General features: G+C 60.4%; 48 protein-coding genes and 1 pseudogene (1 of these 49 running past the window's edge). 21 read left to right on the forward strand and 28 right to left on the reverse strand.

The genetic code is table 11. The features are described 5' to 3' along the window. From NA8A_RS25375 to NA8A_RS09940, 3 genes are all read left to right on the forward strand, one after another. On the forward strand, positions 1 to 438 hold a 438-nt coding region (locus NA8A_RS25375; protein WP_210161243.1), incomplete at its 5' end, for a hypothetical protein. 60 nt (positions 439 to 498) lie between these two features. After that, positions 499 to 1,023, forward strand: coding sequence for a MarR family winged helix-turn-helix transcriptional regulator (locus tag NA8A_RS09935; protein ID WP_240532769.1), 525 nt, complete (start codon positions 499 to 501; stop codon positions 1,021 to 1,023). A 99-nt stretch (positions 1,024 to 1,122) separates the two neighbouring features. Continuing rightward, complete coding sequence (locus tag NA8A_RS09940; protein WP_009450312.1) at positions 1,123 to 1,398, forward strand: SCP2 sterol-binding domain-containing protein; 276 nt, start codon at positions 1,123 to 1,125, stop codon at positions 1,396 to 1,398. A 136-nt stretch (positions 1,399 to 1,534) separates the two neighbouring features. Here NA8A_RS09940 and NA8A_RS09945 read toward each other — a convergent pair whose 3' ends face one another. Together NA8A_RS09945 and odc2 are read right to left on the reverse strand one after the other, a co-directional pair. Further along, positions 1,535 to 2,113 carry a GNAT family N-acetyltransferase gene (locus NA8A_RS09945; protein ID WP_009450313.1) on the reverse strand — a complete coding sequence of 193 codons (579 nt, stop codon included), beginning with the start codon at positions 2,111 to 2,113 and terminating at the stop codon, positions 1,535 to 1,537. A gap of 83 nt (positions 2,114 to 2,196) precedes the next feature. Continuing rightward, positions 2,197 to 3,330: an ornithine/lysine decarboxylase gene (gene odc2, locus NA8A_RS09950; protein WP_009450314.1), complete on the reverse strand. Its 1,134-nt coding sequence runs from the start codon at positions 3,328 to 3,330 to the stop codon at positions 2,197 to 2,199. 545 nt (positions 3,331 to 3,875) lie between these two features. Here odc2 and NA8A_RS09960 point away from each other — a divergent pair. The 4 genes from NA8A_RS09960 to NA8A_RS09975 all read left to right on the forward strand — a co-directional run bounded on the left by NA8A_RS09960 (position 3,876) and on the right by NA8A_RS09975 (position 7,953). Next, positions 3,876 to 5,054, forward strand: coding sequence for an amidase (locus tag NA8A_RS09960; RefSeq protein WP_009450316.1), 1,179 nt, complete (start codon positions 3,876 to 3,878; stop codon positions 5,052 to 5,054). 17 nt (positions 5,055 to 5,071) lie between these two features. Beyond that, a complete protein-coding gene (locus tag NA8A_RS09965; RefSeq protein WP_009450317.1) occupies positions 5,072 to 5,974 on the forward strand; it encodes a LysR family transcriptional regulator in 903 nt (300 codons plus the stop codon). Between the two features lie 169 nt (positions 5,975 to 6,143). Continuing rightward, on the forward strand, positions 6,144 to 6,800 hold the full coding sequence (locus NA8A_RS09970) for a DUF1007 family protein (protein ID WP_009450318.1): 657 nt from the start codon (positions 6,144 to 6,146) through the stop codon (positions 6,798 to 6,800). Positions 6,801 to 6,807: 7 nt separating this feature from the next. Next, positions 6,808 to 7,953, forward strand: a complete 1,146-nt coding sequence (locus NA8A_RS09975) for a nickel/cobalt transporter (RefSeq protein ID WP_009450319.1) — start codon at positions 6,808 to 6,810, stop codon at positions 7,951 to 7,953. Positions 7,954 to 7,989: 36 nt separating this feature from the next. Here the strand turns inward: NA8A_RS09975 and NA8A_RS09980 are convergent, their stop codons facing one another. The 12 genes from NA8A_RS09980 to NA8A_RS10035 form a co-directional block, all read right to left on the reverse strand. Then, positions 7,990 to 8,190 (reverse strand): hypothetical protein, encoded by a 201-nt coding sequence (locus NA8A_RS09980; RefSeq protein ID WP_009450320.1) that lies wholly within the window; start codon positions 8,188 to 8,190, stop codon positions 7,990 to 7,992. A 6-nt stretch (positions 8,191 to 8,196) separates the two neighbouring features. Further along, the gene (locus NA8A_RS09985; RefSeq protein WP_009450321.1) at positions 8,197 to 8,889 is read right to left on the reverse strand and encodes a GNAT family N-acetyltransferase; all 693 of its coding nucleotides are present in this window, start codon (positions 8,887 to 8,889) and stop codon (positions 8,197 to 8,199) included. Between the two features lie 264 nt (positions 8,890 to 9,153). Continuing rightward, entirely contained in the window at positions 9,154 to 10,773 is a 1,620-nt protein-coding gene (locus tag NA8A_RS09990; RefSeq protein WP_009450322.1) for a TRAP transporter large permease, read from the reverse strand. A gap of 6 nt (positions 10,774 to 10,779) precedes the next feature. Then, positions 10,780 to 11,475 carry a TRAP transporter small permease gene (locus NA8A_RS09995; protein WP_009450323.1) on the reverse strand — a complete coding sequence of 232 codons (696 nt, stop codon included), beginning with the start codon at positions 11,473 to 11,475 and terminating at the stop codon, positions 10,780 to 10,782. Positions 11,476 to 11,559: 84 nt separating this feature from the next. After that, positions 11,560 to 12,555, reverse strand: a complete 996-nt coding sequence (locus tag NA8A_RS10000) for a DctP family TRAP transporter solute-binding subunit (protein ID WP_009450324.1) — start codon at positions 12,553 to 12,555, stop codon at positions 11,560 to 11,562. 189 nt (positions 12,556 to 12,744) lie between these two features. After that, positions 12,745 to 13,998, reverse strand: a complete 1,254-nt coding sequence (locus NA8A_RS10005) for a phenylacetate--CoA ligase family protein (RefSeq protein WP_009450325.1) — start codon at positions 13,996 to 13,998, stop codon at positions 12,745 to 12,747. A gap of 26 nt (positions 13,999 to 14,024) precedes the next feature. Further along, positions 14,025 to 14,705: a zinc metallopeptidase gene (locus NA8A_RS10010; protein WP_009450326.1), complete on the reverse strand. Its 681-nt coding sequence runs from the start codon at positions 14,703 to 14,705 to the stop codon at positions 14,025 to 14,027. Between the two features lie 27 nt (positions 14,706 to 14,732). After that, the gene (omp10, locus tag NA8A_RS10015) at positions 14,733 to 15,116 is read right to left on the reverse strand and encodes an outer membrane lipoprotein Omp10 (protein WP_009450327.1); all 384 of its coding nucleotides are present in this window, start codon (positions 15,114 to 15,116) and stop codon (positions 14,733 to 14,735) included. Positions 15,117 to 15,258: 142 nt separating this feature from the next. Beyond that, positions 15,259 to 16,704 carry a homospermidine synthase gene (locus NA8A_RS10020; protein WP_009450328.1) on the reverse strand — a complete coding sequence of 482 codons (1,446 nt, stop codon included), beginning with the start codon at positions 16,702 to 16,704 and terminating at the stop codon, positions 15,259 to 15,261. 100 nt (positions 16,705 to 16,804) lie between these two features. Then, on the reverse strand, positions 16,805 to 17,089 hold the full coding sequence (locus NA8A_RS10025) for a YciI family protein (RefSeq protein WP_009450329.1): 285 nt from the start codon (positions 17,087 to 17,089) through the stop codon (positions 16,805 to 16,807). A gap of 12 nt (positions 17,090 to 17,101) precedes the next feature. Continuing rightward, a complete protein-coding gene (locus NA8A_RS10030; protein WP_009450330.1) occupies positions 17,102 to 18,241 on the reverse strand; it encodes an aminodeoxychorismate synthase component I in 1,140 nt (379 codons plus the stop codon). Between the two features lie 125 nt (positions 18,242 to 18,366). After that, entirely contained in the window at positions 18,367 to 20,226 is a 1,860-nt protein-coding gene (locus NA8A_RS10035; protein WP_009450331.1) for a M3 family oligoendopeptidase, read from the reverse strand. Between the two features lie 159 nt (positions 20,227 to 20,385). On the opposite strand from NA8A_RS10035, the gene NA8A_RS10040 reads away from it, so the two are divergent. Further along, positions 20,386 to 21,885, forward strand: coding sequence for a sigma-54-dependent transcriptional regulator (locus NA8A_RS10040; protein ID WP_009450332.1), 1,500 nt, complete (start codon positions 20,386 to 20,388; stop codon positions 21,883 to 21,885). A gap of 373 nt (positions 21,886 to 22,258) precedes the next feature. Continuing rightward, positions 22,259 to 24,022 (forward strand): peptidoglycan L,D-endopeptidase MepK, encoded by a 1,764-nt coding sequence (locus tag NA8A_RS10045; RefSeq protein WP_040672385.1) that lies wholly within the window; start codon positions 22,259 to 22,261, stop codon positions 24,020 to 24,022. A 69-nt stretch (positions 24,023 to 24,091) separates the two neighbouring features. Here NA8A_RS10045 and NA8A_RS10050 read toward each other — a convergent pair whose 3' ends face one another. Further along, positions 24,092 to 24,730 carry a 2-dehydro-3-deoxy-phosphogluconate aldolase gene (locus NA8A_RS10050; protein WP_009450334.1) on the reverse strand — a complete coding sequence of 213 codons (639 nt, stop codon included), beginning with the start codon at positions 24,728 to 24,730 and terminating at the stop codon, positions 24,092 to 24,094. Positions 24,731 to 24,833: 103 nt separating this feature from the next. Next, positions 24,834 to 25,706, reverse strand: a complete 873-nt coding sequence (locus NA8A_RS10055; RefSeq protein WP_009450335.1) for an N-acetylmuramidase domain-containing protein — start codon at positions 25,704 to 25,706, stop codon at positions 24,834 to 24,836. 153 nt (positions 25,707 to 25,859) lie between these two features. Between NA8A_RS10055 and trhO the strand changes: the two genes are divergently transcribed. Continuing rightward, positions 25,860 to 26,801 carry an oxygen-dependent tRNA uridine(34) hydroxylase TrhO gene (gene trhO, locus NA8A_RS10060; protein WP_009450336.1) on the forward strand — a complete coding sequence of 314 codons (942 nt, stop codon included), beginning with the start codon at positions 25,860 to 25,862 and terminating at the stop codon, positions 26,799 to 26,801. Between the two features lie 157 nt (positions 26,802 to 26,958). Continuing rightward, positions 26,959 to 27,654 carry a tellurite resistance TerB family protein gene (locus NA8A_RS10065; protein ID WP_009450337.1) on the forward strand — a complete coding sequence of 232 codons (696 nt, stop codon included), beginning with the start codon at positions 26,959 to 26,961 and terminating at the stop codon, positions 27,652 to 27,654. A 101-nt stretch (positions 27,655 to 27,755) separates the two neighbouring features. Here NA8A_RS10065 and NA8A_RS10070 read toward each other — a convergent pair whose 3' ends face one another. Further along, positions 27,756 to 28,274: a cytochrome b gene (locus NA8A_RS10070; protein ID WP_009450338.1), complete on the reverse strand. Its 519-nt coding sequence runs from the start codon at positions 28,272 to 28,274 to the stop codon at positions 27,756 to 27,758. Between the two features lie 248 nt (positions 28,275 to 28,522). On the opposite strand from NA8A_RS10070, the gene NA8A_RS10075 reads away from it, so the two are divergent. The 4 genes from NA8A_RS10075 to NA8A_RS10090 all read left to right on the forward strand — a co-directional run bounded on the left by NA8A_RS10075 (position 28,523) and on the right by NA8A_RS10090 (position 33,754). Continuing rightward, positions 28,523 to 30,763 carry a 5'-nucleotidase C-terminal domain-containing protein gene (locus tag NA8A_RS10075; protein ID WP_009450339.1) on the forward strand — a complete coding sequence of 747 codons (2,241 nt, stop codon included), beginning with the start codon at positions 28,523 to 28,525 and terminating at the stop codon, positions 30,761 to 30,763. A gap of 245 nt (positions 30,764 to 31,008) precedes the next feature. After that, positions 31,009 to 32,073 (forward strand): ferrochelatase, encoded by a 1,065-nt coding sequence (gene hemH, locus NA8A_RS10080; RefSeq protein WP_009450340.1) that lies wholly within the window; start codon positions 31,009 to 31,011, stop codon positions 32,071 to 32,073. Positions 32,074 to 32,314: 241 nt separating this feature from the next. Beyond that, a complete protein-coding gene (locus NA8A_RS10085; protein WP_009450341.1) occupies positions 32,315 to 33,280 on the forward strand; it encodes an SPFH domain-containing protein in 966 nt (321 codons plus the stop codon). A gap of 9 nt (positions 33,281 to 33,289) precedes the next feature. Next, positions 33,290 to 33,754: an NfeD family protein gene (locus NA8A_RS10090; RefSeq protein WP_009450342.1), complete on the forward strand. Its 465-nt coding sequence runs from the start codon at positions 33,290 to 33,292 to the stop codon at positions 33,752 to 33,754. A gap of 66 nt (positions 33,755 to 33,820) precedes the next feature. Here NA8A_RS10090 and NA8A_RS10095 read toward each other — a convergent pair whose 3' ends face one another. Next, positions 33,821 to 34,816, reverse strand: coding sequence for a KpsF/GutQ family sugar-phosphate isomerase (locus NA8A_RS10095; RefSeq protein ID WP_009450343.1), 996 nt, complete (start codon positions 34,814 to 34,816; stop codon positions 33,821 to 33,823). A 155-nt stretch (positions 34,817 to 34,971) separates the two neighbouring features. On the opposite strand from NA8A_RS10095, the gene NA8A_RS10100 reads away from it, so the two are divergent. Then, positions 34,972 to 36,699 carry an outer membrane beta-barrel protein gene (locus NA8A_RS10100; protein ID WP_143088015.1) on the forward strand — a complete coding sequence of 576 codons (1,728 nt, stop codon included), beginning with the start codon at positions 34,972 to 34,974 and terminating at the stop codon, positions 36,697 to 36,699. 96 nt (positions 36,700 to 36,795) lie between these two features. On the opposite strand, the gene galU is transcribed toward NA8A_RS10100, so the two are convergent. Continuing rightward, complete coding sequence (gene galU, locus NA8A_RS10105; protein WP_009450345.1) at positions 36,796 to 37,668, reverse strand: UTP--glucose-1-phosphate uridylyltransferase GalU; 873 nt, start codon at positions 37,666 to 37,668, stop codon at positions 36,796 to 36,798. 303 nt (positions 37,669 to 37,971) lie between these two features. Here galU and NA8A_RS10110 point away from each other — a divergent pair, with 303 nt between their 5' ends. Together NA8A_RS10110 and NA8A_RS10115 are read left to right on the forward strand one after the other, a co-directional pair. After that, a complete protein-coding gene (locus NA8A_RS10110) occupies positions 37,972 to 39,198 on the forward strand; it encodes a lytic murein transglycosylase (RefSeq protein ID WP_009450346.1) in 1,227 nt (408 codons plus the stop codon). Between the two features lie 23 nt (positions 39,199 to 39,221). Continuing rightward, on the forward strand, positions 39,222 to 40,430 hold the full coding sequence (locus NA8A_RS10115) for an SGNH/GDSL hydrolase family protein (protein ID WP_009450347.1): 1,209 nt from the start codon (positions 39,222 to 39,224) through the stop codon (positions 40,428 to 40,430). A 106-nt stretch (positions 40,431 to 40,536) separates the two neighbouring features. Here NA8A_RS10115 and NA8A_RS10120 read toward each other — a convergent pair whose 3' ends face one another. The 3 genes from NA8A_RS10120 to gltB are packed head-to-tail and all read right to left on the reverse strand — an operon-like array spanning position 40,537 to position 47,355. Continuing rightward, positions 40,537 to 41,991: a glutamate synthase subunit beta gene (locus NA8A_RS10120; protein WP_009450348.1), complete on the reverse strand. Its 1,455-nt coding sequence runs from the start codon at positions 41,989 to 41,991 to the stop codon at positions 40,537 to 40,539. Positions 41,992 to 42,009: 18 nt separating this feature from the next. Beyond that, positions 42,010 to 42,600 carry a glutathione S-transferase family protein gene (locus tag NA8A_RS10125; RefSeq protein ID WP_009450349.1) on the reverse strand — a complete coding sequence of 197 codons (591 nt, stop codon included), beginning with the start codon at positions 42,598 to 42,600 and terminating at the stop codon, positions 42,010 to 42,012. 24 nt (positions 42,601 to 42,624) lie between these two features. Beyond that, positions 42,625 to 47,355, reverse strand: a complete 4,731-nt coding sequence (gene gltB, locus NA8A_RS10130) for a glutamate synthase large subunit (protein ID WP_009450350.1) — start codon at positions 47,353 to 47,355, stop codon at positions 42,625 to 42,627. Positions 47,356 to 47,904: 549 nt separating this feature from the next. Here gltB and NA8A_RS10140 point away from each other — a divergent pair. From NA8A_RS10140 to NA8A_RS10150, 3 genes and pseudogenes are all read left to right on the forward strand, one after another. Continuing rightward, a complete protein-coding gene (locus NA8A_RS10140) occupies positions 47,905 to 48,954 on the forward strand; it encodes a threonine aldolase family protein (protein WP_009450352.1) in 1,050 nt (349 codons plus the stop codon). A gap of 160 nt (positions 48,955 to 49,114) precedes the next feature. Beyond that, a complete protein-coding gene (locus tag NA8A_RS10145) occupies positions 49,115 to 49,417 on the forward strand; it encodes a BufA1 family periplasmic bufferin-type metallophore (protein ID WP_009450353.1) in 303 nt (100 codons plus the stop codon). 362 nt (positions 49,418 to 49,779) lie between these two features. Next, positions 49,780 to 50,380: pseudogene (locus tag NA8A_RS10150) on the forward strand (YdeI/OmpD-associated family protein). Positions 50,381 to 50,675: 295 nt separating this feature from the next. Here NA8A_RS10150 and NA8A_RS24330 read toward each other — a convergent pair. The 6 genes from NA8A_RS24330 to NA8A_RS10180 form a co-directional block, all read right to left on the reverse strand. Beyond that, positions 50,676 to 52,514, reverse strand: coding sequence for a TniQ family protein (locus NA8A_RS24330; RefSeq protein WP_009450355.1), 1,839 nt, complete (start codon positions 52,512 to 52,514; stop codon positions 50,676 to 50,678). Next, positions 52,511 to 53,461, reverse strand: coding sequence for a TniB family NTP-binding protein (locus tag NA8A_RS10160; RefSeq protein ID WP_009450357.1), 951 nt, complete (start codon positions 53,459 to 53,461; stop codon positions 52,511 to 52,513). Before NA8A_RS10160 ends, NA8A_RS24330 begins: the two co-directional genes overlap by 4 nt. Next, the gene (locus NA8A_RS10165) at positions 53,454 to 55,574 is read right to left on the reverse strand and encodes a Mu transposase C-terminal domain-containing protein (RefSeq protein WP_009450358.1); all 2,121 of its coding nucleotides are present in this window, start codon (positions 55,572 to 55,574) and stop codon (positions 53,454 to 53,456) included. Before NA8A_RS10165 ends, NA8A_RS10160 begins: the two co-directional genes overlap by 8 nt. Further along, positions 55,571 to 56,092, reverse strand: a complete 522-nt coding sequence (locus tag NA8A_RS25100) for a Tn7 transposase TnsA N-terminal domain-containing protein (protein WP_240532770.1) — start codon at positions 56,090 to 56,092, stop codon at positions 55,571 to 55,573. The genes NA8A_RS10165 and NA8A_RS25100 overlap by 4 nt, the downstream gene beginning before the upstream one ends. A gap of 378 nt (positions 56,093 to 56,470) precedes the next feature. After that, positions 56,471 to 56,707 carry a helix-turn-helix domain-containing protein gene (locus tag NA8A_RS10175; protein ID WP_009450360.1) on the reverse strand — a complete coding sequence of 79 codons (237 nt, stop codon included), beginning with the start codon at positions 56,705 to 56,707 and terminating at the stop codon, positions 56,471 to 56,473. A gap of 396 nt (positions 56,708 to 57,103) precedes the next feature. Then, on the reverse strand, positions 57,104 to 57,671 hold the 3' portion of the coding sequence (locus tag NA8A_RS10180; RefSeq protein WP_009450361.1) for a metallophosphoesterase. It continues 203 nt past the right edge of the window; the window shows 568 of its 771 coding nt (coding positions 204–771); its start codon lies off the right edge, out of view; it ends in the stop codon at positions 57,104 to 57,106.

Below are 57,671 nucleotides of genomic sequence, written 5' to 3' on the forward strand. Positions count from 1 at the left end.
CAACGACATTTTCTAAGTTTTTTTGACGAAAATCGCACCGCGCCCCGAAAGCCTTTCGGCACAAGGCTTTCGCCGGCGAAAAACCTTTTTCCACAGCCGCTTACACCCCAATCCTCCTTATTTGTGACATCCACACGCTCAGAGGAAACCATCGGGGAGCAGCATTTGAAGCAGACTCAATCAAATATTCAGAATGTAAACATTAAAAATAAATATAAAATGGAACATAACATTAATGTCGGAAAATACAGTTTAAATAACAGATTAAGCGCCTTATTCTTGTCCAATTATATACCGTTTAATATGCATACAGGTGTTGATCTTGATATTTCATCAAGGCATAAAGGTGATGCCTGGAAACGGTCATATTGTGATTTATTCACGGTCGCCCAGGCGGGAGGTGGCTTCAAGACCGAAATAGTTTTTTGGAGAGTTTGATTAGTTATGACGCATCCCAATATCAATTTCGGTATTTCATCGGACGCCGATGAGGAATGCATGGCTGTGCTCCGCCCCAGCGGAGTAGAGGCGAATTTACCGCTTCTTGCCACTGCCATCGGCCACAAGCTGAGGCGAGCTCAATTGCTCGTCTTCCAGGATTTTCATGAAACCTTCGCGGCCCTCAAGCTGAGGCCGACGGAATTCGCCGTTCTGGCGCTGATTGCCTCGAACCCCGGACAAAAGCAGACCGACATCGCCGAGCAGCTCAGCATCAAGCGGGCGAACTTCGTCGCGCTGATGGACTGCCTCGAAAATCGAGGTCTGGCAGAGCGCCGCAAGGGCGATATCGATCGCCGGTCACACTCTCTTCATCTTACGGAGAAGGGCAATCTGTTCGTCACCAAGATGACCGAGTTGTGGAAGCAGCATGAGGCAAGGATCGTGAAGCGCCTTGGAGGAGAGGAAAATCGAGATCATCTCATCAGCCTGCTCGACCTGCTTCTCGGCAGCGACTGCGAAACGGCGGGAGGCGAAGAGCGTTCGCCGACGGGCAGAACCGCAGCCAGAGGATCATTGACCTGATCCTGCTTCCATGGCTAGCTGCCTGAAGCTGCGACGGGCTTCTGTGCAACAGCACCCCTCGCATTGCCCTCAATGACCACACCAGGAGATGAATCGGGAATGGAAGCACTCGCCGAGAAGATAAAGACGAAAGTCGCCGAAACCGGCTTCGACAATTCAGTGAAACTCAATTGCGGCAGTGACGGCGTCATCACCATCAACGGCTCTTCCGTTTCCACGCAGGACGGCCCGGCCGACTGCACGATCAGTCTCTCCAAGGACGATCTGGAATCCATGATTGCTGGAGAACTTTCCCCGACCGCTGCCTTCATGCAGGGCAAGCTCAAGGTCGAGGGCGACATGTCCGTCGCCATGCAGCTCAGCCAGATTCTCTAAAGCCATAAGAGCCCGCGTAAACGCGCCGGCTTTTTTTCAGGTCGCATTCGAAAACGACCGGCCTTCCTAAAAAGACAACCGAAAACCTGATGTATCCCGGCGCCGCGCGGCGCCGGGATACATCCCCCTGCCCTTTTCAGGCGGCCGCAAGCTTGCGAACCGCGCGGCGCGATTTCTCACGACGGCCAGCTGGGAAAAGACACCCGGAGGCCCCTTCAAGCGCGCCGGCGATAAGCTCCAGCGCCAAAAAGCGATGCCGTTCATACGGCCCGGGCATGGAAAGCGCTGCCGTATGCGCGGCGTTGAATCCGAAGCGCTCGTAATAAGGAGCATCTCCGACCAGAAGAATAGCCCGATGCTCGAGCCGCGCCGCTTCCGCGATCGCATGCCGCATGAGGCTACCGCCGACACCGCATCCTTCAGAAGAGGCGTCAACGGCGAGCGGTCCGAGAAGAAGCGCGGCGGAACCGTCAACCCCGAGCGAGACGTTCCAGAGACGCACCGTACCGATCAGCCGCCCCTCCTTGTCGCGCGCGACAAAGGCGAGCCCGGCCGCGGGTAACCGGCCACGACGCAGCTTCTCGGACGATTTGCGCTTGCGCTTCGGCCCCATGGCACGATCAAGCAGAGCCTCGCGCTCGGCAAAATCCTGCTCGGTCTCCTGTGCAATGAAATAGGCAGGCGCGAACGCGCCCTCAGCCAGAGCATTTTTCATGTCGGCATTCCTTCAAGCCGGCGATGCAATCCCCGCGCGGAAATTTCCCGCGCGGCGTGGCGTCAACGGCGGGCCTGTCCCGCTCAGATCACATAGGATCGGAGCGGTTCGAACCCGTTGAAGGCGACCGAGGCATAGGTCGTGGTGTAGGCGCCCGTTCCCTCGATCAGCACCTCATCGCCAATGGTCAGCGAAAGAGGCAGCGGATAAGGCGTCTTCTCATAGAGCACATCCGCAGAATCGCAGGTCGGCCCGGCCAAAACGCAAGGTGCGGTTTCGCTGCCGTCGTGACGTGTCAGCAACGGATAACGGATCGCCTCGTCCATCGTCTCGGCCAGACCGCCAAACTTGCCGATGTCGAGAAAGACCCAGCGCACATTATCGTTGTCGGCCTTCTTGGAGATCAGCACGACTTCCGACTTGATGACGCCGGCATTGCCCACCATGCCGCGGCCCGGCTCGATGATCGTCTCGGGAATACGGTTGCCGAAATACTTGCGCAGCGCCGTGAAGATCGCCTGGCCATAGGCCTGAGCGGCAGGCACGTCCCGCAGGTAACGGGTCGGGAAACCGCCGCCCATGTTCACCATGCGCAGAACGATGCCTTCTTCTGCAAGAGCGGCGAACACACGACGCGCATCGGCCAGAGCCCGGTCCCATGCGGTCAGATCGGTCTGCTGCGAGCCGACATGGAAGGACACGCCGTAGGCATCAAGGCCGAGGGCGCGCGCCTGGCGCAGCACGTCGACAGCCATCTCCGGCACACAGCCGAACTTGCGCGACAGCGGCCAGTCCGCCCCCTCGCCATCGGTCAGAACGCGGCAGAACACGCGGGCGCCGGGTGCAACGCGGGCAATCTTCTCCACTTCCTCGACGCTGTCCACGGCGAAGAGACGGATACCCAGATCGAAGGCGCGTGCGATATCGCGCTCTTTCTTGATCGTGTTGCCAAAGGAAATGCGGTCGGCGGTGGCGCCGGCATTGAGGGCCATTTCGATCTCGGCCACCGAGGCCGTATCGAAGGACGAACCGAGCTGGGCCAGAAGGCGCAGGATCTCCGGCGCCGGGTTGGCCTTCACGGCATAATAAATCCTGGAATCGGGCAGCGCCTTTTCAAAAGCGCAGTAATTTTCACGCACGACGTCGAGATCGACGACCAGGCACGGGCCTTCGGGACGTCGGGTGGCAAGGAAATCGAGGATGCGCTGCGTTGCCATCATGTCTCTCCATGGTGCGGCATCTACGGCCGCGTCGCTGAAGCTCAAATCTGCGGATGAGAGCCATTCATCCGCGGTGGACAAAGGGCGCGGCATGCACACCAGCGATCCGGCAGGTGGAGAGCACCGGAACCAGGCTGTGCGAGGACGCGCATCGATGCGTTCCCGCCTTGCGGCGAATACGCGCTTTGTCTGCCTCAGCTTTGGTATGGGAGACCCCAACCGCACTGCCGGCAATGAAGGTGTGCCTCTTCAGTAACCCCGGCTTTTGGACAGCCGGCAGACACCAGAAAGGCCCGCACCGTCGTTGCTTCAAGATGTCCTCGATCTAGCGGTTGGCCGTAAGATCGACTGGAGCGGTTAGGTCCAGGTACCGTACCGGTTTCCTCGCCATTTCGAGGTCCGGCGGACACCCACAGGCACGTGCGACTTTGGGCAAGCGCGGATATAGGCGCGTTGCGTGTCACAATCAATGAAATTTTTTGTGCGCTTGAAAAAACTTTGTCGACACACGACCTTTGCCCAAACGAGAGCGGGAAACAACAATGACGACACGCGATGCGTTGAATGCCTTCCTCGATTACGAGGATGTGCCGGTTGCGAATTCAGCGGACGGGCCACTTGCGGGAACGACGCTCGGTGTCAAGGACATCTTCGATGTTGCCGGCTATCCGACGGTCGGCGGACAACCCTCCCGGCTCAAGGAATTCCCTCCCGCAGGCGAAACGGCCAGCGCAGTGCAAATCCTGCTCGATGCCGGCGCCCGCTTTATCGGGAAGACACAGACGGACGAACTCACCTATTCGATGATGGGCATGAACGCCCACTATCCGGCCCCGGTCAACCGCGCAGCCCCGCAACGCGTCACCGGAGGGTCTTCCTCCGGTTCAGCCGCGGCCGTGGCCGGCGGCCTTGCCGACATTGCGGTCGGCTCGGACACCAACGGCTCCATCCGCGCTCCTGCATCTTTTTGCGGCCTTATCGGTTTGCGCACCACTCACGGGCGCATCCCATTGCAGGGCGCAATGCCTCTCGCGCCATCCTTCGATACGTTCGGCTGGTTCGCGCGCGATGCGGCAACCTACGCCAAAGTCGGCGAACTTTTGCTGGGTGAGGATCCGCACGAGGCTCCACTGACCCGGCCCGTGCGCATCGCCGAACTCGAGGCCTGCCTTTTCGGCGAGGCCGAACGCAGCGTCTATGCCGGCATGCTCGGGAAGGTGCTTCATCAGTTCGAACGGCAACCCGCGTTCCTCGCACTTCCCCTTGCGCCCGAGCGGCTCACCGCCGCTTTCCGTGAATTGCAGGCCTATGAAGCCTGGCAGACCCATGGCGACTTCATCACCCGCGCTGAACCCAAGCTCGGCCCCGGCGTGAAGGAGCGCTTCGAGGCGGCAAGCCGCATCGACAGGTCGGCTTTCGATATGGCGCGCGGAACGCGTGCGAATTTCATCCAGGACTTTGCCGCACTGTTTGACGACGACATGGTTCTCATCATGCCGACGCAACCGACGGCAGCCCCCATGAAAAGCGCAACGGCAGCGGAACTGGACAGCTATCGCAGCCTGACCGCGCCCCTTAGCGCCCTGGCCGGCATGCTTGGATGGCCTCAGATCACCATTCCATTGGGCAGGGTGCATGAGGCGCCTTTCGGCATCTCGCTCCTCGCCCCCGCCGGCAGCGACAGACAGCTCATCAGGCTTGCTGCTGCCATTCTGGCCTGAACCTGAAGGATACCCTCTTGGATACATTGAGCCGTATGCGAGCATTCGTGGACGTGGTGGAAGCAGAGGGATTTTCCGCCGCATCCCGTAAGGTTGGCCGTTCGAAGGCCCTCATGTCGAAATATGTCCGCGAGCTCGAAGATGAGCTCGGCGCCCTGCTTCTCAATCGCACGACGAGACAATTGTCCCTGACCGAAGCCGGCCACACCTATTTCGCCCGCGCGGTCGAGCTCCTGCGCGATATAGACGACCTTGCCGATGTGGTGCGCCGGTCGTCCGGCGACGTACGCGGGCGCATCAAGCTCTCGGCTCCCCGCTCCTATGCCGACGCCCCGATAGGCCAGTCGCTGATAGACTTCGCCAAGGAAAACCCCGACATCACGCTTGAGATTCATCTCGACGACCGGTTTGTCGATCTCGTCGAAGAAGGCTTCGACCTTGCGATCCGGATCACCAAGCTCGCCGATTCCTCCCTGATCGCCAAAAGGCTTGCCCCTTTCCGCGTGATCCTGTGCGCCTCGCCGGAGGTGCTGGAGCGTCATGGAACGCCGGCTGCCCCGCATGAGCTGACCCACTTGCCATGTATCGTCGACACCAACAGCCGCTATCGTCAGAACTGGCCTTTCCGCGATGACAATGGAGAAACGATCAGCGTTCCCGTCACGGGGCGCATAGAGGTCAATTCGCCGCTCGCAGCGCGCACCGCCGCACTTTCAGGCCTGGGCTTCGCCGTCCTTCCGGACTTCATCGCCGCGCCCGAAATCGAATCGGGCCAGCTCGTCCCCATCCTCGAAAAGCACTGCCCCAACGACACCGGCATCTACGCAGTCTACCCCCACCGGCGCTATCTCCCGGCCAAGGTTCGCGCCCTCGTCGATTATCTTGCACGGTGGTTGAAGGAAAATTGTCCCTCAACTTAGTTTGCATGGTCCAAATTCCGCCGGCTTTGTCGTAAAGACAGCTTCAGGGCGAGGTGCATCCTTTTGGGGAGCCGGGGTATGCTCTGTCTTGTCGTTCTCCGCATTGTGCGGGCGTCAGGTGAAATCATCTGACTTCACAATATTCTGGGTACGAGGCTGAGGGGTTTGCATGCGCAAGGGAAGAGCACTCACCGCCGCGACAGCCGCAGGCATGGTCGCATTGTTCTTCCAGGCCGACGCCTATTCCCATCCCCATGTCTTTGCCGAAGCGCGCCTCGACGTGACCGTCGAGAATGACAATGTCGCCGCATTGCATCATGTGTGGCGCTTCGACGATCTCTTTTCGAGCACGGTTCTGGTCGAGTTCGACAAGAATGGCGACATGAAGCTCGATGCGGACGAGCTGAAGGATGTTGCCGACACCGTCTATGCCTCGCTGGCGGATTTCGGTTATTTCCAGCTTGTCACGCGGGACGGCAAGGATGTCGCCATGCAGGCGCCCGATAAGCTCATCGCGGACTTCGTCGACAACCAGCTCATCATCCTTTTCGAATCGAAGCCCAAAGATGCCCTCCCCCTGAAGGGAACGGTCGATTTCGGGGTCTATGACCCGACCTTCTACACGGCTATCGATTTCACTGAAGACGAATATATGGCCGTGGATGGCCTGCCCTCAGGCTGCCAACGCAGCGTCGTCCGACCCGATCCGGACGAAGCCATTGCACAAAACCAGAGCACATTGACGGACGCGTTCTTCAACGATCCGACCGGCAACGACATGAGCAAGATATTCGCCACGCGCCTGGAAGTGACCTGCCAAGGATAAGCGATTTATGCACAAGCACCGGGGCCATACGCTTTTGGCCATTGCCGTCATCTCCCTCGTCACTTTGGCAGCCGGGGCCGCTCTGGCGCAAAGTTCCCTCGGCATCGGCGCGGCTGAGCCTGCAATTCGGCCTGTCGGCCCCTTTGCCGGCATCCTCCAATGGATCAACACGGAACAACAGGCTTTCTACCGCTCGCTGACGGGCGCGCTGAAAAGCATGCGCGAGGACGGCAGCGGCCTGTGGATGCTGATCGGCCTTTCCTTTGCCTATGGCGTGTTTCATGCAGCAGGCCCCGGCCATGGCAAGGCAGTCATCTCCTCATACATGCTTGCCAATGAAGTGGCGTTGAGGCGCGGTGTCCTTCTTTCTTTCGCCTCAGCCCTTTTGCAGGGACTGACGGCCATCGTGCTGATGAGCCTCGTTTTCCTGGCCCTGCGCGGCACCTCGATCTCCATGACCAAGGCCACCTGGTTTCTGGAAAGCGTGAGTTTCGGCCTGATTGCCCTGTTCGGCGCCTGGCTTCTATGGACCAAGATCCGGCAGTTTTTCTGGCGCCCCGCACCGGCCGAGATGCCGATGCACAGTCTTTCCGCCGCCCACGCAGGAGCAGAGCCCCATCATCATGAGCATGCTCACGAGCACAAGCATGAGCACGACCATCACGATTGCGCACACGATCACGGACATGCCTGCGGACACGATCATCATCATGACCATGCCCACGAGCATAGCCATGAACACGCCCATGAGCACCACCATCATGCGCCGGGCGAGGTCTGCCCCAGTTGTGGCCACGCCCATGCGCCGGATCCTTCCATGCTGACAGCGGATAGGCTCGATTGGAAAACCGCAGCGTCTGCTGTCGCCGCGGTCGGCATCAGGCCATGCTCCGGCGCCCTGATCGTCCTGACCTTCGCCTTTCTCAACAGTCTCTGGCTCGGTGGCATCCTGTCGGTGATCGCCATGTCGATCGGCACGGCCATCACGGTTTCCGTGTTGGCGACACTTGCCGTAACGGCGAAAAACTGGGCCGTCGCGATTTCAGGCGGCAACGGCTTCGGTGCCGCAGTCGGTCATGTGATCGAAATTGGCGGGGCGCTGATGGTGATGCTGCTCGGCATCGCGCTTCTGGCGGCAAGCCTCTCCGCCTGACCTGGATCGGCAGGTCACCGCGACGAAAGGGCGGGTTCAATCCCGTCTTTTTTGTACCCGGGCGCGCAGCCAGAAGATCATGAAGAAGCCGAGAACGAAGACCACCGCCACGGCCGCCGCGGCCACGGTGGAATAATCCCCCACCGCGAGCACGATCCGCGGCATGAGATATGCCACGATGCCGAAACCGATCAGGATGATGGCGGCCGCGATGGCCGACTTGCGATTATCCGTCAAATGCCTCTACCCGTTTGCACCGGCTCCACCCCGGAAGGTCTCAAGCCGTTTCTTCTGCTTGCCTTCCTTATCGAAATTGGACGGATCGAGCCATGCGTCAAATGCACTTTTCAGCGCAGGCCACTCGCTGTCGAGTATTGAAAACCACGCCGTGTCCCGGTTCTCGCCCTTCACAATGAGGTGCTGGCGAAAGGTTCCCTCATAGGTAAACCCAAAGCGTGTCGCGGCGCGCCTGGAAGGCTCATTGCGCGCATTGCATTTCCATTCGAAGCGTCGGTAACCCAGATTGTCGAACACATGCCGCGCGAATAGAAACAGCGCTTCCGTCGCCCCGATGGTTCGCGAGAGGCCCGGCCCCCAATAGATATTGCCCGCTTCGATGCATCCGTTGACAGGGTCTATACGCATCAGCGTCTGCCGCCCGCCTATGGCTCCCGTTTCCTGATCAATGACCGTGTAGAACAAGGGATCCGTGCTTGCCTCCGCCTTTTCGAGCCAGAGCTGGAACTCGCCCCGACTGCGCGGCGGATATTCCATGAGCCAGCGGAAGCGCTCGTCGGCATCCGCGACCGTCGACACCGCGTAAAGCCCCTCGCCATGTTTGGGCGCACTGAGCGGCTCCAGGCGCACCGTACGCCCGACAAGCGCCTCGCGTGCAGGCCGTGGCCTTTCGGCCCAATGGGAAAGATCGACGGACATATGCCCCTCCGTTTTATGTCTCTTATCTGAAAGAGCATGAAAGCGTGGAGCCACCAAGGCCCAGCGGGACCATCGCCGGTGCGCCAGCGCCGATAGGCGCTGCGCCGCAAGAATGAACGGATGTTCCGGGAAATGGCCCGGGGCGACCCTGGTCTGCGGTCGCCCCGTTCGAACCGTGCTTGGGAGGAGGAAAAGCCGATCCGACCTCCAGATGCTAAGCCCGAAATCGTTAACGTTTACTTAACGCAAAGCCTCGAATTGAACCTATCTCGCAATGATTTCAGGCCCCATCAGGCTATAGGGAAGCCAGGTGGAAAGGACCGGAACATAGGTCACGATGATGAGGAACAGGAACAGCACCAGCACGAAGGGGGCAGCCGCGCGAACCACCTGAATGAGGCTCATTCCCGTAATTCCGCTCGTCACGAAAAGATTCAGCCCGATAGGTGGGGTGATCATGCCGATTTCCATGTTCACCACCATAATGATGCCGAGATGGATCGGGTCCACCCCAAGCTCCATCGCGATGGGAAACACCACCGGCGCGACGATCAGGAGAAGGCCCGACGGCTCCATGAACTGCCCGCCCAGAAGCAACAGAAGGTTCACCGCGATCAGGAACGTAAACCACGTAAACCCGGCATCCACCATCACGCTGGTGATGGTCTGAGGAATGCGCTCTGCCGTCAGAACATGGGCGAAGAGAAGCGCATTGACGATGATGAACATCAACATCACCGTGGTTCGCGCGGCATCCACCGTCGTCTTGCGAGTTTCCTCATTGAAGAAGGCCCGCAGGAAATTGCGCGCCATCAAAGCGAGATTGCGCCGCCAGATAGGCAGACCAGCCACGAGCAGGCCCGGCAAGCCGGCAATCCCGGCCTCGCCGCCACGCCACAGCGCATAGGCGATCATGATGGCCAGCGAGGCTGCAAGCCCTGTCCATGCGCGGCCTGCAAGCGTCACATTCTCCCATTCGGAGGTGAGGAAGAAAGTGAGGATCATCCAGATGAAGAAGAAGGCGAGCCCATAGACGCTTGCGGAAAAACCGATGCGCGCACGGTCGCCGTCGCGCGCCTCCACCCAGCGCACTCCTTTCATCGGCCCCATGTCGCGATAGACGAAGAGAGCGACCAGAAACGCGTAGACCGCCGCCACGGCAGCCGCCTCGGTGGGCGTGAAGACACCGCCATAGATACCGCCAAGAATGATGACGATCAGGAACAGGCCCCAGCCGGCTTCCTTGCCACCCTCGAGTATTTCGCCAAAGCCCTTCCACTCCTCCGCCGGCAGGTTTCGGATGCGGGCCATCACGTAGATGGCAACCATCAGCATGAGGCCGGCGACAATGCCCGGAACGACGCCCGCCAGGAACATGCGGCCCACCGAGACGTCGGTGGCAGCCGAATAGACCACCATGACGATGGACGGCGGGATGAGGATGCCGAGCGTTCCTGCGTTGGCAATGATGCCTGCTGCGAAATCCTTCGAATACCCCACCTGGCGCATGCCGGCGATGGCAATGGTTCCGATCGCAACGACGGTTGCTGGCGAGGAGCCGGAAAGAGCCGCGAACATCATGCAAGCCAGCACCGAGGCCATGGCAAGCCCGCCGCGAAAATGGCCGACCGCGGCAATCGCGAAGCGGATGATGCGGCGGGCAACGCCGCCCGTCGACATGAACGCCGAGGCGAGCACGAAGAAGGGGATTGCAAGAAGCGTATAGTTCTGCGCCGCAGTGAAAAGCTGTAGCGCCACCGAGGAGACCGAATCGTTCGAGAAGAACGCGATGATCAGTAGTGAGGAAAGGCCAAGCGAAACCGCCACCGGCACGCCCAGGAAAAGCAGCAAGAGAACGAGAACGAAGAGAATTGCCGGTTCCATCTCCGCCTACTCCTTCAGCGCGTCTTTGTTTTCGGCAACGAGGTCTTCCGCCTCATGACTGGCGATGATCATCTCGCGCTGGCCCTTCGCAATGGCAACGACGCCCTGTAAGGCGCGAAAGGCGAGCAGCGCCAGGCCGATCGGCAGCATCAGATACGCCACCCATCGTTGCACCCGGTCCTGAAGACCGAACGCATCCTGCATCCAGAGCGGATAGCGCAGATCGTCGAGCCCGGTGCCCCGGTCGAACATGAATTTCCAGTAGCCGATGGCTCCTGTCTGCCGCCAATTGGTGGAGACGGGTGCCCCGAAAAAGCTGAGCCACGCCGCATAAAGCAGAATGAAGGCGTAGAGAAAGACGCACACAGCTCCGAAGATCGCGACGATACGGAACAGGCCCGAAGGCATCATGCGCACAAAGGCATCGACCCCCAGATGAATGCCTTGCTTCACCCCATACCCCATACCGAACAGTATCATCCAGGCAAAGAGAATGCGGGTCAGCTCCAACGCCCCGCCCCAACCGCTGTTGAAGCCATAGCGCGCGATGACCTGGGTGAAGGAAACAAAGGTTATCGCTGCCAGAAGGAGCGCCAGCACATTTTCCTCGAACCGTCCGACGGTGTCGGGAAAGCGCCGTTCCAGCGCGAACAAAAGGATTACAAGCGCGACAAGCCCCGCGACGGGCCACAACAGGACCATGAACGTCTCCTCCGAAAGGCCGACAGAACTTCCCGGTCAGGAAGCACGGCGCGGAAAGAAGCTTTCCGCGCCGCCATCGTCAGCTCAGGAGCCGCTCTTCACGGCGGAATCGATCAAATCCTTGCCGATATCGCCTTCGAACTTCGCCCAGACGGGCTTCATGGTCTCAACCCATTTCGCGCGCTGCTCGGGCGTGAGTTCGCGAATCTTGCCACCCGCGTCGATGATGTTCTGGCGGCAGGTTGCTTCCTGCGCGGCCACATCCTCGTTTGCCTTCTGGGTGACTTCTTCCGCAATCTTCAGGAACTGGTCGCGAACGGCCGGATCGAGGCCCTCCAGCCACTCGGTCGAAGTCACGAGCAGATAGGCGAGAAGCTGGTGGTTGGTTTCGCTGATTCCATCCTGCACCTCGAAGAATTTCTGAGTGTAGGTGTTGCACCAGCTGTTTTCCTGTCCGTCCACAACGCCGGTCTGCAAGGCACCGTAGACTTCCTTGAAGGCGAGCTTCTGGGCGGACGCTCCCATCGCCTCGATCATGGCGACAGCCACATCCGAGGTCTGCACGCGGAACTTGAGGCCCGCAGCATCCTGCGGCTCCAGAAGCGGCTTGTTGGCGGAGAATTGTTTGAGCCCCGACGACCAGAAACCCAGCCCCGTATAGCCTTCGTCTTCCGTGACCTTGAGCAGGGCCTTGCCGTCATCGGAGGTGGTGAACTTGTTCACCGCATCGAGCGAGGGGAAGAGGAAAGGCAGATCGAACAGCCTATATTTGAGTGTATAGGCTTCGAATTTGGCGAGCGACGGAGCGGCAAGCTGCACGTCGCCCAGAAGCAGGGCTTCCATCACCTTGTCGTCGTCATAAAGGGTCGAATTCGGGAACACTTCCATACAGGCCGTCCCGTTCATCTCCTCGTTGACACGCTCAGCGAGAAGCCGCGCCGCATCGCCCTTCGGGTGCCCCTTGTCGGCCACCACATGGCTGAACTTGATGACCATCTCGCCATCGTCGCATTGCGCCTGCGCCTGGGTCGCCAGAGCGGTGAGAGCGAGCGCGGAAAGAGTACCGATCAAAAGTTTCATGCATTTTCCTCCACTGACATGATGGGTCCATCCCCCGATAGACCGCCCGGCGACATGGCGCCACCAGCTGCTGGGTTTCGTGGGACGCGGCAATCGCCCGTGCCCACGGGTTCCTTATCGCAGCATTTCCGGCATCCTGAGACACCGCTCTCGCGAAATCAAGCAACACCTGCCCAACGGCATTATGCTTTAGTCTGAGTAATCCCGCTCATCGGCGATCACCTTGCCGTCGCGCGGCAGGGAGCCGGGCTCCGCGATCCGCACCTTGCCGCCGATTTTGGTGATTTCGCGCAGGCTTGCCTCAAGCGCCCCGACATCGGGGGTCCCTCCCCGGATGGCTTCCGCATGCAGCACCATCGCATCGGTCGCCCCGTCACGGATCACCACTAGCCGGGCCCTTTCGATATCGGCATGGCGCTTGAGCAGTTCGGCGATCTGCTTGGGATCGACGAACATGCCCTTGACCTTCGTACGCTGGTCGGCACGGCCCATCCAACCCTTGATGCGGGTGTTGGTGCGCCCGCATGGGCTCTGCCCCGGCAGAACCGCAGAGAGGTCGCCCGTCCCCAGCCTGACCAGCGGATAGGCGGGGTTGAGACAGGTCACCACGACTTCGCCGACCTCTCCCTCCGGCACCGGATCGTCAGTCCCCGGCCGCACGATCTCCACAAGCAGGTTCTCGTTAACCACCATCCCCGGCAAGGGCAGCCCGTCGGACCCCACCGCCTCATAGGCGATAATGCCGAATTCCGCGGTAGCGTAACACTGCATCACCGTGATGCCGCGATTGCGATATTCCTCCCTGAGGGAAGGAAAGAGAGCGCCGCCCGAGACCAAGCCTATGCGGAAGGAAGACAGGTCCGCGCCCTCCCGCTCCGCGCGATCAAGAAGGATTTTCAGGAAATCGGGCGTTCCCGCGAAAACCTGTGGGCGCAGGGCAGCGGCAGCCTCCACCTGCATCTCCGTATTGCCGGTGCCGGCGGGAAACACGGTGCAGCCAAGCGCCCGCGCCCCCGTATCCAGCATGAAACCGCCCGGCGTCATGTGATAGGAAAAAGCATTGTGCACCCGGTCGCCAGGCCGCGCTCCCGCAGCAAAGAAGGCGCGCGCCGCCTGCCATGGATCGGCCCCTGCCCCCTGGATCTCCCAGATTGGACCGGGTGACATGAAGGCGCGAGCTCCGTTCAGTGCATCGGGATTGACGAAGCCACCAAAGGGCGGTCGCGCAAGCTGCCTCTCGAGCAGTTCGGGCTTACGCAAGACGGGGAGCCGTGCCAGCGCCGCCCGGTCGGTCAGTGAAGAAAGGTCATGACCGGAGAGCCATTCCGAAAGCCCCTTCACCTTTGCCGTTGCTTCCTTCAGGAAACCCGGCAGGCGCAAAAAGAAGTCTTTCTCGCGTTCCACCGGATCGCGCGTTTCCAATGCGTCGAAATGCTCAGCCATGGATCCTCCCCGGCGTGTTTTCGGATTTATCGCAGCATTCGCACCCATCGGGCAAGATTGACGAGCGACATCAGCGATGCAGCCAGATAGGTGAAGGCAGCAGCCCGCAGGATGGAACGCACCGCCGGCATATCGTTGTCAGCCACATAGCTACCCTGCCGCAAAATCGGCAGGGCCTTTGAAAAACTCGCATCGAATTCGAGCGGCAAGCTCACCAGCGTCACGATCACCCGCACGGAAAGAAGCGCAATGCCAGCGCCGATCAGCGCCACCAGCGCAAGGGGCGTTCGGGCGAGAATGGCCAGAAACGGTGCGGCGATGAAGAAGACCCCCGCCATGCGATCAGTCACCCGCGCCAGCGAAGCGAGTTGCTGCCAAACCCGAAAGGAGCGCTCGCCGTAAGCGTCCTGCAAGGCATGGGAGACCTCATGGGCGGCCACCGCGACAGCAGTCAGGGACCGCCCGGCGTAGTTGTCGCTGGAAAGGCGCACGGCCTTTTCGGCGGGATCGTAATGATCGCCTTGTTCGGTCTGTTCAACGCTGACGCCATCCAGCTTGAAACGTTCGATGAGATGCCGGGCAAGTTCACCGCCGGTGCCCGGAATATCCGCGCGCTCATGCGCATGCCGGGCGAATACGTGCCGCACCCAGACCTGCGGAAGCAGGATCGCGCCGAGCAACAAAATGGCGGCCAGCGCGATCAGCATACAGCACCTCCCCTGAAGAGGCGGGGTTTAGGAGGTCTGGCCGCTACGCGTCAGAACGAAATTCTGTCCAGAAGCGTTCGTACAGTTCATGCGATCCGGAGAAACCAACAAACAATTGACCTTGGTGGTGGTCTGCCGAACCAACGAAGTCATTGAAATTTCGACGCTGTTTCCAGATTTATTGACGTAGGTCCCTTCAGAAAGCTTGTTTCTCGTATCGCTTGCGATAGAGGTGAACCGGCCGCTTGAGAAGGTTGAAATGCCTACTCCCTGCTGATCTGTCCACTGACCTTCGACCCCGGTCTGGCGCGCCATGCGCGGGCCGCCGCCCATTTCTGTCTGACAACCGGCCAGAGCCAGAACCAGGGCTGCACCGCCGAGCGTGCGGATAAGAATCTTGTGTGCCGTCATATGCCCGCCTCCTCTGCTCCGCCGGAAAATCCGGCGGTTGTCGCGTTGGGAATAACCATCCGGCCACGCCGCGCGGTCCGGACGGTTCAGATTCAATCACCCGATTTTGGCGTCAATGCAAGCACTGCGCGCCTTATAACAATTAGCGCACGAGAATGTTGCGGAACTGCCACGGGTCGGATTCATCGATATCCTCGGGGAAAAACCCCGGCCTGCCCTCAAGCGGGGTCCAATCCGTGTAGTGCCCCTTCACCGGCCCCAGATAGGGTAACTGCACTTCGAGGCAGCGCCGGTAGTCCATCTCGTCGGTCTCGACGATACCGGCTTCGGGATTTTCCAAGGCCCAGACCATACCGGCCAGAACGGCGGAAGTAACCTGAAGACCCGTCGCATTCTGATAGGGAGCAAGCTCGCGCGCTTCCTCAAGAGAAAGCTGCGACCCATACCAATAGGCATTCTTGTCATGGCCGTAGAGAAGAACGCCCAGTTCGTCGACGCCGTCCACCAACTCGTTCTCATCGAGCACATGTTGCACGGGCTGCGCCTTGCCACCTGCTCCGAACAGCTCATCCAGGGAGAGCATCGCGTCATCGCAAGGGTGATAGGCGTAGTGACAGGTCGGGCGGTAAGTCACCTCGCCCTTCTTGTCCTTCACGCTGAAGAATTCAGCGATGGAAATGGACTCATTGTGCGTGACGAGGAAGCCATATTGGGCGCCCGGCGTCGGGCACCAGGTGCGCACACGCGTGTTGGCCCCCGGCTGTTCCAGGAAGATCGCCGATTTATGCCCCTTCTTCTGCTTGCGGGCATTCTTGGGCATCCATTTCTCATGCGTGCCCCAGCCTAGTTCCGCCGGCTGAACCCCTTCAGCGATGAAACCTTCGACCGACCAGGTGTTCCAGAACACGTTCATCGGCTTCGGATTCTTGGTCCGCTGGGTATCGCGCTCTGCGATATGAATACCCTTCACACCGCATTTCTTCATGAACTTGGCCCATGCCTCGCGGTCGTAGGGCGCAGGCTCGTCGAGCCCGAGCTTCAGGTCTTTCGAAAGATTGACCAGCGCCTGTTTGACGAACCAGGAAACCATGCCCGGATTGGCACCGCAGGTGGAAACGGCAGTCGTGCCGCCGGGATTCTTCGCCTTTTCCTGGCGCACAGTCTCGCGCAGCGCATAATTGGTGCGCGATGCATTGTCCGCATCCGCATCGAAATAGAAGCCGGCCCACGGCTCGACCACCGTGTCGATGTAAAGCACGCCGAGCTTGCGGCACAATTTCATGATGTCCAGAGAGGACGTGTCGACCGACAGGTTCACACAGAAGCCTTGTCCCTCGCCTTCCGTCAGAAGCGGCTTGAGAACGTCCTTGTAATTGTCCTTGGTGATATGGCTCTGAATGAACCTGATGCCCCGCTCGTCGAGCAACTTGCGGTCGGTATCCACCGGGTCGATCACCACCATGCGGGCGCGGTCGAACTTGAAATGACGTTCGATCAGCGGCAGGGTTCCCCGACCGATCGAGCCAAAGCCGATCATGACGATAGGGCCGGTGATTTCACCATGGATAGGCCAGTCGTTCTGAGCCATTTTGCGCCTCTCTGCAACCAAACACCCAAGCGTCAAAACACATAACGGTGTCACAATAAAGCGCAAATCCGCCGCAGGGGCCGGCGCCCCGGCCCCAGTCTCAGCTCTTCAGCGCCTCCATCCCTGGAATGGCCGTGGAAACGCTGAACTCGACGATCTCACAATCGGCGAGCTTGTGGATGGCGAACGGGTCTTCCGCGAGACAGGCTTCCAGCACCGCCCGTTCTCCACGTGCAAAAATGACGCCACCCGTGCGCGGAACCTTGCGCCCGGAAGCCATGAACACTCCGGCATCATAATATTTCTTCAGCCATTCCATATGGCCGGCCATATGCGGCTCCACCTCTTCGAGCGGTACCCGATAGGTCAGCGAAACGAAGAACATGGTCACTCCTCCTCACCCGAGGTTGTTGTCGAAAGCCGCAAAACGCCCCTTCAGAAGCGCTTCCTGATATTCGGATTGCGCGTCGGAATCGAGCACCACTCCGCCCCCCACATTGTAGACCGCACGACCGTCCTCAAAGAGCGATATCGTGCGTATCGCAACGCTGAAACGCATGCTTCCATCGGGGGCAGCCCAGCCAATGGCCCCGCAATAGGCCTCGCGCGGGCATCCTTCCAGATCCTGCAATATCTCCATTGCGCGGATTTTCGGCGCACCGGTCACCGAACCACAGGGAAAGAGGGCTGAGAAAAGCGTTTTCAGTGAAGGCGCACCCGAAAGCCGCGCGCGCACCCTGCTCACCATCTGATGCACGGTCGGATAGCTTTCGACATGGAAGAGCTCCGGCACATCCAGCGTCCCGACTTCGCTGATGCGCGAAATGTCATTGCGAAGAAGATCGACGATCATCCGGTTCTCGGCCTGATTCTTCGGGTCGTTGCGCAGGAATTCGCGCAATGCCTCGTCTTCTTCCTTCGTCGCTCCGCGCCGCACCGTTCCCTTCATCGGAAGCGCCTCGATCCAACCGTCGCGCGACACCTGGAAGAAGAGCTCGGGCGAACGGGACACGATGACCGGCCAGCCGAGATCGACCACCGCGCCATAGCGCACCGGCTGGCGGCTCCCAAGAGCATCGAACAGGCCGAGAGGCGTGCCTTCCCATTGTGCGAAAACCGGGAAGGTCAGGTTCGCCTGATAGCAGTCTCCGGCCATCAGATGCGCATGCAGCCGCTCGAAGCGCTCCCGGTAGTCAACCAGACTCCAAAGGGGTCTGGCATCCTTCAAAACAGCGCCGTCGGGATCGGCGTGCGTGCTGCTTTCGCGCTCTTCCGGTGGATCGAAAATACCCAGGCACAGCAGCGGCCCATTCCTCTCCTTCGGCAGGTTCGGCCGCAATTTGGGGTCAAGAAGATAACCGGCTTCATAGGAGACATAGCCCGCCACCCAGCAGCCGCCGTGGCGCGCGCGGTCGGCGGCCTCGAACGCCGCCAGCATGGCATCCTCATCTTCGGCACGCAGGAGAGCGCGCGGCCTGGAAAACACCGTCTCCCGGCCTTCCGCGTCATTGCGAAACAGAATGGAGCCTTCGCGCACCGTTGCACCCTCGCCAGAGCATCGCGCGGCGGGGTGGAATCACCCGCACCGCAACGATGCATATAAAACAAAGGGATGAGCTGCGTCGCGTTTTCCCGAGGGACCTCCCTCGATCCTGCGTCGCATCAACCGTCGAGCATTTCCAGCTCGTCGATCAGCCCTTCGATCACAGACAGGCCCTTGCTCCAGAAATCGGGATCGGCCGCATCGAGCCCGAATGGCTTCAGAAGCTCGGAATGATGCTTGGTTCCACCCGCCTCGAGCATCGCGAAATACTTGTCCTGGAAGCCGTCCGGCATCTGCTGGTAGACGGCAAAAAGCGAATTCACCAGGCAATCCCCGAAGGCATAGGCATAGACATAGAAGGGCGAGTGGATGAAATGCGGGATATAGGCCCAGAAGGTTTCATATCCCTCGCGCAATTGCACGGACGGCCCGAGACACTCGGCCTGAACCTCAAGCCACAATGCGCCGATCTGGTCAGAGGTCAGTTCACCCTCGCTGCGACGCCTGGAATGCACCTTGCGTTCGAATTCGTAGAAAGCAATCTGGCGGACGACCGTGTTCAGCATGTCCTCCACCTTCTGCGCCAGCATCGCCTTGCGCTCGCGTGGCTCCGTGGTCTTGGCGAGCAGGGAGCGGAAGGTCAGCATCTCGCCGAAAACCGAGGCTGTCTCGGCAAGTGTGAGTGGCGTCGGGGCCATCAGCGCGCCCTGCTTGCCAGCCAGCACCTGGTGGATGCCATGCCCCATTTCATGGGCAAGCGTCATCACGTCTCGCGGCTTACCCAGATAGTTGAGCAGGAGATAAGGATGCGCCGAGGGCACGGTGGGATGGGCAAACGCCCCCGGTGACTTGCCAGCCCTCACCGGCGCATCGATCCAGTTTCGGTCGAAGAAACGCTGCGCGATTTCGGCCATTTGCGGCGCAAAAGCGCCATAGGCATCGAGCACGGTCTTCTTCGCATCGTCCCAGCCAATCACTGCCTGCGGCGTTTCCGGCAGCGGCGCATTGCGATCCCAGTGGCACAGCTTTTCCATGCCGAGCCATTTCGCCTTCATCGCATAATACCGGTGCGAAAGCCGCGGATAGGCCTCTCGCACGGCCTTCGCCAGGGCATCGACAACCGGTTTTTCGACACGGTTCGCCAAATGGCGGGAATCAGCAATATCCCCGAAGCCCCGCCAGCGGTCGGAGATCTCCTTGTCCTTGGCGAGCGTGTTGGTGATGAGCGTGAAAACGCGCAGATTGTTGCGGAACGTATCGGCCAGCGCCTCGGCAGCGCGGCGGCGCTTTTCGCCATCGGCATCCTGAAGCAGATTGAGTGTCTGCTCCAGCGCCAGGTCCTCACCGTCGACCGAGAAGCGCAGACTGGTCATCGTCTCGTCGAAAAGCCGGTTCCAGGCGCCCCGCCCCGTCACGGACTTCTCATGGAAAAGCTGCTCGATACGGTCTTCCAGCTGGTAAGGCTTATCACGCCGCAGATCGAGAACCCATGACTTGTAATGCGCAAGCCTTTCATCGGCGGCAAGCGCCGCCTCCAGAACCTTGTCCTCGATATTGTTCATTTCCAGTGTGAAGAAGATGAGATGCGCGCTCGCATCGGTCAGCTTCTCCTGCACATCGCCATAAAGCTTGGCCCGTACCGGATCGGAGGTATCCCCCGCGTAGAGAAGCCCCGAATAGGACACGATGCGCCCCATCAGTTCCTCAAGCGTTTCATAGGCGGCGACCGCTTCTCCGAGGCGCCCGTCGGCGCCCTTGCCTGCCTCTTCGGCGAGCTTGCCTTTCCACTCGGCTTCGAAGGCGGCGGCATCCTTCGCCGCACGCTCCAGATCGCTCTTCAATTCCGGAGCGTCAGGTGCGGCATAAAGATCGCCGAGGTTCCACTCGGGCAGGTCGCCCAGCCCATTGGTGTTCTCATTTGCAGCCAGAGCCGTGTCGATTGCCGCTGCGAAACCGCGGCTACCCTGAAATTGGGCCATGAAAGGTCCTCGTCATGCTTGCTTCGTCCGGCCAGAGCCGAAACGAAAGATTTCGTTCACCGGAATCCTTGAACCCTTGTTTAGAAGCCTATGCGATGATGATCCACCCCGTTCGCAGCCGGCGGACGGGATATCGAGAGACCATTGCACAAATGCGACATGTCTGAAGCCATTCTCATAGTCGACGACGACCCGGTGCAGCGCCGGCTCCTTCAGGCTGCGGTCGAAAAACTCGGCCACACGCCGCTTCTCGCCGAGAATGGCGCTGACGCGCTCCACCTCCTGGACCGCACCCAGCCCGACACGCGCGCCGTCATTCTCGACCTGATGATGCCTGGAATGACGGGTATTGAAGTGCTTGACCGGCTACGCGACAGCGGCAACCCGCTGCCCGTTATCGTCCAGACCTCGCGCGGCAGCATCGATACCGCCGTTGAAGCCATGCGGGCCGGCGCTTTCGATTTCATCGTCAAGCCGGTCGCTCCCGCTCGTCTGGCAGGCGCCATCGCCGGCGCGCTCAAGGTCGCGGCCATGCAAAGCCGGCAGAACCACGAAGACAAGCGCAAAGAAACCTTCTCGTTCCGCGACATCACCACCAACAGCCCAGCCATGCGCCGCGCTATTGAACTGGCGCGCAAGGCCTCTGCGACGAACATCCCCGTTCTGATCGAAGGAGAATCCGGTGTCGGCAAGGAATTGATCGCGCGCGCCATTCAAGGGGCGAGCGACCGCAGGCGCAAGCCTTTCGTCACGGTCAATTGCGGAGCAATTCCCGACACGCTTGTCGAGAGCATCCTGTTCGGGCATGAGAAGGGCGCCTTTACCGGCGCCACCGAAAAGCGCTCCGGCAAATTCGTTGATGCGGACACAGGAACCCTGTTCCTCGACGAGATCGGCGATCTGCCGCTCGATGTACAGGTCAAGCTGCTGCGCGCCGTGCAGGAGGGTGAAGTCGATCCCGTCGGCGGTCGCGCCACGCGCACCGTCGACATTCGTCTCATCTCCGCAACCAATCACGATCTCATACGGCGCGTGAAGGAAGGGCGCTTCCGCGAGGATTTGTTCTACCGGCTCAACGTCTTCCCGATAATGGTGCCCCCACTGCGGGACCGTCGCGAGGATATTCCGCTTCTCGTTCAGAACTTTATCGCGCGTTTCGCCCACACGCACCAGAACCGCGTCACCGGGATTTCCCCCGATGCCCTTGCGCTTCTTGCCGCGCACGATTGGCCGGGCAATGTCCGCCAGCTCGAGAATGCCGTCTTCCGCGCCGTCGTCCTTTGCGAAAGCGGGATGCTTGGCAGCGTTAACTTCCCCCAGATTCGAGCTCAGGTGGAGGGAATATCCGTCGACGATGCGACCTCCACGCCTCCCGTTGCGGAGCCGGCCTCAAATCCGCGGGAGACACATACGAGCACAACGCTTGAGCCAACTTCGCAAACCGATTTCCTGCGCGTGATCGACGAAAGCGGCAACATTCGCCCGATGGGCGCTATAGAGCAGGACGTGATCCGACTTGCCATCGAACATTATGGCGGCCAGATGAGCGAGGTGGCTCGCAGGCTTGGCATCGGCCGGTCAACGCTCTATCGCAAGCTGCATGAAATGGGCCTCGACACATCGGGCAAGGCACCGCCTTCCGGCACTGCGAACGACTGAGCGTGTCGCCTCCCAGCCCTTCGCCCACATGGTCTCTGCGTAGATTTGAACCTTGGCCGCAGGTGTGATTCGGTCACCTGCCCCGCTCAAAAGCGCAAGCCTCGCGAAAGCGTCATTTAATAAACCATTCACCACATGTGGTTTCGACGCGTTTTGCCACGTTATCGCCATCCTCTTCCCCCATTCCTGCTTTAATAAGACCGGGTTAACCATTAGATTGGATAATCGGAAGAGTGGGACGAGGTAGTTCCGGGCAGAGGCTCGGGGGACATTCATCAAGCCTACAAGGCCACGGATCTTGAGACAAAGTAACCTTCACCTATTGGGATGGCGCTTGCCTTCGCTCGCGGGAGTGAAGCTGCTCGCCGGTTTGATGCTTGCGATGGGAGCGCTGACGGTCGCCGTACCGGCAGCCCATGCCGAAACGCGAACGCTCAAGCTGTATTTCATCCATACGAAGGAACGCGCCGAAATCACTTTCAAGAGGAACGGGCGCTACATCGACAGCGGCCTCAAGCAGGTCAACCGTTTCCTGCGCGACTGGCGGCGCAACGAGCCGACCAAGATGAGCCCGCAGCTTCTCGACCTGTTGTGGGAAGTCTACCGGGCCAGCGGCTCGCGCGATTATATCCACGTCGTCTCCGCATATCGCTCCCCCGCGACCAATTCCATGCTGCGCAGCCGCTCAAGCGGCGTCGCGAAGAAAAGCCAGCATATGCTCGGCAAGGCGATCGACTTCTATCTGCCCGACGTCAAGCTTGCGAAGCTGCGCGCGACCGCGCTGAAGTTCCAGGCTGGCGGCGTCGGCTACTATCCGCGCTCGGGTTCGCCCTTCGTCCATCTTGATGTTGGCAGTGTCCGCCACTGGCCGCGCATGAGCCGGCAGGAGCTTCTGGCCCTGTTCCCGGATGGCAAGACCATCCATGTCCCCACGGATGGCAAGCCGCTGCCGGGTTACAAGCAGGCTCTCGCGGCCTATGAATCCCGCAAGCGCAGCGGCGGTACCGTTCAGGTCGCCCGCGACAACACCGGTGGCAGCAACCGCAAGGGCGGCGGCGGCTTTCTGGCAGCCCTCTTCGGAGGCGGCGCCGACGAGGAAGAGGACAATGCCGACGTAGCGGTGGCCGCGGCTCCCGCTCCCCGTCAGGCAGCGCCTGCACCGCAAGCTGCACCGGCGGTCCAGCCCGCGCCGGCTCCAGCAGCACCCGTTGCACCGGCCGAAACGCCTGCCACGATCATCGCCGCGCTGCCTGAGAGAAATCTCCCGCTGCCGCGTTCGGCGCCGCGCCCGGATGTCGCTGTCGGCGAATCCCTGCCCTTCCAGGTCAAGCCGGTCGAGAACGGCCCTGTCATCCAGGAGGCGCCGGCCGCTCAGGAAGAGAGCACCACTTTGCTGGTTGCCTCCAACGTGCCGCTTCCCACGCATCGCCCGAACTACACGCCGGCGCCCGCCGACGACGCCACGCGCGATGCCATGATCCAGATCGCGTCCGCCCGCACCGAAGCGCCGGATGCCATTGCCAGTGTGCTGGCGGAAGCCGACAGCGAGCCGGATGAGCCCGTCACGACGGCAGCCTATATGCCGCTTCCCACGCATCGCCCGCAGCAGGGCAGCGCACAGGACTTCACGGTTGCCGCCCTTCAGGAAACCGCGCCGGTTCCCGCGCCTGTCCCGCAGATACAGACGATCCAGAAGCCGACCCTTGCAGCTGCGGATGAGGAAGCTTTCGTCCCGCAGGCAGCAGCAGAGCCGGCAGCCCGCCCGGTATCGGCTTCGCCGCGTCTGGCGATGCTCGCCAAGGCCGAAGCCGAACAGAGCGCCCTGCGCATGGCCAGCCGCTCCGTCAGCACCGGCAAATCCGCCAAGCCGGGACCGAAAGACGTTACTCCTGAAGCCCAACCGATGGTCGTCGCGGCTAAGGTCGATAACGGAGCTCGCCGCGCCCTCAGCAGCCGCTCCATGCTGACCGAGGCCACCCATGTGACGCATCCGCCCGCATTCGGCAGCGAGTTCGTCCGCGCACCCAACGCCGTCTACACCGCTGGCTTCCAGCAGACGGAGACGGTCGCCGACGCCACCCGCTTCACGGGCAAGGCCGTGAACTTCCTCTCCATGGCGAAGTTCCGGACCAACTGAGAAACCGGACGGTGAAACAAAAAAGCGGGGCCAGAGCCCCGCTTTTTTGTTGTTCATAAGTTCTGCGCATCAGGCTTTGAGGGTGCTTGCCTGCCGGGCCAGTTCCTCGATTGCCTGCCAGTTACCCGATGCGATTTCCGCGTCGGGTGCAACCCACGACCCGCCCACACAGACGACATTCGGCAAGGACAGATAGTCCCCCACATTCTTCGGGGAGATTCCGCCCGTCGGGCAGAAGCGGATCGTGGCGAGCGGCGAAGCAAGTGCCTTGAGGAAAGGCGCACCGCCAGCCTGCTCCGCCGGAAAGAACTTCAAAAGACGATATCCTTCCTCGCGTGCGGCCATCACCTCGCTGGGCGTTGCGGCTCCCGGCAGGAACGGCACCTCAGACAGCGAAGCCGCGTCGAGCAATTCCTGTGTGATGCCCGGGCTGACGATGAAGCGCGCGCCGGCCGAAACCGCACTGGAAAAATCCTTGCCGGTGAGGATCGTGCCCGCACCGACAATCGCTTCCGGCACTTCCTCGCAGACGAGGCGAATGGCATCGATGGCATCGGGTGTGCGCAATGTGATCTCGATTGCCGGGAGCCCTCCGCGCACCAGCGCCTGTGCCAGCGGCACCGCGTCGGCAAGACGGTCGATCTTCAACACCGGAATGACGGGCTGCCCCGTAAGGACAGCTTCCAGCGCATCCTGCTTCCTTTGCATTGCCGCTTTCATTCTGATCGGTCTCCTTCAGAAGCACGCCGTGAACGGAACGACCGTTCTTGAGCACATTTCACTTCCTTGGCGCAAGGGCAGCTTCTCCCGCTCATATCCGGAAGCGACGTAGAATCCCGGCGGCCCAGCGCCACAGAAAACCGGCGAGCCCGTCCAGTGGCACACGCGCACGAAGAGCCGCCATCGTAGCACCATCCGTTTCGCCGCTCACCGCAAGGCCACGCTCCCGTTGGAAACGCTCCACCGCCTCTGCGGTGCGGACACCGAATATACCGTCCAGTTCGAGCGGATATCCCTGAGCCGAAAGTAGCAGTTGTAGCTCCCTCACCGCCTCGCCCCGCATACCGATAGCAAGCCTGTCACCGGCAGCGTCGCCGCCCGCCGCAGCATAGCTTCTATAGGCGCGGGCAAGCTTGCGATCATAGCCATTCGCCGCATAGGCGGGACCGTTATATCCACGCGCGACCGCTGCCCAGTCATGCCGCCCCAAGGCGTCTCGCAGGCCCGTTTTCTCCAGATAGCGCAGCATCAGCCGCGCCTGTCCCGCAAGGCCCGAACGGGCTTCCTCGACAAGGGCTGCCACATTGTCATATCCGAGCATCCGCCAATGCGCCCCCATAACCTGCCCGACACCCCACGACACCGATTCATAGGCTGCATCCGGGGCGAGGGCGGCCGCCTGGCGTAAAAGCGCCCAGCGCCCAGCCTGGCTTGCAGGATTGGCGATGCCGCCCGCCTTGGGGGAGGAGAGCCCTGCCAGGCGAGCTCTTTCACGCATGCTTCCCGAAAGCCTCCGGTCAAAATAATGGCCTTCGAAGCGGATCAGAGGTTCGGCACGGCCATCGATCATGGCGTGAACCCGGCCCCCGCTTTCTATCTGGATGATGGCGAGCAACGACGCTGCCTCCACCCCTTCTTCGCGGGCCATCCGCGTTATCGTCTCCACTGCATCCGGCGCAAGCATTGGCTTTCCTCGCAACAGTTATGATGCATCATCATCGCCAACCCCGCATCGACGGGGACAAAAGAGGGAAGATGCGGATTGCAGCACCCATGCCCATCCCCGGATGCACTGCTTTTTCTTGCAAGGCGCAGCGCGCAAGCGTAGGAGACGCCTATGGTTCCGTCCCCTGAAGATCTACCGGTTCGCGTTGCGGCTCTCTATCGCTTCGCAGCCCTTCCCGACCACGAGGCGTTGCGTGCGCCTCTTGCTGCATTCTGCTGCGAGCGCGGTATTCGCGGCACGCTTCTTCTGGCCGCCGAAGGCATCAACGGGACCGTGGCCGGCACGCCTGACGCAGTTTCCAGCCTTGTTGCCTATCTGGAAGCGATCCCGGCCCTTTCGGGCCTCGACGTTAAATACAGCCACGCCGAAACGCTCCCCTTTCATCGCATGAAAGTCAGGCTGAAAAAGGAAATCGTCACAATGGGCGTGGAGGGCATAGATCCCGAGCGCCACGCCGGCACCTATGTCGACCCGGCCGACTGGAACGCGCTGATTTCGGACCCCGATACATTGGTGATAGACACCCGAAACGCATATGAAACCGCCATCGGTACGTTTTCTGGCGCGGAAGATCCCCACACGGAGACATTCCGCGAGTTCCCCGCCTGGGCCGAACGCAACCTCAACAGGCTCAAGGGACGCAAGGTCGCCATGTTCTGCACCGGCGGCATACGGTGCGAGAAGGCCACCGCCTTCATGAAACTGCAGGGTGTCGAGGAGGTCTATCACCTCAAGGGCGGCATCCTGAAATATCTGGAGGAAGTGCCCTCCTCCGAAAGCCTGTGGCAGGGCGAATGTTTCGTGTTCGATGAACGCGTTTCGGTGGGGCACGGCCTTGAGATCGGGGAAGCCTCCCTGTGCCGAGCCTGCCGGCATCCCCTGACGCCTGAGGAACGATCTTCTCCTCAATTCGAGGAAGGCGTCTCCTGCCCGCACTGTTGCGAAACGCGCAGCGTGAAGGATCGTGCCCGCTATGCCGAACGCCAGCGTCAGGTCGAACTCGCGGAAAAGCGTGGAACGCCTTTCCCAATAGGCACAAGCACTCACCGCTGACGCGACAGCCCGCCGCCCGCATTAGCGCGTCGGAATCCATTCGCGATGCCTGCTTTCATTCCGGTCGCCGATACACGCTGTCATTGCAATGCCACGATGCCGCTCCTACCTTTGCGCATGACGGCCGAACGGGCCGATGCCAAAAGAGGAGAAGCGGATGATCGATCCAAAAAAGCTGCTAGACGATTTGCTGGGCTCTCAGGTCCCCGGAACGCAGGGCACCGTGCGCGAGAAAGCCGGCCAGGCCGTCCAGCTCGCCAAGGACAATCCGCTTGCAACGGGCGCCATCGCTGCGGTTCTGCTCGGCACCAAGGCCGGCCGCTCTGTGACCGGAAGCGCCTTGAAGCTCGGTGGCCTCGCCGCCGTTGCGGGCCTCGCCTACAAGGCCTACCAGAATTACCAGTCAGGCAAGGAGCCAAATGAAGCCGCCCGTGACGGCGAGCTTCTTCCTCCACCTGCGGACACAACTTTCGATCCGGCCCAGGCTCCCCAGGGCGAGACCGAGTTTGCGCTGACCCTGGTGCGCGCGATGATCGCTGCAGCCCGCGCTGACGGCAAGATCGATGACGCAGAGCGCACCAAGATCGCTGACCGTCTGAAACTGGCCGGCATTGGCGATGAAGCCGAGACTTTCCTGCTGCGCGAGCTTGAAGAGCCGGTGGACCTCGACGCACTGGTATCGGCAGCCAGGACCGATGCTCAAAAGATCGAGCTCTACACGGCCTCGCGTCTCACGATCGAACCGAAGACGCGCGCCGAACGTGGCTATCTGGACATGTTGGCCGGCAGGCTCGGCCTACCCGATTCGCTCATTGATCACGTCGAAGCCACGGTGTCCGAGGCGACTGCCTGACGATTGAAGAGAGCGTTCAGGTGAAGAAACCTGAACGCTCTTCCTTTCTGTTTTTGACGTTTATGCGGCGCTCGGGCGCTTCCACCTGAAGCCAAGATGCTTCAGGCCGCGCTGCGTGGCCCCGGTTTCAACATCCGCATAAGCACGTTCGAGCGCACGACGAAATGCTGCCACAGCGCGCCTGCCGCATGCAGCGCAACCGCGATAACGATCACCGGCTTTGCCAGTTCGTGGATTTCACCCATCGTGCCGATCCCCAGAAACCATGCCATGCCGCCGGTAATCGGCATCCCGAAGATCACCGCATAGAGAATGACATGCACCACAGCGGCCAGCCGCCGCTGGAAAACGCTCTCGTCCGCCGGCGGCTGAGGCACGCCGCGGATCATGCGGATGGAAAGACGGATCACGGCCAGAACCAGGATCGCGATCCCGACATAGATATGAATATTCGCGCTTGCCAGCGCATCCGCTGCCGGCTCCTGTCCCTGCCGCAGCACACGATAGGCAGGCACGATCTCCTCCCCGAATATCACCTGAAATATGACGAGTGCGGCAATCAGCCAGTGAAGAACGATCTGCGTGGCCGAATAACCGGCCGGAGAAACCCGTGCAGCCATTGTTGCAGCTCCAGAAAAATGGGCCCTCACCATCGATCCGCGTTTTGTGCCTGTCCTTGATCCAGCGCAAGACGGCCCGTCCGTTGCATCTGAATGGTGATTTGATGTGAAACGCGAGCTCGATACATACCCAAGTTTCACTTGCATCGCCTGGGGGCCGATGAAAACATGCCGCATCCGCGTCTTTAACCGGACGTCACGATGCGGCGATAGAAATCGCGCCAGATCCTTCCGTGGGAGACTTCACAATGCAGAAACGCCTTGCCCTTGCCTCACTGACCGTATCGGCCTTGGCCCTCAGCGCCAGCGCAGCCCTTGCGGACTACACCTTGAACATTCTGCACATCAACGATTGGCACAGCCGCATAGAATCCATCAATAAATACGATTCCACCTGCTCGTCCGAAGACGAAACGGAAGGCAAGTGTTTCGGCGGCGCCGCCCGGCTGGTCACCGCCGTTGCCGATGCCCGCAAGGCGCTCGACGGCCAGAACGTCGTGTTCCTCAACGCCGGCGACAATTTTCAGGGATCCTTGTTCTACACGACCTATAAGGGCTCGGTTGAAGCCGAATTCCTGAACCTGATGAAGACCGACGCGATGGTGGTCGGCAATCACGAATTCGACGATGGCGAGGACGGCCTTGCCACCTTCCTCGACAAGGTCGAATTCCCCGTGCTTGGCTCCAACGTCAAGGCGCAGTCAGCCTCCAAGCTCGGCGACCGGGTCAAATCCTATGTGGTTCTCGACGTCGGCGGCCAGAAAGTGGCCATCGTCGGCGCGGTGGCCAACGACACGGCCGAACTCTCCTCCCCCGGCGAGCACGTCCACATCATCGAGGATGTGGAGGGCATCACGGAAGCGGTAAAGGCCGCGACTGCCGACGGGGTCAACAAGGTGATTGCGCTGACCCATGTCGGCTACCCGCGCGATCTGGCGGCCATCGCCAAGATCCCAGGTGTCGACGTAGTCGTGGGCGGTCACACCAACACGCTTCTGTCCAACACGGTCGAGGGTGCGGAAGGCCCTTACCCGACGATGGTGGACAACCCGGACGGCTACAAGGTGCCGGTTGTCCAGGCCGCTTCCTATTCAAAATACCTTGGCGATCTCAAGGTCGTCTTCAACGATGAAGGCGTCGTCACACAAGCTGCCGGCGATGTGAAGCTCATCGATTCCTCCGTCGTTCCCGATGAAGCGGTGACAGCCCGCGTCAAGGAGCTCGGGGGGCCCATCGAAGAGCTGAAGAACAAGGTCGTGGCGGAAACCGCTGCTCCCGTCGACGGCGGGCGTGAAACCTGCCGCGCCGCCGAATGCGAGATGGGCAATCTCGTGACCGATGCCATGCTCGACCGCGTCAAAGCGCAGGGCGTTCAGTTCGCCATTACCAATGGCGGCGGTCTGCGCGCCTCAATCGACCAGGGCGAGGTCACCATGGGCGAGGTCCTTGCGGTGCTCCCCTTCCAGAACACGCTCGCCACCTTCCAGCTGAAAGGCGCCGATGTCGTTGCATCGCTTGAAAGCGGCGTCAGCCTCATCGAGGAAGGCGCCGGTCGCTTCCCTCAGGTTTCGGGCCTGCGCTACAGCTTCGACCCTTCGGTCGCCCCCAATGAAGGCCGCATTAAATCGGTCGAGGTCAAGGACGGCGACGGCTGGAAGGCCATCGACCCGGACGCCACCTACACCATTGCCACGAACAACTTCATGCGCAATGGCGGCGATGGCTACAAGCTCTTCGCCGAGAAGGCCGAAAACGCCTATGACTTCGGTCCCGGCCTCGAAACGGTGCTGGCCGACTACATGGTCGCCCACAATCCCTACAAGCCCTTCGTGGAAGGCCGCGTAACCATGATCAAATCGGATCAGGCCGGCAGTTCCATGGCGAAGGATGCGGCCACCGCCGTCGGTAATGCCGCACAGAAAGCCGGAGAAGCCATGAAGAACATGGCCGCCGACGCAAAGACCAAGGTCGAGGCAACGGTCGACAAGCTCAAGGGCGATGCCGGAACCATGGCCAAGGATGCCGGCACCGCCGCCAAGGAAGGCGCCGACAAGACCGGCGAAGCCATGAAGACGATGGCGGACGACGCAAAGACCATGGCTGGCGAAGCGGTGAAGAAAGCCGACGACGCGATGAAGGGCGCAGCCGAGGGCGCAAAGACCATGATGGACGATGCCGCCAAGAAGGCGGATGAGGCCATGAAGGGCGCCGCGGACGATGCAAAATCCATGGCGGATGATGCCAAGGGCATGATGGACAAGGCGAAGGACGAAGCCGCCAGTGCCATGCAGAAGATGGAGGGCGACGGAAAGGCCGCCATGGCCGAAATCAAGACGCACACCATCGCGGCGGGCGATACGCTGTGGGACATCGCCAAGAGCTACTATGGTGACCCCGGCAAATGGCAGGACATTGCCAAGGCCAATCCTTCGGTCAAGGCGCGCAAACTGGAAGTCGGCTCCACGCTGAACCTCCCCGCCGCCAACTGACGCGGCCCTGCATTGGTGCACAGCGCCGAAACCCGATCAGAAAAACCCCGCTCTCCTCGAGCGGGGTTTTTTGCTAAGGAACTGATATCGGTCGGTGCCGTCCGGCCCTGGCATGAACAATGAAAATAACCAAGTGAAGCTCCCTCTGCGCGATCGGGAGAACGCGCGTCCCAGCCTGCGGCTACAAGTTCCATTGAAAACCTGTCTGCCTTCGCTAGCTATGCGAGGATGATCGGAGACAAAGAATGACCCTCCCCACGAAAATAAGTTCCGAAGCAGCCAAGGCCATCGGCCCGCTGCCAAGCGGACATCCACAAGTGCGGGTCGGCAAGGTCGGCGTGCTGCTTGTGAACCTTGGCACACCCGACGGCACCGACTTCCAGCCCATGCGGCGCTATCTGAAGGAATTCCTGTCCGACAAGCGCGTCATCGAATGGCCGCGCGCCATTTGGTTCCCGATCCTGTACGGCATCGTGCTCAACACGCGTCCGAAGAAATCGGGCGCTGCCTACAAGCAGATATGGAACCACGAGCGCAACGAATCGCCCTTACGCACCTTCACCCGTGCCCAGGGCGAAAAACTGGCGCAGGCACTCGGCGAATATGAGCATGTGATCGTCGACTGGGCGATGCGCTATGGCAATCCGTCCATCGAAAGCGTCACGAAGAGCATGATGGAGCGCGGCTGCGACCGGATCGTGATGTTCCCGCTCTACCCGCAATATTCGGCGACCACCACGGCCACCGTGAACGATTCCTTCTTCGAAACGCTGATGAAGATGCGCTTCCAGCCAGCGATCCGGACGATCCCCTCCTATCAGGATGAGCCTGCTTATATCGAAGCCCTGGCGCGCTCCATAGAGAAGCATCTTGCGGGGCTCGATTTCGAGCCGGAAGTGGTCATCGCCTCCTATCACGGCATTCCTGAAAGTTATTTCAAGCGCGGCGATCCCTATCACTGCCACTGCCAGAAAACCTCGCGTCTTCTGCGCGAGCGGCTTGGCTGGGACGAAAAGAAGCTGATGACCTGCTTCCAGTCCCGCTTTGGCCCCGAGGAATGGCTGCAACCCTATACGGACAAGACCGTGGAAAAGCTGGCGAGGGAAGGCGTGAAATCCATCGCTGTCTTCAATCCCGGTTTCGTATCGGACTGCCTTGAAACGCTGGAGGAGATCGCCGGGGAAGCGGGCGAGATATTCCATCATGCCGGCGGCAAGAATTTCACCCATATCCCCTGCCTGAACGATTCCGAAGAAGGCATGGCGGTGATAGAAACCCTGGTGCGCCGAGAGCTTTCCGGCTGGGTTTGAGCCATGGCGAAAAGTGTCGGGTCTCTGCATTCAGGCGGAAGATTCCGCCTTGTGTAGACGGGCCGGCGTGTCGTTGTAGGATATGGTCCAACTCGCGCCTAAACTGAGGCGCAAAGAGCGAATCGCGCATTCCGCATTGCCCTCTGTGTCCTGGGGCGAATAACGCCGCCCGCCGCGGTGAACATTTGAGATAGAGCGTTTCATCCTTCCCCTGAAGAGATGGAACGGAATAGGAGATGAAATGCCCTTTTCCGGTTTCGACATCGTCATCCCCGTTCTGGTGGTTCTTGTCCTGCTTCTGCTCTTCTCGGGCATCAAGACGGTGCCGCAGGGCTTCAACTTCACAGTGGAGCGGTTCGGGCGCTATACGCGCACTTTGACCCCCGGTCTCAATCTCATCGTGCCGTTCATCGACCGGATCGGTGCGAAGATGAACATGATGGAGCAGGTGCTCGACGTTCCCACCCAGGAAGTCATCACCCGCGACAACGCCATCGTCGCCGTTGACGGCGTGGCTTTTTATCAGGTTCTTACCGCCGCGCAGGCCGCCTATCAGGTGTCGGGCCTCCAGAACGCCATCCTCAACCTCACCATGACGAACATCCGTTCCGTCATGGGCTCCATGGATCTGGACGAGCTTCTGTCCAACCGCGACACGATCAACGAGAAGCTGCTGCATATCGTCGACGATGCGGCGAGCCCCTGGGGCATCAAGATGACCCGCGTCGAGATCAAGGACATCAACCCGCCGGCAAATCTCGTCGAATCCATGGCCCGCCAGATGATGGCCGAGCGCAACAAGCGCGCGCAGATCCTTGAAGCCGAAGGCCTGAAGCAGGCCGAGATCCTGCAGGCCGAAGGCCGCCGCGAGGCCGCCTTCCGCGACGCCGAGGCCCGCGAGCGCGCCGCCGAAGCCGAAGCCCGCGCCACACAGGTGGTGTCCGAGGCGATCGCTGCCGGCGACGTACAGGCCGTAAACTACTTCGTGGCACAGAAATACACCGACGCCATCGCCAAGATCGGCTCCTCCAACAACAACAAGATCGTGCTGATGCCCTTCGAGGCTTCATCCCTGATCGGTTCTCTGGGCGGTATCGGCTCCATCGCGCGCGAGGTCTTCGGCGAGGGGGGCGGCCAGCAATCCGCACAACGCCAACCCCGCGTCTCTACAGGCCGCCCGCCACGCACAGGGCCGGAACAGGGATAAGGCCTGACCATGTTGATGAAAATCCTGGCAGAGCTCGGCCCCTGGAACTGGATGCTGCTAGGCTTCGTGCTGCTCGCAGCCGAAATCCTCGTGCCCGGCGTTTTCCTTCTCTGGATCGGCATTGCCGCCATCCTCGTCGGCGCACTGTCGCTTCAGCTCTGGGAGCTGACGTTCTGGAGCTGGCAGGTGCAGGTCCTTCTGTTCCTGGCCCTGTCACTCGTCTCTGCCTATGTCGGCAAGCGGATGATGGATTCGCGCCGCAACGAAGAAACAGACCAGCCGCTTCTCAACCGAAGGGCCGAGCAGTTGGTCGGTCGCACGGCACGGCTTGAAAGCGCCATCGACAACGGTTTCGGTCGCATCAAGATCGATGACACCTTGTGGCGCGTCACCGGCCCGGATCTGCCCACCGGCACGCAGGTGCGCATCGTGGCCGTCCAGAACGGCACTCTGGAAGTCGCACCCTTGCAATAAAATGGGCTTGGCCAGCTCACAACTTGGGCTGGCCGCTCCTCTTCTCCCTGCTTTCGGGAAGAAGGGTCAGGCTGCGCCGATGCGCAACAAGTCGTGCAGATGCACAACGCCACACGGCTTGCCTTCATCCACGACCATCAGTGTCGTAATCGCCGATGAATTGATGATCTGAAGTGCACTTTCGGCAAGCGTTTCGGGCCCAATCGTCTTGGGATTGCGCGTCATCACCTGATCCACGCTCATCGACAGGAGTTCGCTGTCGATATGCCGCCTGAGATCGCCATCGGTGATGATGCCGATCAACATGCCAGCCGGATCCGTGATCCCCACGCAGCCGAACCCTTTCTGCGTCATCACCAGGATGGCTTCGCGCATCAGCGTGCCGCTGGCGGCAAGCGGCAGCTTCTCGCCCTGATGCATGATGTTGCGCACCTGGGTCAGCTTCGCACCCAGCTGGCCGCCGGGATGGAAGGTGCGGAAATGATCCGCCGTGAAACCCCGTGCCTCGAGCAGCGCAACAGCCAGCGCATCCCCCATCACGAGTTGCAGCACGGTCGAGGTGGTGGGTGCCAGCCCGTGCGGGCAGGCCTCCGCGGCACGCGGCAGGCCCAGAACGATGGCAGCCTCCCTGGCAAGTGCCGAGGTCTTGCCGGCCGTGACGGCAATGATGGGAATGGCAAAACGCCGTGCATAGGCCACGATACCGTGCAGTTCGGACGTCTCACCCGACCAGGACATGGCGATGATCACGTCATCCGGGGCGATCATGCCGAGATCGCCGTGATTGGCTTCCGCCGGATGCACAAAAAAGGCCGGAGTTCCGGTGGAAGCAAGCGTCGCCGCGATCTTGGACCCGATATGGCCGCTCTTGCCGACACCCGTGACGATCACCCGCCCCTTGCTGGCTATGATGGTCTGCACTGCAGCGGCGAATGGCTCAGCCAATCCGTTATCGAGAGCTTCGGCAAGCGCCTTGAGGCCTGCGCGTTCCGTTTCCAGGGTGCGTACCGCCGATGCGATCACGCTGCGCCGGTCAATGGTCAATGTGGTGTCTCTGAGCATGGTGTTGCCCTTAGCGTTTCCGCGTCCGGCTGTCCAATCCTGATTGTCGGTGCCAAACAGCCTTGCACATGCCCGTCAACCTTCCGTTAACCGCACTCTTTTACCCTTTGCTAAGCAAAAATGTCGGCTTGCGTGTCGAATTGTTCGGAACATCCATGTCTCGTACCGGTGATGCATTAATGGTTCGTGCGCGTGGCCTGCGCCTCACAACCGCGCTTGGAGCGCTGGGGATCGGCCTTGCTTGCTCCTCGATGCACGCCTCGGCCCAGGATGCCGGTGCCGGAGCAGGTCTTCGCGGCGCCGTGCTCGAATCGGAAATCAATGAAATCCTCCTGCCCGGCTCACAGGCCCGCGCAGCAGAGCGCGCGGCAGCCGCCGCATCGAATACGGGCATCCCAACGCCTTCCTACCGCCCAGCAACAGCAAGCCCTCTGGATAACGGCCAGGACGGAAATCCCGACAGTCGATCCGCGTCGTCTTCCACGCAAACCGGCAATGCCGCGCCCCTGCGCCCTCTTTCAACCGCAGCTGCTCGCGAGCGGGCCCGGCGGGAACGCGCAAACCCCAGCCTGGCCGAAGAGCCGGTCACGGCCACAACAGCCGAACAGCAACCCGCCGAAACCGACCCTCTCTCCACCGGTTCGCTCAGAACGCCTGCAGCCGACGCGGAGGAGCGCCGTTCGCTCGCCCGCGCAGAAGCGCTCAATCCCCGCGCGACCGCGCTGGAACGGGAATTGGCGAACCCGGAAGAAAATCCATACGCACCTGTGGGGCTGAGGCTCGGCACATTCACGGTCGTGCCTACCCTTGAACAGGGTCTCACATGGACCTCGAACGCCGATTCGAGCCCCGGCGGAAGCGAGGCCATCCTTTCCGAAACGACCTTGCGGTTGAATGCGGCGTCGGACTGGTCGCTCCACGCGGCGAGCGGCGAGGCCTATGGTACGTTTCGAAAGTCGCTTTCCGGTGACGAAGTCTCCGAGCTTCAGGGCGGCATCAACGGCAGCCTGAGGCTCGACCTTTCGCATGAATACACCGCTCTTGCCCGCCTAGGGTATACGATACGGCCCGAATCGGCTTCCTCTCCCGTCATCATCGCCGGGGTCGAGGACCAACCTCTGCGTCACACGATCGATGGAAGCCTGGGCCTTGCAAAGGACCTCGGCAAGCTGCGCCTTAGCGCGACCGGCGAAGTGACCCGCGATCAGTATGCGGATGCGAAACTGATCGGCGGCGGCACACTCTCCCAGGAAGAGCGCAACGCGACACTCGCCACGCTGCGCCTGCGCACGGGCTACCAGATATCGCCCGCCCTCACGCCTTTCGTGGAAGGCGAGATCGGCCGCCGCTTCTATGACCTGAAAGAAGACAGCGCCGGTTATCAGCGCTCGGCCAACCGCTATGCCTTGCGCGCTGGTGTCATGGTCGACATAGAGGAAAAACTGTCGGGCGAAGCATCGCTCGGCTGGATCACCGAAGATCTCGACGACAAGCGTCTCGATTCCATATCCGGCCTCGCGCTTGCCGCCAGCCTGGATTGGTCGCCGATCCGCGGCACAACCGTAAGCCTTGATGGCTCGACCATCATCGAAGGCACGACCGACGCCGGACGAAGCGGATCGATACTCTACGCCGGAACGGTCGGCATCGAACGCCAGATCCGCGATAACTTGACAGCAGAAGCCATTGCCGGGCTTTCCTGGCGCGACTACAGCGCCGGTGGCAGCGAGCTGACCTGGAGCGGACAGGCAGGCATGACCTGGTGGCTGAACCGCACCCTCGGCATTACCGGGCGGGCTCGCTACGAAAGCCGTTCGAGCGAGCTGCCTGGCCGCGATTACGATGCCACAAGCGTCTTTCTGGGCATGAAGATGCAGCGCTGAACCAGCGCTGCAAAAGTCCCGGAAAACGGGAACAGCTTGCGGTCACAAGGTATCCCTGGCGTCGTATGCTTGGCGTCCACATGGTGGCACGCCACTTCAGTTCCCCGCTGCCGATCCCATCACCTTCAGCACATGCTCACGCAGATCCGAGCGCTCCAGTGCGAAGGCGATATTCGCCTCGACAAAGCCTTCCGGCGAGCCGCAGTCGAATGTGCGTCCGGTGAAGTGATAGCCGTGGAAGGATTGGTTCCCCATCAGCTTGAGCATGGCGTCGGTGAGCTGGATTTCACCGCCGGTCCCGCGTTCATGGTGACCAAGCAATGTGAAAATCTCCGGCTGAAGGATATAGCGGCCATTGATATAGAAATTGGATGGCGCCTCGCCCGGTTTCGGTTTCTCCACCATCGCGTTGATCTCAAACCCGCCGGCCACATCGTTTCCACGCCCCACAATGCCGTATTTGTGGGCCTGTGAGGGGTCGCATTCTTCAACTGAAAGAATATTGCCGCCGGTTTCGTTGAACACCTTGACCATGCGGCTGAGGCATCCCTCTTCGGACTGCATGATCATGTCCGGCAAGAGCAGTGCAAACGGTTCGTCGCCCACCAGTTCGCGGGCACACCAGACGGCATGGCCAAGACCGAGAGGCTCCTGCTGGCGCGTGAAGCTGGTCTGCCCCGGCTCCGGCTGGAGGCTGCGCAGCCGGGCCAGAACGTCGTCCTTGCCGCGTTGCGCGAGCGTGTCATAGAGCTCGACCTGGATATCGAAATGGTCTTCGATGACCGCCTTGTTACGCCCGGTGACGAAGATGAAGTGCTCGATCCCCGCAGCACGCGCTTCATCGACCACATATTGGATGACCGGGCGGTCGACCACCGTCAGCATCTCCTTCGGGATGGCCTTCGTGGCGGGAAGAAAACGGGTTCCCAGACCGGCAACGGGAAAGACTGCCTTGCGAAGCTTTTTCATGATGCATTACCCCCGGGGAGATTGAACGTCGGATACGGACGCCGGTCTTAACAACGCCCGATTGATGTTTCCTGAATGAATGCGCAGATTTCGAGGCAGTTCCTATTCTGCATGAAAGTTATGCAGATCACTCATGGTAAACGATTTTCTAACATCCTCATGCGATTGTCCGGGCAAAGTGTCCTTCAACCGGTGGGTTCGAAGGACACAGACATGTTGTTAGTGCCGCATCGGTGACATTCCCGTTCAAACCGATTCCGGTTTCGGAACCGATGCGCTAGAATGTTTGTAACGGAGGTACCGATGTTGTCCCGCTTTCCCGTGCGAAAACTGTCTCTCGCCGTGATCGCTTGTTCTGCGGCAATGGTGATGGCCACCCCGCTGCCCGCCTTCGCCGATGCCGGATTTCAGCGCTGGATTTCCCAGTTCCGTTCCGTCGCCATGCAGAACGGCATTTCAGGCTCCACCTACGACCGCGCCTTCCGAGGCGTCAGCGAGCCCGACCCGGAAGTTCTCGAAAAGGCGCGCTACCAGCCCGAATTCCGCGCCGAGGCCTGGGAATATTTCGACAACCGCGTCCAGCAGGACACCATCGAAACAGGCCGGCGCATGGCCCGCCAATGGAAGCCCTGGCTCGACCGCATCGAGCGCCAGTTCGGTGTCAGCCGTTATGTGCTGCTGGCCATCTGGTCCATCGAATCCAATTACGGTGAGGTACTGAAGAACGAGCGCGTGATGCGCAGCCTTCCCCGCTCGCTCGCAACACTCGCTTATGCCGACAAGCGCCGCGCGAAATTCGCCCGCCAGCAGCTTATCGCCGCCCTCAAGATTCTGCAGACCGGCGACATCGATGTCGGCCATCTGACAAGTTCGTGGGCGGGCGCCATGGGCCACACCCAATTCATACCGACCAGCTATCAGGCCTATGCCGTCGACATGGATGGCGATGGCCGTCGCGATATCTGGAGCTCGGTGCCTGACGCGCTGGCCACCGCCGCGAACCTTCTGCGCAAGAATGGCTGGCGCGGCGGCGAGACATGGGGTTATGAGACCGCCGCATTGCCTTCCGGCCGCAAGTTCCCAGGCGGAAAAATGGCGCTGTCGCGCTGGCAATCCATCGGCGTGGTGCGTGCCAATGGCAAGCCCTTCCCCCGCCCCTCCGATACCGCCGAGCTGAAGGTGCCGGATGGCCGCGCCGGGCCCATCTTCCTGGTGACGAAGAATTTCGATGTCATCAAGCGCTACAACAATTCCGACAAATATGCCCTCGCCGTCGGCCTTCTGGCGGATGAGATCGCCGGTTATGGCGGGCTTGTGCGTGACTGGGACCGGCCTTTCGAGCGCCTTTCCTATTCCGAAACGGAAGAATTGCAGAAACGCCTCGGCGCGCTCGGCTATTACGACGGACCTATTGACGGCAAGATCGGCAGCGGGTCACGCGACGCAATCCGTGCCTTTCAGGCCCGCAGCGGCATGCAACAGGATGGCCACCCCGGCAAGGAAGTGCTACGCCGTTTGCGAAGCAACTGACAAGGCGCAGGAACGCACCTGAAATGAGGCAGGAAGGAACTCCAGGAAAGGCCACTCGCAGGCGCAATGTCCTGCTTGCTGCCCTGGCGTTGTTCCTTCTGCCTGCAATCTTTCAGGCGGCTGGTGAAGCTCAGGCGCAGGAATATCGGCGCGAGCAACGTGGCCTGCTGGATTTTCTCTTCGGCGGCGCGCTGCGCAACCGCCAGCAGCCTGCTCCAGCACACGAGGCGCGCCCTCAGAAACCCAGCACATCGCGTCAGCGCTCCTATCGTCCGGCAGCTGCCGCTCCAAGCCAGCCGCCGACACCTCCAGCCGCCGAAAAGCTGGAGAGCGCCCGCACCGTTCTAGTGGTCGGCGACTTTCTTGCCGGCGGCCTCGCAGAGGGACTTGAAGCCGCCTACGCGCAATCGCCGGGGGTGCGCATCATCGACGCGAGCAACGGATCGTCGGGTTTCGTGCGCGACGACTATTACAACTGGGATGCCGAGATCGCCCCGCTCTTGGACGAGCACAAACCTGCCATCGTGGTGGTCATGATCGGCTCAAACGATCGCCAGCAGATGACGGTCGGTGAAAATCGCGAGACACCGCGTTCTGAAGCCTGGCTGAAAGAGTATCGCCAGCGGGTCGATGACTTTGCCGACACCATCCGTGAGAAAAACATTCCGCTGATATGGAGCGGCCTGCCTTCCTTCAAGTCCCCAAGCATGTCATCCGACATGCTGGCCTTCAACGATATCTACAAGACCGAGGCGGAATCTGCCGACGGCACGTTCGTCGATATATGGGACGGATTTGTCGATGAAAACGGCGCATTCATCTTCACCGGGCCGGATATGAACGGGCAACCTGCCCGCCTGCGCGGCAGTGATGGCATCAACCTTACCCGAGCCGGCAAGCGCAAGCTCGCCTTCTACGTTGAAAAGCCCCTCAACAAGCTTCTCGGCCAAGCCGTGGCGCCCGATATCGGCGAAGTGGCCTTGCAAAACCTTCCAGAGGAGCAGCAAGCTGCCGCTCCCGCAGGGCCGGTCTTCGTTAACCGAACCGCTCCCATTGCCCTGACCGACCCTGTGCTCGATGGCGGCACGAACCTGCTTGGCGCCGAGGTGAAGCCCATTGGCAAGCTGATTAAGGAAGGCAGCCCCGAGCGCCCCACGATCGATGAAGCTCAGCCCGGCAGGGCGGATGATTTCGCACTGCGTCCGGTCGAGCAAAACGGCAGCCTGCAATAGTAAGAACGCCCGCAGGGAAGGAAGGGCGTTTCAAGCTTCACCGAAAACGACAAAGCCGCGCATCCAAGATACGCGGCTCTGCAAAAACATGTCGGATCGGATCGCCTCAGCGCGGCAGAAGCGTCGTCCCCATCAGAAACTCGTCAATTGCATGAGCCGCCTGACGGCCCTCCCGGATCGCCCAGACCACCAGGGACTGGCCGCGACGGACATCGCCCGCCGAGAAAAGGCGATCCACACTGGTGCGGTAGTCGCGATCGTTGGCGACAACATTCACCGAATTACGCCGATCCGTATTGGTTTTGAGCCTCTCGCCGAATTCATTGAGCACCCCTTCATCCAGCGGACCGGAGAAACCGATGGCGATAAAAGCCAGATCCGCCTTGATGATGAATTCCGTGCCGGCAATCGGCTTGCGCTTCTCATCCACCTCACAGCATTTCACACCCGTGAGCACGCCATCCTCGCCGATGAACTCAAGCGTCGCCACCTGGAACTCGCGGTCGGCACCCTCCGCCTGCGAGGAAGAGGTCCGCATCTTGGTTGCCCAATAGGGCCACACGGCGAGCTTATCCTCCTTCTCCGGCGGGCGGGGACGGATATCGAGCTGCGTCACCCGGACCGCGCCCTGACGGAAGGCCGTTCCCACGCAGTCGGATGCGGTATCGCCGCCGCCGACGACCACCACATGCTTGCCGCCGGCCAGGATCGGATCGGCAGCCCAGGCGACCGACTGGATGTCCTCACCGCCGACGCGGCGGTTCTGCTGCACCAGATACGGCATGGCGTCGTGAACGCCCTCCAGGCCCGCACCCGGAATGCCCGCCGGGCGCGGGCGTTCCGAACCGCCGCAATAAAGCACCGCATCATATTCCGTAAGAAGCTCTTCGACCGGTTTGTCGACGCCGACATTCACCCCGCAATGGAAGGTCACGCCCTCGCCCTGCATCTGCTCGATGCGGCGGTCGATATAATGCTTCTCGATCTTGAAATCGGGAATGCCATAGCGCATCAGCCCGCCCGGCTTGCTCTCGCGCTCGAAGACATGCACCTGATGGCCGGCGCGTCCGAGCTGCTGTGCGGCGGCCATGCCGGCCGGTCCTGAACCGATGATCGCAACCTTCTTGCCGGTCTTGCGCTCGGACGGATAGGGCCGCACGAAGCCCGTTTCATAGGCCTTGTCGGCAATCGCCTGCTCGATGGTCTTGATCGCCACCGGAATGTCTTCGAGATTGAGCGTGCAGGCTTCCTCGCACGGCGCCGGGCAGATGCGTCCGGTCCATTCGGGGAAGTTGTTGGTGGAGTGCAGATTGCGGATCGCCGTTTCCCACTCGCCATTGTAGACAAGGTCGTTCCAGTCCGGAATCTGGTTGTGCACGGGGCAACCCGTTGGCCCATGGCAATAGGGAATGCCGCAATCCATGCATCGGGCAGCCTGTTTCTCGACTTCCGTATCCGACATCGGCAGCGTGAATTCGCGGAAATGGCGAATGCGGTCGGATGCCGGCTGGTACTTGTGCACCTGCCGGTCGATTTCGAGAAAGCCTGTAACCTTACCCATCGAATAAACCCCGTTATTCTAGTGAAGCGCAGGAAGTCCGAGAACTTCCTCGCATCGTGCAATCCAGCGGGTGAGCGCCGTGCGCCCGTCGAAGTCGAAGCCGCCCTGCGGGGCGAGCCGCGTGTAGCCGAGCAGCGCGATATCCGCGATCGTCAGGGACGAACCGACGAAGAAATCGCGCCGCTCAAGCGCCATATTCATGAAGTCGAGAGCCGCTTGCGCCTTCTCGACTTTTTCGGGAGCCCGCGTTTCGACGGGCTCTCTGCGATAGACCACGTGGAACCGCGCACCGGCCACGTTGGGTTCGTGAAAATTCTGTTCCCAGAACATCCACTGGTCGATTTCGGCCTGCGTAAAGGCATCTTCCGGCAGAAGCGCGCTTCCACGCGCCAGATAGCGCATGATCGCACCCGACTGCGCGATTGTCCTTCCGTCGACGAGCCGCACCACCGGCACCTGGCCGAAGGGCGACATGGCGAGGAATTCCGCCGTGCGGCTTTCCCCGGCCATGATGTCGACCTCGTGCCAGCGATAAGGCAGGCCCAGAAAGTCGGCCGTGTATTTGACCTTCAGGCAATTGCCCGAGTTCAGGTCTCCAAACACATCCACTGAAGCGTCTCCCCGGCCCGGCGCCTATTCCGCCGCCAGACCGAGTTTCATGCGCTCCATCTCTTCGAGGGCACGACGATACTCGACCGGCATCACCTTGCGGAATTTCGGACGGTAATCGGCCCAGTTGTCGAGAATGGTGCGCGCCCGCTCCGAGCCCGTGTAATGCAGATGGTTCGAGATGAGCTGCGCCAGACGCTCTTCATCATGACGCGTCATGTCGCCCGAAACGTCGACACGGCCCTTGTGCATAAGGTCGCCGCCGTGATGGTGCAGCTTCTCGAGGATATCGTCTTCCTCGGGAACCGGCTCGAGCTCGACCATGGCCATGTTGCAACGTTCGGCGAAATCGCCGGCCTCATCCAGCACATAAGCGACGCCGCCCGACATGCCTGCAGCGAAATTGCGGCCCGTCTCTCCGAGAACGACCACCACACCGCCCGTCATATATTCGCAGCCATGATCGCCCACGCCTTCCACAACGGCTACCGCACCAGAGTTGCGCACGGCAAAACGCTCGCCCGCCACGCCGCGGAAATAGCATTCGCCCTCCGTCGCACCGTAAAGCACGGTGTTGCCGACGATGATCGAATTCTCCGCAACGATCTGCGACTTCTCATCCGGATGGATGACGATACGCCCGCCCGAGAGCCCCTTGCCCACATAGTCGTTGGCATCGCCGATCAGCTGGAACGAGACGCCTCGCGCCAGGAATGCGCCAAAGGACTGGCCTGCCGTGCCCGTGAGGCGCACGGCAATAGTGTCTTCCTTCAGGCCCTTCTGACCGTAGCGCTTTGCCACAGCACCCGACAGCATTGCGCCTGCCGAGCGGTCGGTGTTGCAGATAGCAACATCGAGCGACACCGGCTCGCGGTTCTCAAGCGCCGGCTGGGCGCCTTCGATCAGCTTGCGGTCGAGCACATCGTCGATCGGATGGTTCTGCCGCTCGGTCCAGCGGATCGCCTCGCGCGGCGCTTCCGGCTTGTAGAAGATCTTCGTGAAATCGAGCCCACGCGACTTCCAATGCGAGATCAACGCACTCTTTTCCAGAAGGTCCGACTGTCCAACGATCTCGTCGAGGCTGGTATAGCCCATCTCGGCGAGATACTGGCGCACCTCTTCGGCAATGTAGAAGAAGTAGTTGATCACATGTTCTGGCGTACCCTTGAAGCGCTTGCGCAGAACGGGGTCCTGCGTCGCCACACCCACCGGGCAGGTGTTCAGGTGGCACTTGCGCATCATGATGCAGCCGGCGGCGATCAGCGGCGCGGTTGAGAAACCGAACTCGTCGGCCCCCAGAAGCGCGCCCACGATCACGTCGCGACCGGTCCTCAAGCCACCGTCCACCTGCAGCGCAACGCGCGAACGCAAGCCGTTGAGCACCAGCGTCTGGTGCGTCTCGGCAAGCCCCATTTCCCATGGGCTGCCCGCATGCTTGATGGAGGTGAGCGGCGAAGCGCCCGTGCCGCCATCATAGCCGGAAACCGTAATGTGGTCCGCCCGCGCCTTGGCAACGCCGGCAGCGACAGTGCCGACACCGACTTCCGAAACGAGCTTCACCGAGACATCCGCATCCGGGTTGACGTTCTTCAGGTCGAAGATCAGCTGCGCCAGATCCTCGATCGAATAGATGTCATGGTGCGGCGGCGGCGAAATCAGGCCGACGCCCTGCGTGGAGTGACGCACCTTGGCAATGGTGGCATCCACCTTGTGGCCAGGAAGCTGGCCGCCTTCGCCGGGCTTCGCACCCTGGGCGACCTTGATCTGCATCACATCGGAATTGACGAGATACTCCGCCGTCACACCGAAGCGCCCGCTGGCGATCTGCTTGATTGCAGAGCGTTCGGGATTGGCCGAGCCATCCGGCAGCGGCAGGTAACGGTCGGCTTCCTCGCCGCCCTCGCCCGTGTTCGACTTGCCGCCGAGCGCGTTCATCGCCCGCGCCAGCGTCGTGTGCGCCTCACGGCTGATCGAGCCGAAGGACATCGCACCCGTCGAGAAACGCTTCACGATCTCGGCCGCTGGCTCGACCGCCTCCAGAGACACCGGCTGACGGCTGGTATCCTTTGCGGTCCTGATCGAGAACAGGCCGCGAATGGACTTGGCGTCCGCCGCCTGACCGTCGATCATCCGGGCAAAGTCGCGATAGGTCTCCCACGACTTGCCGCGCACGGCATGCTGCAGGGTGGCGACAGCATCCGGCGACCAGATATGATCCTCGCCGCGCATGCGGAAATTGTACTCGCCGCCGACCTCGAGCGAATTGCGCAGCAACGGATCGTCGCTGAAAGCAAGCGTGTGGCGCGTAACCGTCTCCCCGGCGATCTCCTCCAGCCCGACGCCTTCGATGGTGGTTGCCGTACCGGTGAAATACTGCGCGATGAAATCGCTCTTCAGACCGACAGCGTCGAAAATCTGCGCGCCGCAATAGGACTGGTAGGTGGAAATGCCCATCTTGGACATCACCTTGAGAACACCCTTGCCAATGGCCTTGATGTAGCGCTTCACCACTTCCTGCGCATCGACTTCCGGCGGGAACGCCTTGTCGCGATGCATGGCAAGCAGCGTATCGAACGCGACATAGGGATTGATCGCCTCCGCGCCGAAGCCTGCGAGGCAGCAGAAATGATGCACCTCGCGTGGCTCACCCGACTCGACGACGAGGCCGACCGCAGTCCTGAGCCCCTTTCGGATCAGGTGATGGTGCACCGCCGCCGTGGCCAGCAGCATCGGGATTGCGATGCGGTCAGGCCCGATCTGGCGATCCGACAGGATGATGATGTTGTAGCCGCCCGCAACCGCGGCCTCGGCGCGCTCGCAGACACGCTCCAGCGCCCCACGCATGCCTTCGGCGCCTTCGCCGGATGCATAGGTGACATCGATGGTCTTCGTATCGAAGCGGTCTTCCGTATGGCCGATGGAGCGGATCTTCTCCAGATCGCCATTGGTCAGGATGGGCTGCCGCACCTCCATCCGCTTGCGGCGCGAATTGCCCACCAGATCGAAGATGTTCGGACGCGGGCCGATGAACGAGACGAGGCTCATCACCAGTTCCTCGCGGATCGGATCGATCGGCGGATTGGTGACCTGTGCGAAGTTCTGCTTGAAATAGGTGTAAAGCAGCTTCGCCTTGTCGGACATGGCCGAGATCGGCGTGTCCGTGCCCATCGAGCCTATGCCCTCCTGGCCGGTCGTGGCCATCGGCGCCATCAGCATCTTGGTGTCTTCCTGCGTGTAGCCGAAGGCTTGCTGCAGGTCGAGCAGCGCCACGTCGCGGCGCAGCGCGCGCGGTTCCACGGGCTTCAGGTCTTCCAGGATGAGCTGCGTGTTGTCGAGCCATTTGCGGAAGGGATGCTTCTCCGCAACCTGCGCCTTCACTTCTTCATCGGAGATGATGCGCCCCTGCTCGAAATCGATCAGAAGCATGCGGCCGGGCTGCAGGCGCCACTTGGTCACGATCCGCTCTTCGGGAACGACCAGTGCACCGGCCTCCGAAGCCATGATCACACGGTCGTCGTCAGTCACCACATAGCGGGCCGGTCGCAAACCGTTACGATCGAGCGTCGCGCCGATCTGCCGACCATCGGTGAAGGCCACTGCCGCAGGCCCGTCCCACGGCTCCATGAGGGCCGCATGATATTCATAGAATGCCTGCCGTTCCGGGCTCATCAGGCGGTTGCCTGCCCAAGCTTCCGGAATGAGCATCATCATGGCATGCACGAGCGGGTAGCCGCCCTGGTAGAGGAACTCCAGCGCGTTGTCGAAGCAGGCCGTATCCGACTGCCCCTCATAGGAAATCGGCCACAGTTTGGAGATGTCGTTGCCGAACAGCTCCGAATCCACGGAAGCCTGGCGCGCCGCCATCCAGTTGACGTTGCCACGCACCGTGTTGATCTCGCCATTATGCGCGACCATGCGGTAGGGATGCGCCAGTTCCCAGGACGGGAAGGTGTTGGTGGAGAAACGCTGGTGGACGAGTGCCACCGCCGATTCCACACGCGGGTCCTTCAGGTCCTTGTAATAGGCGCCGAGCTGATAGGCGAGGAACATGCCCTTGTAGACGATGGTCCGTGACGACATGGAGACGGTATAGAAGCCGTTGCCCTTGCCGCCGGTCTCCTCATAGATCTTGCCCGAGATGACCTTGCGCAGGATATAGAGACGGCGCTCGAAATCCTCGTCATCGGCAATACCCGGACCGCGGGCGATGAAGACCTGCCGGTGCACCGGTTCGGAAGCCGCGATATCCGGCGCCTTCGACAAACAGGAATTATCGACCGGAACGTCGCGGAAACCGATGACGTCCTGCCCTTCCGAACGGACCACCTCGGCAATCACCTCGTCGATATGAGCGCGCAGCACCCCATCGCGCGGCATGAAGAACTGGCCGACGCCATAGTGGCCTTCCGCCGGAAGCTCCACACCGCGGGCGGCCCACTCCTCGCGGAAGAACCGGTCGGGGATCTGCATCAAAAGGCCCGCGCCATCGCCCACAAGCGGATCGGCTCCCACCGCGCCGCGATGGGTCAGGTTCTCGAGCATGGCAAGGCCGTCCTGCACGATACCGTGCGAGCGCTTGCCCTTCATATGGGCAACGAAGCCCACGCCGCAGGAATCGCGCTCGTTGCGCGGATCGTAGAGACCCTGCGCCGGCGGCAATCCCGTGACCGCATTTTTCGTGCGTTTGACGGCCGCCGTTCCTGCCTGCCCGGCGGGCACGAACCCAGTCGACACAGATGGCGTCATTTCCGTCATCGCAACTTCCTTCATAAATTCTGCCCTGGAGCGGTTGCCCGCGGGCGGTCGTTAAATCTCCGGGCAGCCAGACTGCGGCCAACCGGGGTTTATGCACGGCGTTTCTTTTTAAGAAGCCGGAGGAACGCTTCACCGGTCCGCTCCGGTGCGCTTCTTTTAATTGGGCGGCGCATCCTTGACGAACGCGATTTTTACGACCGTTGCCGGCCCGCCGATTTCGCACCCTTCTGCCGTCGCGTTGCGGCGGCCGGACGGGCCGATTGTAACGCATATTCGGTGATCATTGCGCGATTAAATAAGACAGCACTACTGTCCTATCTAGTCAAATGCCAGAAATCCACGCGCGACACAAGACAAAAATGCAAATTTTATGCGCAAGAAGCGTAAGAAAGTTTCGCTGATCCGACTTTAGGCGTAATTTTCAACCGCAACCTGAAATCCTTCTCCTGCCGTTGAAATTCGCATCCCGCAAGGGTTGCGATGCCTTCCTCCCTCGGCCAATCTGACGCCCGATTTTCCAGCACGAAATCCTGAAAGGCAAGATGCAGCATGATCTTCGCTTCCGACAACTGGGCCGGCGCGCATCCCAAAATCGCGGCAGCGCTTTCGGCAGGCGCCCAGGGCTATGCCTCCGCCTATGGCACGGGGGAACTCGACCGCAAGGTGGAGCAACGCTTCTGTGAATTGTTCGAACGCGATGTGGCTGTCTTCTTTGTCGGAACCGGCACGGCGGCCAACTCCATCGCCCTTGCTTCGCTCTCCAGGCCCGGCGGCGTCGCCTTCTGCCACACGGAAGCCCATGTGATCGAGGACGAGGGTGGTGCGCCCGAATTCCTGACGGGCGGCGCGCGTTTGCGGGGCGTTACCGGTGACCTCGGGCGCATGGATCCGAAAGCCCTCGATGCAGCAATTCGGCTCCACCCCGCCCAGTTCGTTCACTCGGGCCAGCCCATGGCGGCCACCATTACCCAGGCGACCGAGATCGGCACGCTCTATGGCCTTGATCAGATCGCGGTCATTGGCGAAGTCTGCCGCGAACACGCAATCCCTCTCCATCTCGACGGCGCACGTTTTGCAAATGCGCTTGTCGCCCTTGAAACGACGCCCGCCGAAATGACATGGAAACGCGGCGTCGACATCGTCTCCTTCGGAGGCACGAAAAACGGCTGCTGGTGCGCGGAAGCCGTGGTCGTGATGGATCCGGCGAAGGCATCCGACCTGCCGTTCCTGCGCAAACGTTCGGCTCATCTCTTCTCGAAGTCGCGTTTCATCGCAGCCCAGTTCGATGCTTATTTCGAGGATGGTCTCTGGCTCGAAACCGCCCGCCATGCCAATGCAATGGCGGCAACGCTTGCAGATCGTCTTGAAGAGAGTCCAGCCGTACGCCTCGCCTGGAAACCGCAGGCCAATGAGGTCTTTGCGCTCATCCACACTCAGATTGCTTCCGAATTACAAGCAAGGGGCGCCCGTTTCCATCAATGGAACCTGCCTCAGGGCTTCTCTCAGACGCTGAACGACGGCGAGGCTCTCTATCGTTTCGTCACCAGCTTCGCCACGACGCCCGCCGACATCGAAGCGTTCGGCGCACTGCTGCCCTGATCGGGCAGCACAGCCCGTCAGGTAACGCACGACCTCACGGTCGCGTGACGGCGACGCGATGAACGGTAGCACGCGCTTGATTTCCAAGTGAGCGCTCCCTCTGGGACAAGGATGACGCCGGGAGAGAGGCCCGGCACACCGAACCCCAGAGGAGAAATCCATGACCACGAAAACCATCCTGAGCGCCGCCTATATTGCGGGCTCTGTCGCTGCTGCCCTGTCGGCCGGAACGCTTGCCACGGGCACCGCCCAGGCTCAATCGAAAGAGAAATGCTACGGCGTGGCCATGGCCGGCAAGAACGATTGCGCCGCCGGCCCCGGCACCACCTGCGCAGGCACCTCCAAGGTCGATTACCAGGGCAATTCCTGGAAGTATGTCGAAGCGGGCACCTGCGCCAAGATGGAACTGCCCGGCAACCGCATGGGTTCGCTCGAGCCGCTCGAACGCGACATGCCGTCCTGATCCACTCACATCGCGATAACGAATGCCGGGTGTCGATTGCCACGGTATTTTGCTCCAAGGCAATTTCTAAGTAATTGAAAATAAACAAGTCTGGTTCGGGCGCTTTCAGTTATTTTGCCCTTATTGCCACGGTAATTTGCCCTTGGGTTGAATGGTGCGCCGACGTGTACCCTAGCATGTCCACGACGTCGAGGCGGCGTTCGAGTCGTTGAAGGCGATGGGGGTGACCGAGTATAATCCGATTACCCGGCGCGGCGTCACCGGTTTCGTCACCGCCTCGATTATCGACCCTTCGGCAATGGGCTGGGGATCATATCCAATCCGCACTATCCGGAAGTGCTGGCCAATAGAGAGGCTCACTGATGGCCCCCGTTGTCGTCGATCCTGCCAAAGTCCGCGAGTCCCGGATGCGAACGCCTTTTACGCGTGGCTCGGCGAGAACCACACAGAGCCGATGAGATCTGGATCAAGATCCACAAGAAGGCATCGGGGCTGAAATCGATCACGCCGGTCGAGGCGATCGATGTGTGCCTGTGCTTCGGCTGGATCGACGGCATCCGCAAGGGTTTCGACGACAGAAGCTTCCTCCAGCGCTACACGCCGCGCGGGAAAAAAAGCATCTGGAGCCGGATCAATGTCGACAACGTCGCCCGGCTGATCGGGGAAGGCCGGATGACCGAACACGGGCTGGCCGAGGCCGAGGCCGCAAAAGCCGAGGGGCGCTGGGACCGTGCCTATGCGAGCGTCAGGGAGATGACGCTGCCCGACGACCTGCTTTCAGCGATCGAGGCGGAGCCGCGGGCGAAGGAAACGCTTGCCACGCTCAACTCGCAGAACCGCTACGCGCTTGCCTTCCGCCTGCACAACATGAAGACCGAGGCCGGACGCAGGAAGAAGATCGAGAGCTTCGTCGCCATGCTCAAGCCCGGCGAGACGATCTACCCGCAGAAGCGGAAGACCTAGAGCAGTAAGTAACTCGCCGTTCCAATTTTGCTTTTAGGCAGAATTCACTCAAAAGAATCCACGATTGGAGAACGCTCGAACGAACTCCCGCCGTAGGAGAAAAGTGACGTTATGCTCGCAATCGTGCAGCTTGAGCGACATGGCTGCTCACCGGACGCAAATAGACCCGGACTAACTGGCTAGTGAGAGCCCGGGTCTTTGTTTGCTCTAGGAAACGGGGGCCGGAAACCAGCATCCCACTCCGTGAATAAGATAACAACTTTCAGCCGGAAGTCGATTCGCCTGGACTCGGTAATCATTCAAGAGTGGTTCGCGAGGTCCGCTGCAGATCCAGATCGAAAGCCTGTTCGATATCAGCACGCCGATAAATCCGACGGACGCGTCTGGGAACTTTCCTCGGACGCAGGCCCATGGCATCCAGTTTGATGGCGAGCGGCCCCGAAAGTATTCCGAGGATAGCGCTCAGTTCCCCGACCGTTATGAATTCCTTCTGAAACCGCCGCAGCTCAACCGCCCCTACAAAGCAGCGCTGGCCCCGCATGTATGGGTGCCGTGCACTGTAAATGCGAAGTTCACCGCGTTTTTCGAGGTAGCGAATAGTTCGTGTGTCCAATCTCAACTGTCGGGCAACATGGGCCATTGGAGGGTCGCCGGCCGACGGGGGCGCCAGACACCGCATGACTTCCTCGGGCTCCAACAACAAGGCTTCGATGCCTGTCTTCGTCGGGTCCCGACGCGCGGACGTCAGCCGGCCTTCCAGAAAGTGATGGAATATTTCGTGAACGGATGCCTGTGTTGCTTTGTAGACACTCGCCAATGGACTCAGTTTCGGCCCAGGACGTGCGGCTTTGAGATCGCGCACGGGAGCGACGAGTGCTTCGACTTCCATTCTTGAAAGGTAGGGAACAGCAGCTTTGTCCCTCCTTTGAACCAGCAGGCCTGCACGAATGAAACGAACCACCTGCTCATAGCGGCAGCCCAGAGTGCAACTGGCCTCCACGATTGTCATCATATCGTTCGCTTTCGCTTGGAGCGCCTCCATCTGCTGCTGTGTCAGATTCGCCGGCTGGTTGGCTTCATCATCGGAAACCGCAGTCGTTGAAGCGATCAGCCGGGCGAATTTTTCTCGCCGCACACCAAGGCTCCTTCTGCTGCGAGTTAGGCTGTAACAACGTGGATTATCGATGCGCCGACCAAGGATCCTCACGCCTGGTTCAAGCGGATAGTTCTCCACAATATGCTCTCGAACGAGATCCGCGAGTGCCTTTGCATCACGCGAGGAACGAAAATGGCAGTTCAGCCAGGCAAAGAACATGCCCAAGTCACGATTATGATAAGCAAAACGCCCGGCGAACTCGGCCTTAAGGTCCAACAGGACGCCGCGTAAATGATCGGCGCCAGCTTGCAGGATTTCGAATCCGGTGCCGCCGGCAACGTGGAGTTTGGGCTCGCTCAGGTCAGAGAACCTGAGATCAGTTCCGAACTCGACACGTGCGCCTAGCGTTTCAGAGGCTTTGCACACGACCGGCAATGACAACCGGTCGATCAAGGCTTCCCCCCTCCAGCCGGACAGGCGCTTTCGCAGATAGTGCTCGAGATCTGAGGGGGCACGATCGGTCGCAATGTTTGCGATATTTGTGATCTGCGGCCAATGTTTCCGGACAATCGCAGCGAAATCGTAGTTCTCTTTCGAATGCTGCTCACTCGGCAATGACAGCAGCGGGATATGGTGAAGTTCGCATGTCCTGTTCGAGACAAGCCGCCAGTCTGCGCGACAGAACGCCCCAGCAAATCCATTCTCGGCAATGCTGTCCCTTAGGCAATACGGACAAGCCCTGGGGCGCGTTCTGATAATGGAGCCACGAATCAGCGTCTCACGGCCAATTCTCATACGGCCGCCTGCCACGACTCTACAAGCAAACCGTTGCAGCGTAGATGCATGGGCGCCCGAAAGTTCGGCCAGCCGCGCAATTTCCGAAGCGTCTCCCCTGATCAGCGCATTCCATTCTAGCCCCATGTCGAGACAGAATTCGATTGCGCCGCCCGAATTGTTTCGGATCGCGAGGCGGGAGGCGAATGATGTCGGTGTTTCCCGCTCTGCAAGATCGCAGCTTAGACCCAGTACCGGGTTCATCGCACGGTCTCCACCTGGAGGAGTTCCCGCACGTTAATGCGTTCGAAGTCGTCTGCAAGGAATGGATTGAGCCCGTCAATACATCCCGAACGTCGACGAAACGCACATGTAAAATGTTGCCGGTCGAGGCGCCGGTCACCGGCAATCAGTGCTTCTTCGATTGCGCCAATAATCAGTTCAATGACGAGACCGAATTCTCCGTCAGCAGCGCGGATGAGGCGGGCGGCAAAATCATCTCCAACGGTATTTCCCGTTTCCATGCTTGTGCGGTCTGCATATGACGCGACGATCTCGATAACCCGCTCGCCATCGAGCCCCGCACGCAGTCTAGGAAATTCAACTGGATAGAAACGCCGAGCAAGTTGAGGATCGTGATTAAGCAGATCCTTGACTTCCGGCATGCCCGACAGGATAAGCCCGACCGGCCATTCCTTGGTCTGCATCAGCGATTTCAGCGTTCTGACCACAGATTGCAGCATCTTGGGTGTCTGATAGCGCAGCAGATCTTGAGCCTCATCCAAATGAAGGAATAGTGTCTTTCTCTGCTGCAAATGGTGTCTGACCATCTCCCAGATGATCATTTCAGTTCTGTTGCGGCGAAGCGGATAACCGAGAGCTTCCAGGGCGGTCTGACCGACAAACTTCAGCGTAGCGGGCGATGGCACCTGGAAGCTGACGACGTCCCTGCGTGAATCCTTCTGGTTTTCTGATACCAATCCAGGTGTGTGAGACAGAAGTCGGGCAATGGCAGTGGTCTTGCCACTACCTGACGCTCCAACAACAGCAATGCCCCGCGCCTCTGTAATCAAGCCGGCCGCAAGTTCAGCACGCCGTCTGTCGAGGAGCAGTCGAAACTGCTCCTCAAGCTGTAGGAATGCCGGATGATGCGCAAAAATGCGCCGCAGAACGACCACCCGGGCGGCAACCTCTGCTTGCTTGTCAGTCATCGGACAGCTTCCACGGTTTCGCGTCCCGCGGCTTGGGCGTCTGTGACTCGTCGTGAGGTGGGGAGGCTGGCTGATCGCCAATTGCATCGCCCAAAAGACCATCGACCTGAGGCAGCTCCTCGTCAGATGGATCAGCACCAGGTTTGATGCGCAGCCCCAGGAACAGTTCGCGTTCGCATCGCTCCAGGTCTGCAGCTGTGAGCGTAGGTGGCTGAACCCGCCTGAGTTCCCGGGCCCCCTGATCGATTGCTCGGATCCTGTTGCGCGCCCGCTGAACCATGTCTTCAGTCAGAACGGCATCATCCCGGTGTTTGGTCCGAAGATCACGCACGGTTTCTCGCCATTCTGAAAGGGACAAGCCCCACACGGCCTTCGATACTGCCTCGGCAGGGTGCCAGTGTGCGTGGAGGCAAACAGAAATGTGCGTCAAATCATGTGGATCAACTCGAATTTGGATCTCGCGCGCCTGACCGGTGAGCAAAGCTCTCTGAAGTTCCGGGCTGTTGTAGCTGATGCCGTGAACAAGGACACCGTGTCGGCCAAGCTTTCTGGTCAGTGGAATGCCGAACACCACGCGCCGGGTGTTGGAGTCCGGCGGAGGTGTGGCGCCTTGTTCGGCCTTCAAGCGTTTCCAGGCATTTGCTGGGGTTTCCCCCTTGAGGCCAGCGTGAGGTGAATTGTGATAGATGTCGACGATGAAGTTGATGAATATCTCGGCAAGTTCGTCATCAGTCAGCGCTGCCCATTGCTCTGAAGGATAGTCACCCCGCTCGCTGGGATTCGAGAAGGTGCGCCCAGTGAGCATTGGGGCCAGTTGCTGACCGAAGGTTCCGAATATCCGCTCAATTGTCGAGCGCAGTTTTGGTACGCCGGCCGGAGGCGCTTCGTAAGTAGCGCCGAGGTCGGTGACGGCAGTCCGAAATTCGACCGAGGCGAAAGCGGATCCCTGATCAGTCACGAGCGAACCAATGCCGCCCCAGAAGTCCCACGGGGATTCGCAGCCGGCCGCTTGCGCAATAGCCGTCTTGTCGAGAGCGATGAGTTCGAGGGCTCGTACAGCACCCTCAGCGGACGGATTCGCAACGAGGCGGAAGGCCACAATGCAGCGAGTGGCACAATCGATCGCTACGTAGATCCAGCGCCGGCCTATCTCGAAGCGGGCCCTGTCGCTCGATTCAAGTGCATCGAGGGCGCCAGAGTTTCCGAAAAGAGAGGCCACATCGACCTGCCATTCGTCCATCTCGATGCGCTCCAGCGGATAGCTGGCGGGAATACCGTTCTCGTAGAATGAGAATTTCCGTTTGGCGGCGTCGATCCCCTCTCGATGGGCCACGACGTGGAATGGATCAAATTTCCTGATGCGACGATGAATGGTCCGACCAGAAGGTATCTGGAAGGAAGGCAAACCGACTCCTATGCGACGTCTGTTTTCTTCTTTGAACCGGCTGTGTGTGTCCCTGACGATCTCCTGAACGGTGGGTTTGTTTCGGGAGAGATAACCTGCAATGCATTCCGCCAGGAGCGCATCTGCCTCGGCTGCGAACTTCCGGGTGTACGTCAAGACGCTTCGTCTCTTGCGGAGGAAAGCGAGAGGGCTAAGTCCACAGGCCTCAAACCTGCGGGTCCAGTTCCGCAATGTCCATGCGGAAGGGGGCAATCGGCGCCTGACCGTCACACCCGCCAGGTTCTTTCGGTCCAAAACCTGCCATTCTGTCTCACGAGAATCGACCAGAGCTGATAACCTGGGCATGGCACTGCGAATGGAATCAATTGTGCGACAGACTGTGCCCCTTGTTTCGGCGTCAAGAAATGCGTTGCAGTAAGCAGCCTTCCACAACAGGTCTTCACGCGTATCCGCGGGAAGCGTGTTGAGATATTGATGGTCGCATCGCAGTCGAAGCGCCGCCCGCCCGCAAGAAAAATGGTCTCGTTTGAACCGGATGTCTGGCGATGCGAGCAACCCGACAAGTTGTTCGTGAGTGAACGACAGGCGCACTGCACTATCGTCGATTCGCCATAGAACGACGCCTTTGTCGTCCTGGCTTTGAAGAAGATGATCGGCACCATTGATCGTGATGCAGTCTGTTTCGGACAACCGGAACCGGGAAGTCATTGTGCGACCTCCCTGACTACACGGGTGGTTGGTTCGATATCTCCATGATCCAGTGCCCGCGCATATCCGGCGTAGATTGCCCGAAACACCGCGCGAAAGCCTCTTCCCTTCAGGCCGCTCAACGATACGATCTCTGCGATAGTCGTCTCACCCGAAAGGGTGTTGATGATTGACTGAACCCCGGAATCAGCTTCCGGATCGGGGCTGCGCCGGAACTCGTGAAGCCGGGCCGCATTGCGGGCCGCGGAGGACGTGAACGATCGGTCGGTCACCAGGTCAACACGATGTGCGAATGCAAGGCTGGTCGCCGCACGGATCAATACAAACTCGCTGCGAAACCTGGGCCTTGCAGCAAGCGCTGCGGGCTTCACGGCAATCGCTATCCGCTGCCCGCTTGTCAGAGTGATCAGATAGTCAAATACGTGCTGCCTTTGGCGTCCGCCAGTCGATTCATATGAAATCGCCGGCGGCTGATCCCAGATATCGTGGATGTCAGGCCGCGCCAGCAGCAGGTGCAAAACCCGCTGCTCCAGTTTGCTCTCGAATACGATCCGCCGTGGATGCCTGTCCGCGGGCAACCGGGCGACAAGTACTCCCCTGAGGCTTGCTCGTGACCGGGGAGATATATGCCGGATCGACCGGCTTGAAAGCGGAGGTCTGAAATTCTCGTTGTGGTGATGTGTCATTGTCTGTCAGCCAAGGACATGCGGGCACCAACGGCCTGCCGCCCAGGCAGCTCCTTTCCGGGGTTTGCAACGGCCTCCCCGCTCGCCGTGCTGGCAGGCAGGCTTGACTCTTTGTTCTGTTCGCGGGAGAAAGGAGCATCGGTGGAAATCGATATTCCTTACGGCCTTGAGGGGTGCAACTCTCAGGGCCGTTTCCCGTTTGGATGCCGGTTACCGTTTCATCTGCCCCTCCCGTTTTGCATATTTGCCAGGCCAGAGATGACATGGCTCGACGCCGAGCTTGTCGGCGATCGCCTGTTGAACTCTTTGGGAACTTCGGTGCCCCTGGCAGACCATGGTCACTGAAACGCACGAGACGCCGAGCTCTTCGGCGATTTTGGCAAAAGTGATTTTCCTTCTGCGCAACTGGCGTTTGATCCAGTCGTGACGCTCGATGTCGACGTGCATCTCTCGGCACCTTCAGATGAAGCAGGCGAATCAGCTAATACTTCGCTACCTGCTTAGAATCTCCGGGGCAACAGAGCATCGAGAGTGACGTTGGGGATAATTCTAATCTATTTCCGTTACCTTATTGGCAACGTAGTAGAGGTGGATCCTCTTTTGGGAGAAAATGCGAAACAATTTCTAATGCGCAGTTCTGGCGCTTGTTTTTGTCTTAAGTCGCAAGAAATTTAATTTTGGGCAGTTTACCGAAATTGATACATTTGACCGCGGCACGCGCATGCTTTCTAGGGTATGGAAATCTGCACTGAATCCAGTTTTCCACAGATTTTCCATGAAATGAAGTCACTGCGCTCGCCGCGTCTGTAGGCAAGAAAACAAGTGTTCGTCATCCATCGCAAATCAGTTTCCGATCTCGACAACATGAGCTTCATCGAAGGCAGGGTTGCTGAACATCGACCCAGCTGGGTTGCAAAGGATACGCGTCCCGTTTGGTCTGATCATGTCAACGCTGGCGTGAATATGCCCGTGCACCCACAAAGCGATCCGGCCGCTGTCGGTCAAATGCGACAGGTCGGAAGCTGAATTGCCGGCACTCCACGTGTTGCGATGCGCAAAAGGCAAGCATTCGGGGTGCGGTGCGTGGTGGGTGATCACGACAACTGGCAGGTCGCCATCTGCTTCCGCAATCGACTTTTCCAGATTCGCTCTCGCGTCGGCGTGCAGCATAATCGCGTCGCCCACAGTGATCGGGCGCCTGCCGCCATCATGCTTGATGTCGATCTGCTCACCAGTTTCAGCGCGTGGATCGACTGCTTCAGGGGATAATGCATAGTCGGTCCACAGCGTCGTGCCGATGAAACGGCAGCCAGCAATCGAAATAGTCTCGCCTTCGAGCAGTGTTACGCCATGCTCGATGGCGAGCGTCCTGGCCATTGCCAAACCGTCGCTCAGCGCACCGTTCCAGTGT

Source organism: Nitratireductor indicus C115 (assembly GCF_000300515.1).
Lineage (GTDB): Bacteria > Pseudomonadota > Alphaproteobacteria > Rhizobiales > Rhizobiaceae > Nitratireductor > Nitratireductor indicus.

What these genes read in the sequence shown, in the direction of transcription:
- NA8A_RS10110 (WP_009450346.1), top strand. Translation starts at nt 37,972, where the DNA reads ATGTTGTCCCGCTTTCCCGTGCGAAAACTGTCTCTCGCCGTGATCGCT.
- NA8A_RS10095 (WP_009450343.1), bottom strand. Translation starts at nt 34,816, where the DNA reads ATGCTCAGAGACACCACATTGACCATTGACCGGCGCAGCGTGATCGCA.
- galU (WP_009450345.1), bottom strand. Translation starts at nt 37,668, where the DNA reads ATGAAAAAGCTTCGCAAGGCAGTCTTTCCCGTTGCCGGTCTGGGAACC.
- NA8A_RS09985 (WP_009450321.1), bottom strand. Translation starts at nt 8,889, where the DNA reads ATGTCCGTCGATCTTTCCCATTGGGCCGAAAGGCCACGGCCTGCACGC.
- NA8A_RS10175 (WP_009450360.1), bottom strand. Translation starts at nt 56,707, where the DNA reads ATGCACGTCGACATCGAGCGTCACGACTGGATCAAACGCCAGTTGCGC.
- NA8A_RS10070 (WP_009450338.1), bottom strand. Translation starts at nt 28,274, where the DNA reads ATGGCTGCACGGGTTTCTCCGGCCGGTTATTCGGCCACGCAGATCGTT.
- odc2 (WP_009450314.1), bottom strand. Translation starts at nt 3,330, where the DNA reads ATGGCAACGCAGCGCATCCTCGATTTCCTTGCCACCCGACGTCCCGAA.
- trhO (WP_009450336.1), top strand. Translation starts at nt 25,860, where the DNA reads ATGGTTCCGTCCCCTGAAGATCTACCGGTTCGCGTTGCGGCTCTCTAT.
- NA8A_RS09935 (WP_240532769.1), top strand. Translation starts at nt 499, where the DNA reads ATGGCTGTGCTCCGCCCCAGCGGAGTAGAGGCGAATTTACCGCTTCTT.
- hemH (WP_009450340.1), top strand. Translation starts at nt 31,009, where the DNA reads ATGACCCTCCCCACGAAAATAAGTTCCGAAGCAGCCAAGGCCATCGGC.
- NA8A_RS09940 (WP_009450312.1), top strand. Translation starts at nt 1,123, where the DNA reads ATGGAAGCACTCGCCGAGAAGATAAAGACGAAAGTCGCCGAAACCGGC.
- NA8A_RS10020 (WP_009450328.1), bottom strand. Translation starts at nt 16,704, where the DNA reads ATGGCTCAGAACGACTGGCCTATCCATGGTGAAATCACCGGCCCTATC.
- NA8A_RS09995 (WP_009450323.1), bottom strand. Translation starts at nt 11,475, where the DNA reads ATGGTCCTGTTGTGGCCCGTCGCGGGGCTTGTCGCGCTTGTAATCCTT.
- NA8A_RS10145 (WP_009450353.1), top strand. Translation starts at nt 49,115, where the DNA reads ATGACCACGAAAACCATCCTGAGCGCCGCCTATATTGCGGGCTCTGTC.
- gltB (WP_009450350.1), bottom strand. Translation starts at nt 47,355, where the DNA reads ATGACGGAAATGACGCCATCTGTGTCGACTGGGTTCGTGCCCGCCGGG.
- NA8A_RS09975 (WP_009450319.1), top strand. Translation starts at nt 6,808, where the DNA reads ATGCACAAGCACCGGGGCCATACGCTTTTGGCCATTGCCGTCATCTCC.
- NA8A_RS09990 (WP_009450322.1), bottom strand. Translation starts at nt 10,773, where the DNA reads ATGGAACCGGCAATTCTCTTCGTTCTCGTTCTCTTGCTGCTTTTCCTG.
- NA8A_RS10090 (WP_009450342.1), top strand. Translation starts at nt 33,290, where the DNA reads ATGTTGATGAAAATCCTGGCAGAGCTCGGCCCCTGGAACTGGATGCTG.
- NA8A_RS09960 (WP_009450316.1), top strand. Translation starts at nt 3,876, where the DNA reads ATGACGACACGCGATGCGTTGAATGCCTTCCTCGATTACGAGGATGTG.
- NA8A_RS10075 (WP_009450339.1), top strand. Translation starts at nt 28,523, where the DNA reads ATGCAGAAACGCCTTGCCCTTGCCTCACTGACCGTATCGGCCTTGGCC.
- NA8A_RS10040 (WP_009450332.1), top strand. Translation starts at nt 20,386, where the DNA reads ATGTCTGAAGCCATTCTCATAGTCGACGACGACCCGGTGCAGCGCCGG.
- NA8A_RS10035 (WP_009450331.1), bottom strand. Translation starts at nt 20,226, where the DNA reads ATGGCCCAATTTCAGGGTAGCCGCGGTTTCGCAGCGGCAATCGACACG.
- NA8A_RS10055 (WP_009450335.1), bottom strand. Translation starts at nt 25,706, where the DNA reads ATGCTTGCGCCGGATGCAGTGGAGACGATAACGCGGATGGCCCGCGAA.
- omp10 (WP_009450327.1), bottom strand. Translation starts at nt 15,116, where the DNA reads ATGACGGCACACAAGATTCTTATCCGCACGCTCGGCGGTGCAGCCCTG.
- NA8A_RS10000 (WP_009450324.1), bottom strand. Translation starts at nt 12,555, where the DNA reads ATGAAACTTTTGATCGGTACTCTTTCCGCGCTCGCTCTCACCGCTCTG.
- NA8A_RS10160 (WP_009450357.1), bottom strand. Translation starts at nt 53,461, where the DNA reads ATGACTGACAAGCAAGCAGAGGTTGCCGCCCGGGTGGTCGTTCTGCGG.
- NA8A_RS10065 (WP_009450337.1), top strand. Translation starts at nt 26,959, where the DNA reads ATGATCGATCCAAAAAAGCTGCTAGACGATTTGCTGGGCTCTCAGGTC.
- NA8A_RS10140 (WP_009450352.1), top strand. Translation starts at nt 47,905, where the DNA reads ATGATCTTCGCTTCCGACAACTGGGCCGGCGCGCATCCCAAAATCGCG.
- NA8A_RS10045 (WP_040672385.1), top strand. Translation starts at nt 22,259, where the DNA reads ATGCTTGCGATGGGAGCGCTGACGGTCGCCGTACCGGCAGCCCATGCC.
- NA8A_RS10005 (WP_009450325.1), bottom strand. Translation starts at nt 13,998, where the DNA reads ATGGCTGAGCATTTCGACGCATTGGAAACGCGCGATCCGGTGGAACGC.
- NA8A_RS09945 (WP_009450313.1), bottom strand. Translation starts at nt 2,113, where the DNA reads ATGAAAAATGCTCTGGCTGAGGGCGCGTTCGCGCCTGCCTATTTCATT.
- NA8A_RS10025 (WP_009450329.1), bottom strand. Translation starts at nt 17,089, where the DNA reads ATGTTCTTCGTTTCGCTGACCTATCGGGTACCGCTCGAAGAGGTGGAG.
- NA8A_RS10085 (WP_009450341.1), top strand. Translation starts at nt 32,315, where the DNA reads ATGCCCTTTTCCGGTTTCGACATCGTCATCCCCGTTCTGGTGGTTCTT.
- NA8A_RS10100 (WP_143088015.1), top strand. Translation starts at nt 34,972, where the DNA reads ATGTCTCGTACCGGTGATGCATTAATGGTTCGTGCGCGTGGCCTGCGC.
- NA8A_RS24330 (WP_009450355.1), bottom strand. Translation starts at nt 52,514, where the DNA reads ATGAACCCGGTACTGGGTCTAAGCTGCGATCTTGCAGAGCGGGAAACA.
- NA8A_RS10050 (WP_009450334.1), bottom strand. Translation starts at nt 24,730, where the DNA reads ATGCAAAGGAAGCAGGATGCGCTGGAAGCTGTCCTTACGGGGCAGCCC.
- NA8A_RS10010 (WP_009450326.1), bottom strand. Translation starts at nt 14,705, where the DNA reads ATGCTGATCGCGCTGGCCGCCATTTTGTTGCTCGGCGCGATCCTGCTT.
- NA8A_RS10115 (WP_009450347.1), top strand. Translation starts at nt 39,222, where the DNA reads ATGAGGCAGGAAGGAACTCCAGGAAAGGCCACTCGCAGGCGCAATGTC.
- NA8A_RS10120 (WP_009450348.1), bottom strand. Translation starts at nt 41,991, where the DNA reads ATGGGTAAGGTTACAGGCTTTCTCGAAATCGACCGGCAGGTGCACAAG.
- NA8A_RS10165 (WP_009450358.1), bottom strand. Translation starts at nt 55,574, where the DNA reads ATGACTTCCCGGTTCCGGTTGTCCGAAACAGACTGCATCACGATCAAT.
- NA8A_RS09970 (WP_009450318.1), top strand. Translation starts at nt 6,144, where the DNA reads ATGCGCAAGGGAAGAGCACTCACCGCCGCGACAGCCGCAGGCATGGTC.